General features: G+C 63.9%; 63 protein-coding genes, 2 tRNA genes and 1 pseudogene (1 of these 66 cut by a window edge). 26 read left to right on the forward strand and 40 right to left on the reverse strand.

Annotated features, from left to right (window positions below):
* Window positions 1–65: 65 nt before the first annotated feature.
* A complete protein-coding gene (gene dinB / locus PA6_RS09620) occupies window positions 66–1,121 on the reverse strand; it encodes a DNA polymerase IV (protein ID WP_021700716.1) in 1,056 nt (351 codons plus the stop codon).
* Between the two features lie 127 nt (window positions 1,122–1,248).
* Between dinB and PA6_RS09625 the strand changes: the two genes are divergently transcribed.
* The 3 genes from PA6_RS09625 (at window position 1,249) to PA6_RS09635 (ending at window position 2,304) form a co-directional block, all read left to right on the forward strand.
* A tRNA-Met gene (locus tag PA6_RS09625) sits at window positions 1,249–1,325 on the forward strand.
* 114 nt (window positions 1,326–1,439) lie between these two features.
* A tRNA-Met gene (locus tag PA6_RS09630) sits at window positions 1,440–1,516 on the forward strand.
* Between the two features lie 239 nt (window positions 1,517–1,755).
* Entirely contained in the window at window positions 1,756–2,304 is a 549-nt protein-coding gene (locus tag PA6_RS09635; protein WP_021700717.1) for a cytochrome b, read from the forward strand.
* Window positions 2,305–2,623: 319 nt separating this feature from the next.
* Here the strand turns inward: PA6_RS09635 and PA6_RS09640 are convergent, their stop codons facing one another.
* On the reverse strand, window positions 2,624–2,935 hold the full coding sequence (locus PA6_RS09640) for an Arc family DNA-binding protein (RefSeq protein WP_081693965.1): 312 nt from the start codon (window positions 2,933–2,935) through the stop codon (window positions 2,624–2,626).
* 376 nt (window positions 2,936–3,311) lie between these two features.
* Here PA6_RS09640 and PA6_RS09645 point away from each other — a divergent pair, with 376 nt between their 5' ends.
* On the forward strand, window positions 3,312–3,587 hold the full coding sequence (locus PA6_RS09645; protein WP_021700720.1) for a hypothetical protein: 276 nt from the start codon (window positions 3,312–3,314) through the stop codon (window positions 3,585–3,587).
* Window positions 3,588–3,612: 25 nt separating this feature from the next.
* Here the strand turns inward: PA6_RS09645 and PA6_RS23390 are convergent, their stop codons facing one another.
* From PA6_RS23390 to PA6_RS22770, 14 genes and pseudogenes are all read right to left on the reverse strand, one after another.
* Window positions 3,613–3,786, reverse strand: coding sequence for a hypothetical protein (locus PA6_RS23390; protein WP_021700721.1), 174 nt, complete (start codon window positions 3,784–3,786; stop codon window positions 3,613–3,615).
* A gap of 66 nt (window positions 3,787–3,852) precedes the next feature.
* Window positions 3,853–4,656 carry a DNA adenine methylase gene (locus tag PA6_RS09650; RefSeq protein ID WP_021700722.1) on the reverse strand — a complete coding sequence of 268 codons (804 nt, stop codon included), beginning with the start codon at window positions 4,654–4,656 and terminating at the stop codon, window positions 3,853–3,855.
* A gap of 146 nt (window positions 4,657–4,802) precedes the next feature.
* Window positions 4,803–4,985 (reverse strand): annotated as a pseudogene (locus tag PA6_RS24010) (hypothetical protein); the annotation flags it as partial.
* Window positions 4,909–5,394 (reverse strand): hypothetical protein, encoded by a 486-nt coding sequence (locus PA6_RS24215; protein ID WP_021700723.1) that lies wholly within the window; start codon window positions 5,392–5,394, stop codon window positions 4,909–4,911. The gene PA6_RS24215 and the pseudogene PA6_RS24010, both read right to left, overlap by 77 nt.
* 78 nt (window positions 5,395–5,472) lie before the next feature.
* Window positions 5,473–5,910, reverse strand: coding sequence for a cell wall hydrolase (locus PA6_RS09660; protein ID WP_043216503.1), 438 nt, complete (start codon window positions 5,908–5,910; stop codon window positions 5,473–5,475).
* Window positions 5,911–5,993: 83 nt separating this feature from the next.
* Entirely contained in the window at window positions 5,994–6,230 is a 237-nt protein-coding gene (locus PA6_RS09665) for a hypothetical protein (RefSeq protein ID WP_021700725.1), read from the reverse strand.
* Entirely contained in the window at window positions 6,218–8,002 is a 1,785-nt protein-coding gene (locus PA6_RS09670) for a hypothetical protein (RefSeq protein WP_021700726.1), read from the reverse strand. The genes PA6_RS09665 and PA6_RS09670 overlap by 13 nt, the downstream gene beginning before the upstream one ends.
* Complete coding sequence (locus PA6_RS22450; protein WP_147289540.1) at window positions 8,002–8,673, reverse strand: hypothetical protein; 672 nt, start codon at window positions 8,671–8,673, stop codon at window positions 8,002–8,004. Before PA6_RS22450 ends, PA6_RS09670 begins: the two co-directional genes overlap by 1 nt.
* A gap of 98 nt (window positions 8,674–8,771) precedes the next feature.
* Window positions 8,772–9,779, reverse strand: a complete 1,008-nt coding sequence (locus tag PA6_RS09680; RefSeq protein ID WP_147289541.1) for a hypothetical protein — start codon at window positions 9,777–9,779, stop codon at window positions 8,772–8,774.
* A 32-nt stretch (window positions 9,780–9,811) separates the two neighbouring features.
* Window positions 9,812–13,393 carry a hypothetical protein gene (locus PA6_RS09685; protein ID WP_021700729.1) on the reverse strand — a complete coding sequence of 1,194 codons (3,582 nt, stop codon included), beginning with the start codon at window positions 13,391–13,393 and terminating at the stop codon, window positions 9,812–9,814.
* A 59-nt stretch (window positions 13,394–13,452) separates the two neighbouring features.
* Window positions 13,453–13,881, reverse strand: coding sequence for a hypothetical protein (locus tag PA6_RS09690; RefSeq protein WP_021700730.1), 429 nt, complete (start codon window positions 13,879–13,881; stop codon window positions 13,453–13,455).
* Window positions 13,881–17,222: a tape measure protein gene (locus PA6_RS09695; protein ID WP_021700731.1), complete on the reverse strand. Its 3,342-nt coding sequence runs from the start codon at window positions 17,220–17,222 to the stop codon at window positions 13,881–13,883. The genes PA6_RS09690 and PA6_RS09695 overlap by 1 nt, the downstream gene beginning before the upstream one ends.
* A gap of 59 nt (window positions 17,223–17,281) precedes the next feature.
* Window positions 17,282–18,202, reverse strand: a complete 921-nt coding sequence (locus PA6_RS22455) for an antA/AntB antirepressor family protein (RefSeq protein ID WP_021700732.1) — start codon at window positions 18,200–18,202, stop codon at window positions 17,282–17,284.
* A gap of 62 nt (window positions 18,203–18,264) precedes the next feature.
* The gene (locus PA6_RS22770; RefSeq protein WP_021700733.1) at window positions 18,265–18,435 is read right to left on the reverse strand and encodes an Arc family DNA-binding protein; all 171 of its coding nucleotides are present in this window, start codon (window positions 18,433–18,435) and stop codon (window positions 18,265–18,267) included.
* A gap of 99 nt (window positions 18,436–18,534) precedes the next feature.
* Between PA6_RS22770 and PA6_RS09705 the strand changes: the two genes are divergently transcribed.
* Together PA6_RS09705 and PA6_RS09710 are read left to right on the forward strand one after the other, a co-directional pair.
* Complete coding sequence (locus PA6_RS09705) at window positions 18,535–19,038, forward strand: Arc family DNA-binding protein (protein ID WP_021700734.1); 504 nt, start codon at window positions 18,535–18,537, stop codon at window positions 19,036–19,038.
* Between the two features lie 41 nt (window positions 19,039–19,079).
* Window positions 19,080–19,697, forward strand: a complete 618-nt coding sequence (locus PA6_RS09710) for a hypothetical protein (RefSeq protein ID WP_021700735.1) — start codon at window positions 19,080–19,082, stop codon at window positions 19,695–19,697.
* A 20-nt stretch (window positions 19,698–19,717) separates the two neighbouring features.
* Here PA6_RS09710 and PA6_RS09715 read toward each other — a convergent pair whose 3' ends face one another.
* From PA6_RS09715 to PA6_RS22775, 22 genes are all read right to left on the reverse strand, one after another.
* Entirely contained in the window at window positions 19,718–20,470 is a 753-nt protein-coding gene (locus PA6_RS09715; RefSeq protein WP_021700736.1) for a phage tail tube protein, read from the reverse strand.
* A gap of 59 nt (window positions 20,471–20,529) precedes the next feature.
* Window positions 20,530–20,745 (reverse strand): hypothetical protein, encoded by a 216-nt coding sequence (locus PA6_RS09720; RefSeq protein ID WP_021700737.1) that lies wholly within the window; start codon window positions 20,743–20,745, stop codon window positions 20,530–20,532.
* Between the two features lie 11 nt (window positions 20,746–20,756).
* Window positions 20,757–21,194 (reverse strand): hypothetical protein, encoded by a 438-nt coding sequence (locus PA6_RS09725; protein WP_021700738.1) that lies wholly within the window; start codon window positions 21,192–21,194, stop codon window positions 20,757–20,759.
* Window position 21,195: 1 nt separating this feature from the next.
* Window positions 21,196–21,507 (reverse strand): hypothetical protein, encoded by a 312-nt coding sequence (locus PA6_RS09730; RefSeq protein WP_021700739.1) that lies wholly within the window; start codon window positions 21,505–21,507, stop codon window positions 21,196–21,198.
* A gap of 2 nt (window positions 21,508–21,509) precedes the next feature.
* Entirely contained in the window at window positions 21,510–22,508 is a 999-nt protein-coding gene (locus tag PA6_RS09735) for a major capsid protein (RefSeq protein ID WP_021700740.1), read from the reverse strand.
* 71 nt (window positions 22,509–22,579) lie between these two features.
* A complete protein-coding gene (locus tag PA6_RS09740) occupies window positions 22,580–23,215 on the reverse strand; it encodes a head decoration protein (protein WP_021700741.1) in 636 nt (211 codons plus the stop codon).
* The gene (locus PA6_RS09745; RefSeq protein WP_021700742.1) at window positions 23,212–24,426 is read right to left on the reverse strand and encodes a head maturation protease, ClpP-related; all 1,215 of its coding nucleotides are present in this window, start codon (window positions 24,424–24,426) and stop codon (window positions 23,212–23,214) included. The genes PA6_RS09740 and PA6_RS09745 overlap by 4 nt, the downstream gene beginning before the upstream one ends.
* Window positions 24,423–25,877 carry a phage portal protein gene (locus tag PA6_RS09750; RefSeq protein WP_021700743.1) on the reverse strand — a complete coding sequence of 485 codons (1,455 nt, stop codon included), beginning with the start codon at window positions 25,875–25,877 and terminating at the stop codon, window positions 24,423–24,425. The genes PA6_RS09745 and PA6_RS09750 overlap by 4 nt, the downstream gene beginning before the upstream one ends.
* The gene (locus PA6_RS09755) at window positions 25,877–26,095 is read right to left on the reverse strand and encodes a hypothetical protein (RefSeq protein ID WP_021700744.1); all 219 of its coding nucleotides are present in this window, start codon (window positions 26,093–26,095) and stop codon (window positions 25,877–25,879) included. The genes PA6_RS09750 and PA6_RS09755 overlap by 1 nt, the downstream gene beginning before the upstream one ends.
* Window positions 26,096–26,107: 12 nt before the next feature.
* The gene (locus PA6_RS09760) at window positions 26,108–28,105 is read right to left on the reverse strand and encodes a phage terminase large subunit family protein (protein WP_021700745.1); all 1,998 of its coding nucleotides are present in this window, start codon (window positions 28,103–28,105) and stop codon (window positions 26,108–26,110) included.
* 3 nt (window positions 28,106–28,108) lie between these two features.
* On the reverse strand, window positions 28,109–28,687 hold the full coding sequence (locus PA6_RS09765; protein WP_021700746.1) for a hypothetical protein: 579 nt from the start codon (window positions 28,685–28,687) through the stop codon (window positions 28,109–28,111).
* Window positions 28,688–28,837: 150 nt separating this feature from the next.
* On the reverse strand, window positions 28,838–29,590 hold the full coding sequence (locus tag PA6_RS09770) for a hypothetical protein (RefSeq protein ID WP_021700747.1): 753 nt from the start codon (window positions 29,588–29,590) through the stop codon (window positions 28,838–28,840).
* The gene (locus tag PA6_RS09775; RefSeq protein WP_021700748.1) at window positions 29,587–29,913 is read right to left on the reverse strand and encodes a phage holin family protein; all 327 of its coding nucleotides are present in this window, start codon (window positions 29,911–29,913) and stop codon (window positions 29,587–29,589) included. Before PA6_RS09775 ends, PA6_RS09770 begins: the two co-directional genes overlap by 4 nt.
* Window positions 29,913–30,281 carry a putative holin gene (locus PA6_RS09780; protein ID WP_021700749.1) on the reverse strand — a complete coding sequence of 123 codons (369 nt, stop codon included), beginning with the start codon at window positions 30,279–30,281 and terminating at the stop codon, window positions 29,913–29,915. Before PA6_RS09780 ends, PA6_RS09775 begins: the two co-directional genes overlap by 1 nt.
* Before the next feature lie 249 nt (window positions 30,282–30,530).
* Window positions 30,531–31,169 (reverse strand): hypothetical protein, encoded by a 639-nt coding sequence (locus PA6_RS22460; RefSeq protein ID WP_052520149.1) that lies wholly within the window; start codon window positions 31,167–31,169, stop codon window positions 30,531–30,533.
* Between the two features lie 339 nt (window positions 31,170–31,508).
* Window positions 31,509–34,280: a bifunctional DNA primase/polymerase gene (locus PA6_RS09790; RefSeq protein ID WP_021700751.1), complete on the reverse strand. Its 2,772-nt coding sequence runs from the start codon at window positions 34,278–34,280 to the stop codon at window positions 31,509–31,511.
* Entirely contained in the window at window positions 34,277–34,732 is a 456-nt protein-coding gene (locus PA6_RS09795; protein WP_021700752.1) for a hypothetical protein, read from the reverse strand. The genes PA6_RS09790 and PA6_RS09795 overlap by 4 nt, the downstream gene beginning before the upstream one ends.
* Window positions 34,729–34,962 (reverse strand): hypothetical protein, encoded by a 234-nt coding sequence (locus PA6_RS09800; protein ID WP_021700753.1) that lies wholly within the window; start codon window positions 34,960–34,962, stop codon window positions 34,729–34,731. The genes PA6_RS09795 and PA6_RS09800 overlap by 4 nt, the downstream gene beginning before the upstream one ends.
* Window positions 34,962–35,507, reverse strand: coding sequence for a hypothetical protein (locus PA6_RS09805; protein ID WP_021700754.1), 546 nt, complete (start codon window positions 35,505–35,507; stop codon window positions 34,962–34,964). Before PA6_RS09805 ends, PA6_RS09800 begins: the two co-directional genes overlap by 1 nt.
* A complete protein-coding gene (locus tag PA6_RS09810) occupies window positions 35,504–35,707 on the reverse strand; it encodes a TraR/DksA C4-type zinc finger protein (protein WP_021700755.1) in 204 nt (67 codons plus the stop codon). Before PA6_RS09810 ends, PA6_RS09805 begins: the two co-directional genes overlap by 4 nt.
* Entirely contained in the window at window positions 35,700–36,188 is a 489-nt protein-coding gene (locus PA6_RS09815) for a phage regulatory CII family protein (protein ID WP_021700756.1), read from the reverse strand. Before PA6_RS09815 ends, PA6_RS09810 begins: the two co-directional genes overlap by 8 nt.
* Window positions 36,189–36,355: 167 nt before the next feature.
* Window positions 36,356–36,613 (reverse strand): transcriptional regulator, encoded by a 258-nt coding sequence (locus PA6_RS22775; protein WP_021700757.1) that lies wholly within the window; start codon window positions 36,611–36,613, stop codon window positions 36,356–36,358.
* Between the two features lie 106 nt (window positions 36,614–36,719).
* Between PA6_RS22775 and PA6_RS09820 the strand changes: the two genes are divergently transcribed.
* The 17 genes from PA6_RS09820 to PA6_RS09900 all read left to right on the forward strand — a co-directional run bounded on the left by PA6_RS09820 (window position 36,720) and on the right by PA6_RS09900 (window position 47,055).
* Window positions 36,720–37,481 (forward strand): XRE family transcriptional regulator, encoded by a 762-nt coding sequence (locus PA6_RS09820; protein WP_021700758.1) that lies wholly within the window; start codon window positions 36,720–36,722, stop codon window positions 37,479–37,481.
* Between the two features lie 139 nt (window positions 37,482–37,620).
* A complete protein-coding gene (locus tag PA6_RS09825) occupies window positions 37,621–37,872 on the forward strand; it encodes a hypothetical protein (RefSeq protein WP_021700759.1) in 252 nt (83 codons plus the stop codon).
* Window positions 37,869–38,216: a hypothetical protein gene (locus PA6_RS09830; RefSeq protein ID WP_021700760.1), complete on the forward strand. Its 348-nt coding sequence runs from the start codon at window positions 37,869–37,871 to the stop codon at window positions 38,214–38,216. The genes PA6_RS09825 and PA6_RS09830 overlap by 4 nt, the downstream gene beginning before the upstream one ends.
* A complete protein-coding gene (locus PA6_RS09835) occupies window positions 38,213–38,785 on the forward strand; it encodes a deoxynucleotide monophosphate kinase family protein (protein ID WP_021700761.1) in 573 nt (190 codons plus the stop codon). The genes PA6_RS09830 and PA6_RS09835 overlap by 4 nt, the downstream gene beginning before the upstream one ends.
* Before the next feature lie 11 nt (window positions 38,786–38,796).
* Window positions 38,797–39,081 carry a phage antirepressor KilAC domain-containing protein gene (locus PA6_RS09840; protein ID WP_021700762.1) on the forward strand — a complete coding sequence of 95 codons (285 nt, stop codon included), beginning with the start codon at window positions 38,797–38,799 and terminating at the stop codon, window positions 39,079–39,081.
* Window positions 39,078–39,446 carry a hypothetical protein gene (locus tag PA6_RS09845; protein ID WP_021700763.1) on the forward strand — a complete coding sequence of 123 codons (369 nt, stop codon included), beginning with the start codon at window positions 39,078–39,080 and terminating at the stop codon, window positions 39,444–39,446. The genes PA6_RS09840 and PA6_RS09845 overlap by 4 nt, the downstream gene beginning before the upstream one ends.
* Window positions 39,443–39,682 (forward strand): pyocin activator PrtN family protein, encoded by a 240-nt coding sequence (locus tag PA6_RS09850; RefSeq protein ID WP_021700764.1) that lies wholly within the window; start codon window positions 39,443–39,445, stop codon window positions 39,680–39,682. Before PA6_RS09845 ends, PA6_RS09850 begins: the two co-directional genes overlap by 4 nt.
* Window positions 39,683–39,806: 124 nt before the next feature.
* Complete coding sequence (locus PA6_RS09855) at window positions 39,807–40,148, forward strand: hypothetical protein (protein WP_021700765.1); 342 nt, start codon at window positions 39,807–39,809, stop codon at window positions 40,146–40,148.
* Between the two features lie 33 nt (window positions 40,149–40,181).
* Window positions 40,182–41,003 carry a YfdQ family protein gene (locus tag PA6_RS09860; RefSeq protein ID WP_021700766.1) on the forward strand — a complete coding sequence of 274 codons (822 nt, stop codon included), beginning with the start codon at window positions 40,182–40,184 and terminating at the stop codon, window positions 41,001–41,003.
* A gap of 71 nt (window positions 41,004–41,074) precedes the next feature.
* Window positions 41,075–41,803 (forward strand): P-loop NTPase family protein, encoded by a 729-nt coding sequence (locus tag PA6_RS24220; RefSeq protein ID WP_021700767.1) that lies wholly within the window; start codon window positions 41,075–41,077, stop codon window positions 41,801–41,803.
* Window positions 41,800–42,837 (forward strand): DHHA1 domain-containing protein, encoded by a 1,038-nt coding sequence (locus PA6_RS09870; RefSeq protein WP_021700768.1) that lies wholly within the window; start codon window positions 41,800–41,802, stop codon window positions 42,835–42,837. The genes PA6_RS24220 and PA6_RS09870 overlap by 4 nt, the downstream gene beginning before the upstream one ends.
* Window positions 42,834–43,538, forward strand: a complete 705-nt coding sequence (locus PA6_RS09875; RefSeq protein ID WP_021700769.1) for a hypothetical protein — start codon at window positions 42,834–42,836, stop codon at window positions 43,536–43,538. The genes PA6_RS09870 and PA6_RS09875 overlap by 4 nt, the downstream gene beginning before the upstream one ends.
* A complete protein-coding gene (locus PA6_RS22465; protein WP_021700770.1) occupies window positions 43,535–44,047 on the forward strand; it encodes a hypothetical protein in 513 nt (170 codons plus the stop codon). Before PA6_RS09875 ends, PA6_RS22465 begins: the two co-directional genes overlap by 4 nt.
* Window positions 44,044–44,640 carry a hypothetical protein gene (locus tag PA6_RS09885; RefSeq protein WP_021700771.1) on the forward strand — a complete coding sequence of 199 codons (597 nt, stop codon included), beginning with the start codon at window positions 44,044–44,046 and terminating at the stop codon, window positions 44,638–44,640. The genes PA6_RS22465 and PA6_RS09885 overlap by 4 nt, the downstream gene beginning before the upstream one ends.
* Window positions 44,637–46,316 carry a DNA cytosine methyltransferase gene (locus PA6_RS09890; protein ID WP_021700772.1) on the forward strand — a complete coding sequence of 560 codons (1,680 nt, stop codon included), beginning with the start codon at window positions 44,637–44,639 and terminating at the stop codon, window positions 46,314–46,316. Before PA6_RS09885 ends, PA6_RS09890 begins: the two co-directional genes overlap by 4 nt.
* On the forward strand, window positions 46,313–46,771 hold the full coding sequence (locus PA6_RS09895) for a hypothetical protein (protein WP_021700773.1): 459 nt from the start codon (window positions 46,313–46,315) through the stop codon (window positions 46,769–46,771). The genes PA6_RS09890 and PA6_RS09895 overlap by 4 nt, the downstream gene beginning before the upstream one ends.
* Window positions 46,768–47,055, forward strand: coding sequence for a hypothetical protein (locus PA6_RS09900; RefSeq protein WP_021700774.1), 288 nt, complete (start codon window positions 46,768–46,770; stop codon window positions 47,053–47,055). The genes PA6_RS09895 and PA6_RS09900 overlap by 4 nt, the downstream gene beginning before the upstream one ends.
* Here the strand turns inward: PA6_RS09900 and PA6_RS09905 are convergent, their stop codons facing one another.
* Entirely contained in the window at window positions 47,056–48,672 is a 1,617-nt protein-coding gene (locus tag PA6_RS09905; RefSeq protein ID WP_021700775.1) for a recombinase family protein, read from the reverse strand.
* 13 nt (window positions 48,673–48,685) lie between these two features.
* On the opposite strand from PA6_RS09905, the gene rimO reads away from it, so the two are divergent.
* The 3 genes from rimO to tsaA all read left to right on the forward strand — a co-directional run bounded on the left by rimO (window position 48,686) and on the right by tsaA (window position 53,066).
* Entirely contained in the window at window positions 48,686–50,020 is a 1,335-nt protein-coding gene (rimO, locus tag PA6_RS09910) for a 30S ribosomal protein S12 methylthiotransferase RimO (RefSeq protein WP_021700776.1), read from the forward strand.
* A 337-nt stretch (window positions 50,021–50,357) separates the two neighbouring features.
* Window positions 50,358–52,274 (forward strand): WG repeat-containing protein, encoded by a 1,917-nt coding sequence (locus PA6_RS22780; RefSeq protein WP_147289542.1) that lies wholly within the window; start codon window positions 50,358–50,360, stop codon window positions 52,272–52,274.
* A gap of 99 nt (window positions 52,275–52,373) precedes the next feature.
* The gene (gene tsaA / locus PA6_RS09925) at window positions 52,374–53,066 is read left to right on the forward strand and encodes a tRNA (N6-threonylcarbamoyladenosine(37)-N6)-methyltransferase TrmO (RefSeq protein ID WP_021700779.1); all 693 of its coding nucleotides are present in this window, start codon (window positions 52,374–52,376) and stop codon (window positions 53,064–53,066) included.
* 178 nt (window positions 53,067–53,244) lie between these two features.
* On the opposite strand, the gene fpr is transcribed toward tsaA, so the two are convergent.
* Window positions 53,245–53,848 carry the 3' portion of a ferredoxin-NADP reductase gene (fpr, locus tag PA6_RS09930; protein WP_021700780.1) on the reverse strand. It continues 176 nt past the right edge of the window, so only the last 604 of its 780 coding nucleotides appear in the window; its start codon lies beyond the right edge, outside the window — the gene reads right to left on this strand; the stop codon is at window positions 53,245–53,247.

Genomic DNA, 53,848 nt, shown 5'->3' on the forward strand with positions numbered 1-53,848 from the left:
GGCCCCTCTCCCACAAGTGGGAGAGGGGAGCCACAGCCCGGGATAAGACCCAAACCGCTTATGCCCTACCCCTCGAACAGCTCCAGCTGCTCATGCCGCCCACGCAAATCCAGCAGCCGCACCCCCACGCCGAGCAGGCGCACCGGCTTGTTGCCGCGCGCGAAAGCGGCGCTCATCAGCAGCTTATAGCTGTCCAGGTCACGGCGCGCACCGGCCTGCTCCAGGGTGGTCTGGCTGAAGTCGTGGAACTTGATCTTGACGAACGGCTTGTCCGGCCGATAGCTCGCATCCAGCCGCGCCATGCGCGTATCGAGCTGGCTCAGCAGCTCGGGCAGATGCTCCAGGCAGCTGGCCAGGTCCGGCAGATCCTTGTCGAAGGTGTTCTCCACGCTCACCGACTGGCGCCGACTGTCCACCTGCACCGCACGCTCATCGATACCCCGCGCCAGGTGCCACAGGCGTTCGCCAAAACTACCGAACTCGCGCACCAGCGCCAGCTTGCTCCAGTCGCGCAGGTCCAGGCAGGTGTCGATGCCCAGGCGCCCCAGCTTGTCCGCCGTGACCTTGCCCACTCCGTGCAGTTTGTTCACCGGCAGTGCGGCGACGAAGTCCTCGACCTGATCGGGGGTGATCACGAACAGGCCATTGGGTTTGCGCCAGTCACTGGCGATCTTGGCCAGGAACTTGTTCGGCGCCACCCCGGCGGACACGGTGATGTGCAGCTCCTGCGACACCCGCCGGCGAATGTCCTGGGCGATGCGCGTGGCGCTACCGTCGAAATGCGAGCTGGCGGACACGTCCAGGTAAGCTTCGTCCAGCGACAGCGGCTCGATGATCTCGGTGTAGTCGCGGAAGATCGCGTGGATTTCCCGCGACACCGCCTTGTAGGCATCCATGCGCGGGCGCACCACCTGCAGGTCCGGGCACAACTTCAGCGCCTGGCCCATGGGCATGGCCGAACGCACTCCCCAGGCCCGCGCTTCATAGTTGCAGGTGGCAACCACGCCGCGCCGGTCGGCAGCTCCGCCTACCGCCAGCGGTTTGCCGGCCAGGCGCGGATCGTCACGCATCTCGATGGCGGCATAGAAACAGTCGCAGTCGATGTGGATGATCTTGCGCACGCCAAGCCCCGTACAGCCTGCTCTGGAAGCCGAAGTCTACCACCCGCCTCGCGCTAAGCATCTGAGAAAAAACAGCTTTTTCTCAATCAATGGTTGACAGCAACGCGTTCGCCGCTAGAATGGCGGCCGCGGGATGGAGCAGTCTGGTAGCTCGTCGGGCTCATAACCCGAAGGTCGTCGGTTCAAATCCGGCTCCCGCAACCAGATTCAGAAGAAGGCCACTCAATCGAGTGGCCTTTTTTCTTGCCTACGATTTATGTAATTGATTAAAAAACAGAAATCGATTGACACACACCAATCTCTGAGTAGAATGGCCGGCGCGGGATGGAGCAGTCTGGTAGCTCGTCGGGCTCATAACCCGAAGGTCGTCGGTTCAAATCCGGCTCCCGCAACCAGATTCCGCAAAAGGCCACTCAATCGAGTGGCCTTTTGCGTTTTGGGGCGAACCAATCTGGCAGATGACAGCGCCAAGCCCTTCCAACTCGCCCTCCTCCTGGCCACTCGGCAATCAGGTCCGTGCATTCCGAACGCATGCCGAAGCGAGCAAACATTGATCTCGCTTCAGACTGTCTTAAGCCAGACCCACTAAGCTGCACTCAAGCCCGCCGGAAGATGCGGAACGAGAGGAAGCGTGATGAGCTGGAAAAACACCGAACACCGCTATGGCAGCCTGTCCATCGGGCTGCACTGGCTGATGCTGGTATTGATTGCCGTGGTCTACTTCACCATGGAGTTTCGCGGCCTGTTCCCGAAGGGGACCGACGGGCGCGAACTGATGAAGCAGACCCATTTCATGCTGGGCCTAAGCATTTTCGCCCTGGTCTGGGTACGCCTGATCGCACGCCTGATCGCACCCACACCGAAAATCGTGCCGGCCATTCCCGCCTGGCAGGCCATCCCCGCCAAGCTGATGCACCTGGCGCTGTACGCCCTGATGATCGGCACCCCGCTGCTCGGCTGGCTGATCCTCAGCGCCTTTGGCAAACCCATTCCTTTCTTCGGCCTGGAGCTGCCGGCACTGATCGCCCCGAACCATGACTTCGGCGAACAACTGGAGCACTGGCACGTGCGCCTGGCCGATGCCGGCTACTGGCTGATCGGCCTGCATGCCGCCGCCGGGCTGTTCCACCACTATATAAGCCGCGACAACACCCTGACCCGCATGCTACCGGGACGCAACTGACACCCCTGCGAAGAACGGCGCCCATCGGCGCCGTTTTTCATGGCCCTGGACTACGGCCGGCAAATCGCACGCCACTCCGATCAGTTATCCGAGCAGGCTGGTCAAGCCGGCGACCTGCCGCTAGAATTGCGCACTTTTTGATCAGAGGCGCCCGCGAGCGCCCGCTCGAGGTTAGCCACCGATGTCCACCGCCACACCGAAAGTCGGCTTCGTCAGCCTGGGTTGCCCATAGAGCACATTATCTAAACTTTATTTTCCAGGCACAAAAAAGGCCCGGAGCCCCTGAAATCAGGAGGCTCCGGGCCTTTTCGTTTCTAGGTCATTCGCCGAGGCGATCAAGCAGCCGGCGCGAGAACTTCACCAGGCTATCCAGCGCCTGGCGCTGATCGGCACCCAGTTCGCTGCCTTCAAGCTCCCTGGCCAAGGCCAGGGTGAGGCTGGCCTGCATCGACACGGAATCGACCAACTCAGCCGGCACCGCATTGCGATCAGCGCGCAGTGCCGCTTCCAGCTTTGCCAGGATCTCGGCATGCAGCGACCGCCCCGCCGCCACTGCGGCCTGCTCAAGAGCAGCGCGCAGCTCGGCTGGCATCCTGAGGGGGTACGGGGAGATGGAGTGGCGGTCAGACATGGGCGCTTCCACAGTTGGATTGTGCAATCCACGAATCGTGTAGGCGCGCAGTATGTAGGGTGGAGTCCATTGGACTCAATGAGTCCACTTGACATCACAAAAACCGTGGAATCATATTGAGTCCACAGAAGACCGCCACCGAGGGGACGCTATGCAAAAGCGGATCACACCGTACCCATTGCGACTGAGCGAGACCACGAGGCAAGCGGCCGAGCAGGAGGCAGAGAAGAATCGCCGCAGCCTCAATGCTGAGTTGACCCTGCTCATTGAGGAGGCGCTGGAGAGCCGGAGAAAGAGGCGGCCGCGCGCCTAAACGCAAGGCCCTGCGCGGGCGCTGTACTGGGCTTTGGCAGTCGTGTATCTCGGAAGTAAGCACATGGACCAAAGCACGGACCAACGCACCACCCTACTCGCCGACAGCCCCGAATCGGCACTGATCCTAAACCCAGCCACCGACCCGCAGAGCATCGACGACATCATGCTCTGCGCGCTGCAGCGCAACGCCGCGGTGATCGATGTCCTCGCGCAGGACATTCTTGACCGAGACCAGTTCGCCCTGCCCATCTCCACAATCAGGAACCTGTTGTGGCTCCTGCAAGGGCAGTTCGATCAGATGAAGATGATCATGCGCGAATACCGCAAGCACAGGTAAAAGCCTGGGGCCGCTGAGCGGGAGACTATGTAGCCCCCCATTCCTTGGCGGCCCTCTCGAAGCCTACCCACTTGCCGTCCCGATCCAGCCCCCGGCCAGCCATCAGCTGGGCGGCCACCGCCTGGACATCGACCTCGCCCTTGGCCATGGCCTGGAGCAGTTCAGTCGGGAGAGGTTGCAGGTGCTCGAGCAGGTTCATCAGGGTGGCTCCTTCGCCGTTTCGTTGGGACCAGTAACGCTCTGGTGCCGCGGCATAGCAAGCACTTCAGAGGCCATCGAACAGGCCCCCGAGAGCGGCCGGCGTCCAGTTCATGATCACCAGCTCCCCAGTCAACTCGGCCGTGCCTTGTCGCTGGTTGGTGTTGCTGTAGCGGATGTCGATTCGCTCCATGTGGAAGCCGGCAAACGCCTCGCGGATATCAGGGTGGTCGTTGATGCTGACCATCACCCGGCCCTTGCTGCGCCGCATGAAGTCGGCCATGGCCAGGTACTGGTCGAAGGGGAAGTCCACGCCATAGCCCTCGGTCTGCCAGTAGGGCGGGTCCATATAGAGGAAGGTGTGAGGGCGGTCGTAGCGCTCGGCGCACTCCAGCCACGGCAGGTTCTCCACATACACGCCGGCCAGGCGCTGCCAGGCCGCCGAGAGGTTCTCCTCAATGCGCATGATGTTGGGCGCCGGCCCGGTGGTCGCAGTACCGAAGTTCTGGCCAGTGACCTTTCCACCGAAGGCGTGGTGCTGCAGGTAGAAGAACCGCGCGGCCCGCTGGATATCGGTCAGGGTTTCCGGGCGGGTGATCTTCTGCCACTCGAACAGCTGCCGACTGGAGAGCGCCCACTTGAACTGGCGCACGAACTCCTCGACGTGGTTCTGGATCACGCGGTACAGCGACACCAGGTCGCCGTTGATATCGTTCAGCACCTCGACGGGAGCGGGTTGCGGTCGGAGGAAGAAGAGCGCCGCGCCACCGGCAAACACCTCGACGTAGCACTCATGGGGCGGGAACAGCGGGATAAGGCGGTCGGCCAGGCGGCGCTTGCCGCCCATCCAGGGGATAACGGGCTGGGTCATGTGCAAACCTTTTACTGTATGAATGAACAGTGCTAGGCTCGCGCTCGCTTCGTGCACGAGGCGGGAGCCTTGGCTGGGCTTGCAGGTACGGTCTGCGGGTTCGGCTACCGGCCAGGGTGTTGTCGCACCATGGCCGGTAGCTCCTTTCACTTCATCGGGATCTGCTTTTCCTGCCGCTCGATGCAGGCCAGCACTTGGCCCGCACAGCTCAGCAGCGCCGCGTCGGACTCATCCAGTGCCCGCCGCCAGTCGTCATTCACCACCACCGCCGACCGCGCCGGCAGGCGGCACGGCACCAGGCTGCACTCCATCCGGGGCGCGGTAGGCTGCTGGGTCGGTAGTTTCGGGGCGCTGGTACAGCCGGCCGAGAGCAGCAGGCACAGGGGCAGCCAGGTAGGCCGCAATCGCTTGGTCATTGCGTTTCAACTCCTCAAAGGCCGCAGCCTGGTCTGATGCGTTGCGGGTAACGGTTTGCCCGAGCTGCTGCATGCGGCGCTCGATGTCGGCCAGGTCGCCCAGCAGCTGCTGTTGGCCAGCCAGCACGCCAGCCTGCAGCACAACCATGGCCTGTGACTCTGCCAGCCGCTGCTCCGCTGAGCCGGCGCGCTGCTCTTGCAGCTCAATGCGCGGAGCCAGGCCCCACCAGGTCACGCCAGCAACTGCTGCAGCCAGCGCCAATAGCAGCGCGATGCGCCACCCACCAACGGCCTGGGCCGTCAGTACTCCACTCAGGGCCATAGGCACCTCTCTAAGCTGTGGTTTCGATTTCATCGCGCCAGGCGCCCTCCGGCGCCTGATGTAAGCCAGGGCTTAGATTCAGGGCACGTCCTTGAAGAAGATGTGCCTCCCAATCTTGCAGGTACGCGTCGCGCCCTTCGTCCAAGCCGGCGCCTTCGCAAGGCTGGTCGAGTAATAGTGGGTAGCCCCTGCGGTCGGATCGGGGCGCCGCCCTTCGAGCACGATCACTGCCGCCTCACGCGCCTGCATGAATTGAGCAGCCGGGATTGGCTTTTCACCACGCAGGTAGGCCGAGTTCGGGTCGCTGGCATTCCAGCAGCTGAACTGCCAGGGCTTGCGGCAAACACCCTCGTAGCCCTCGCCCCACCAGTCAGGCTTGCCGTCATTGCCCAAGTCCATCTCCACCCGGTTACGGATGGTGTGCCCGACCGCAACCATGCCAGCCAGGCCCTCGCCTCGCGCCTCGCCCCACAAGGTACGGGCCAGCACGTCGATATCCCGCTCTTTACTCATCATGCCTCCGGGCACAAAAAAGCCCGCTCAGAGCGGGCTTGGTCTAGGATTCATCAGCCACCAGGGAAGGTGGCTCTCGCTTGGGTTTACACATCCACGTCATAGTGCGGCAGGCTCGGCGCCGGGCCGGTGATCACGCCGTCTGCGATGTAGGCCTTGCTGTTCACCGGCACGTCGACGCCGCGCACGGTGGCGCGAGCGCCGTTGCGCAGCTCCACCTCACTGATGCCGGCGGTGGTATTGATGGCCTTCACCGTGGCCACCGTCCGCACCCCACCGGGCAATAGGCCGATGAACTTCTTCCAGGGGTTCACTGTGGCCATGAGTGGTGCCGCTCCAGTTTCAGCTGTTGGTTGACCTTCGAGGCGCCCGTGCCTGTAGCCGAGATCTCGACCGACAGACACAGTCCCACCCACGCGCCGCTCTCCTCCGGCACCTTGCAGAGCATGCCCGGCAACACCAGGCCAACGCCCTTGTCGTCGCTGGTGTGGAACAGCGGCAGGTTGTGCCCCACGATCTCGACGTTGCCGCCCTTGCACAGCTCGTGCAGACCGCGCTGGCGGTTGGCCGGCTGATCCGTCAGCCAGTCGTCATGCACGTCCTGGGTCGGATTGTCGCCAGCAGTGCCGGCGCGGCGTACCAGCATCGAGCAGCCGTGCGAGGTGCCAGAGGTGTAACAGGCATTCCACGCCGGCTGGGGCGTCCAGTCACCATCCAGGGCGCTCATCATGATCGGCGGCAGAATGCGCTCGATAGGCGCGTCCGGGTCATCCCAGGCCCACGGCGCCGCCTCATAGGTCGGCCGCACCTCCAGAGTGTCGGAGTCCCGCGCCGGCCGCACGAAGGCGCCCACGGTCTCGGCAATGCGCGCGATCACCTGCATGGGCGTCTGGCTCTGGTAGCTGAAGGCGCCGGCCGGGAACGTCCAGTCGGGCGGCCCCACATTCTCGGCATCCCACACCAGGGTAAAGCCGGTGTCCTGCAGCTCAGCGTCTGCCGCCTGGCGGGCGGTGAGCATCGCGCCATTCAGGCCCGTGCGTAGCGGCGCGTAGGGCGCCGCCAGCAGTTGGGTACGGGTCGCACCGTTGAGGGTGTAGGCCTCGCTGGCGAACTTGAGGTTGCGCGTCCAGCGCTCCACCAGGATGACCCATACCCAGCCGTTGATACTGACCTCAATCTCCTTGGCGCCCTCCTCATCCGGCCTGACCAGATCGAGCGCGGCGCGGGTGAAGATTTCGCAGCTGAACTTCCAGCTGAAGCTGTCTTTGTCCAGGCCGACCCGGACGTTCTTTGCCTCGATGGGCGTGCGCGCCGGCAGCACCACCACGTTGACGATGTTGGCGATCATGTAGGTGTCCAGAATCTCGGGATCGGGTGGCGGCTCGGGCAAAGGCTTCACCGGGCCGGGGTAGTCCACATAGGGCAGGCCAGTGAGCCGCCCGTCCAGGCGCTGTGCCTTGCCCCACGGCACACGCATGGCCAGGTTCACCCGACGCGCGTCCTGCCAGCGCCCGCCGATGCCGCCCGTGTCGGTCGGCTGAATCGCGGGCGTGGCCGGCTCGTAGCGGAAGTCGAAGAACACCAGCGGCGTGGTGCTCGGCACATAGGCCTGGCCGCCGAAGTTGAACGACAGCGCGCCGCTGCCCGGCACGTACAGGCTCGCCTCGATGGCACGGGCAGCGTCGAAGCGCGGGCCGTACTCATTCGAGCGCCGCGCCCTGATGCGGCTGGCCACGTCCTTGGTCGCCGGCATCGGGTTGTAGATCAGCACCAGGCGCAGATCGAGCGCACGCAGGGTGCGATCCCAGCCAGAGGCCAGCGCCATATCCTTGTTCGGCACCTGGCCCCACAGCTGCGCGCTCTGCCGGCAGCTCATCTGCTCAGCGATGCCCCAGGCTGCAGCGGTGGCCGCGTCGAGCTGCGGCACCGCATCCCAGGGCATGGCCATGTCGGCATGGTCACGCCGCCGGCCCTGCCGCCACGGCAGGCGCGGCAGGGCATCGCGCTTGGCCAGCGCATTCCAGGGCAAGCCGGCGCCCTGGCGGTCGGCTCGGCGCGCAGCGCTCCACCCTCCACCCACTTCTACCGTCAGCATCAGCTTGGCTCCGCAGTGACAGGCCCGTGGGCCAATGGTCGGTAATAGCGCACCGCCTCGGCGCGGGCCGTGCCCAGCTCGCGCGAGCCCTCGCTGGTGATGGGCCACCAGGTAGGCTCAGCTGCCGGCAGCGCACCAGGCTCGGTGATCTGGTACAGCACCCCGGTGAACACCGAGGGGCGGATGCGGCGCCCCACTTCGACAGTGAGCCCAGGCGAGAACGGAATGCCGAAATCGTCCAGGCCCAGCGCGTACAGCGAGCCGTCGACCACATCGAGATCCACAGTCACCGTCCCGTCAGCAGCAGAGGTGCCGGAGCCAGCCACCCGCCACTCCCCGTCCAGCTTGCGCTCGACCACCAGCACATCGCGCTCGGCTGGCATCCCGTCCAAGCGGACAAGCGCGTCGACGGTGGCCGGTTCGGTCACCTCGCTGCCCGTGCCGGTGAGGATGTTGAGGGTGTAGGTGCCAGCGCCAGGGATAGCCAGGTACTGGGCATGCACCTTGGCCGGCGGCGTGGTGTCCTCGGCGTAGACCACCCACCCTGGCTGGTCGACCAGCTCCTGCCGCAGTACGTTGACGTAGGGCGTGAACTCACCGCCCAGCGCCTCCTGCGCGATGTCGCCCTGGCCGGTGGTGTTGAACACCCGACACACCCGGACGTACTTCACCCCCGGCGTGACCAAGCCATCCCGGAGAACCCTAAATCGGATGGCGTCCTTCAACAGCATTACCAGTGTCTGGACTGGTGTATCGAAGAATGTAGGCATCACCAGTACGCCGGATTGTCTGTCGTGATCAGGGCGCAACGCCCGCCTGTTTGAGCCATCAACGGGAGATAGCAGTAACCGTCTGACAGAGGAGTGAAGTTAAGGATGTTTTCGCTCGTGTAGTCCACCGTGGTGGACGCCCCCTCAAGCTGCCGCCGAACTAGGTTCGAGTAGTAGCGCGACATCAGGTTTTCTCGACGGATACCCCGCAGACCAGGCTGGGGCGCACCACCACCCGACCACCGCACCTGGCCCATCTCTAACGACAGCATGTCTGTGATAGAGCCAGGATTGAGGATCGAGATACCGCTGCTGGATACGTGGTTCGAGATCACCGCCGCGTCGGCGTACGAACCATCAAGGAAAGCCGTAATCCCTGCGGTATCCACCAGCAAGCCAGTTCTCGGATTCCTGAGCGTGGTGAAAGCGATCCGGTCGAAGTAGAGAGCCAGCTGCGGGGTGTTGATGCCCGACTGACGGTTACCACCCGCGGCAATATGGTTGCCACCCAGGTCATCGCCCACATACAGCGTTCCTACACCAGACGCCGTATCAAGGCCCGTGCCCGAAGTCGCGCCGGTATATGCAGCAATGGTAAAGATGAACGTCCGGCTGTCCGCCACCATGATCCACCGGGTGTTGGTGTTCCAGTAGAAAAGGTCGGTACCGAAGAGGACAGGCAGAGTAGTCGAGCCACTTGTGCCGGACACCACGCCTTGCCCTTGCGGAATACCGTTCGCCCCCATACCGGTGTAGGTGGCATGCAGAAACACCCGAAACACGCCGTGGAACTGCAGGTTGGTGTTGACGACGTAATAGCCGCTGGTGATCGACACATAGTTGCCAGCTGCATTGCGCAACACCAGGTACTGATCCCCCTCGTCAATCAACGTCCAGCCGGCAGCCGGCCGAGTGCCGTAGCCACTCACCAGGCAGGCCTTGAGGATCAGCTTGTAGTTGTTGAACCGCTGCAGGGAAGACGTAGTGCTGGTGTAGAACGCCGGCAAGCCGGCGTCCTTGGAGCTATAGCATTGAGGCATCAGTCTGCATCCCCTCTGATCTGCAGCTTGAACTGGTCGTCATCCACCGTGCCCTGGCCACTGATCACCGTGCGGATCACCCACAGCGGGCCCAGGGCAGCATCCGTGTTGAAGCGCACCGCGTTGGCCGCAGCCCAGCCGCTGCCCCACCCCTCTTTCTTGATCAAGAAATAGGGCTCGCCGGTCAGCGGGTTGATCGGGGCGCAGTCGCTGGTGATGTTGCCGGTGGTGATGACGCCGAGCTTTTCTTCCACCACCTGGTAAGCCGTGCCACTGGTGAACACCAGCGCCCACTTGCCGTCGATGGCGCCCTTGTTGGTGATGACCGGCGGATAGCTCAGGCTGTTGTACTGCGCGGTGGTGGTGTTGCCGACCGGCACGTCCGTCCAGTTCGGCGCGCCAGTGCTCCACGTCTGCTGGGTGAACCAGGTGTGAATCCGCGACTGCAGGTCACCCCAGGTCACAGCGCTGGATACCTTGGTCTCCTCGGCCGGCAAGTCCCACGGCATCGGCGCGCTAAGCCCGATCTCCCCAGTAATCTGCACCTCAGAGCACATGGTCATGTGTTCCACCCGGTCGCGGATCTTCAGCGGCAGGGTCAGCGGCGAACCGTCCTCAGCCTGCAGCACCACCGGATTGGCCCAGGTGACGCTGCCGGCTTCGCGGTCGACGCTGTAGGACGCAGCCCGCAGCGCCACGCCATTGGCGTCCACCACGGTGATGGAGGCCTGCTGCTGGCGGGCTAGCGGCACAGTTCCACCGGGCGCAGGCGAAGCCACCACCGTCTCGGCGGTGTGATGGATCACCAACACCCCGCCCTCGCGGTAGATCGGCACGCGCCCATCCGCCGGCAAGCGCACCGGGTCAAGGCCCAGCAAGCCCGCATCGAGCGGCAACTGGGTCTGCACGACCGCGTTGTAGCGAGCCAGCAGCGGGATCACCGGCACATCACTGGCGCCGGTCTCGTCGTCCAGGTCGGTGGTGAACACCACCCGGGCAATTCCCGTGGCGATGTCGACCGTACCCTGGACAATGCCGTCATCGATCAGGCCATTGGCGTCCGCCGTGGCGGTCACCACCTGGGCGGTATCCGTCCGCACCACGGTCAGCTGCAGGCTACCGGAGCGCAGCGGCGCGCCAGGCGTGCGGAAGGTCAGCGCGGTGACGCTGAAGCCGACCGAGGCAGTCAGGCAGGCCAGGACGGTGACAGCGCTCGCCACGTTGCCGGCATAGCTGTTCAGCGTGACGCGGGCGGACGCATAGTCCACGGTGCCGACAGCCGTGCCGCCGTTGGTGTTACTGGCGATGTCGCGGTAAATGATCCCCGAACGGTCGCAGTAGGTCGCGCCGTTCCAGGTGAACAGCAGCGAGCCCGGCACAATGGCCTCGCCCACACCCGGCAGCAGATCCACCGTCAGCGGTGGCTGAGCCTGGGTTGCAGACTGCGGCACCACTGCAACACCGGCAGCCTGGGCATCCACAGAGAGCGTGCCGCCGAAGCTTTCGCGGGTCGACACCGGAGTGGTAACCAGCAGGGGCTCGGTCACCGAACCGTTGACCATCTGTTTCTTGCGGTTGGTGTAGGTGTGTTCGTTGTAGTTGTACAGCGCGGCCACCTGCAGGGTGCAGGCCCCGGTGCTGTAGTTGATAGTGCCGGCGAAACCACCCTGCCAGCCGCCGGAGCCGTTGTCGGCGGCTGCCTTGGAAACGTCCACCAGGCCATCGAACACCGGCAGCGCGTTGCCACTCTCCACGGCATCCCAGTTGAGTGCCGGTGCGGCCTGGCGGCGGGTGGTCGCCCACTGCGCCCGCACGCTACCAGGCTTGAGCGGCGCGCCAGGAATGGTGAAGCTCGCATAGCCGCTGGTGTCGCTGGTCACGGTCAGCACGCTGCCGGTCACCGTGCCCTGCTCGTAGCTGTACGAGAGGCCAGCGGACGGGGTAGTGCTCAGCACCATGACCAGTTCACCGCTGGCATAGGCAATGGTGCCGGTGCCGCCCGTACCACTCAGCGCCCCGTTGCCGTTGTCGGTCAGGGTCTTGGTGGTGCTGCCGGCCAGATAGGTCACGGTCAGCGAGGTTGGGCGGATGCCCTTGTGCGGCAGGGTGAAGCGCACTTCCAGGCTCGGCACCACGCTACTGCCAGTGCGCTGGGTAACGGTGTTGTCGGCCGAGCTGATGTAGCTGTAGACCAGCGAACTGCCCACGTCCGGCAGCGCATTGAGGGTCAGCGACACGCTGCCGGTGGACAGGCTGATGGTGCCGGCGCCCTCGCCGGTCAGCAGGCCGTCGCCGTAGTCACGCAGCTCGTACCACTTACCCAGGGCCATGAAGCTGACCGAGAGCGTGCCACGGCGCGGAATAGCGCCGGCCAGATTCAGGGTGTACGTGAAGCCGCGATTACCCAGCGTCACCTCCACCTCGCCGGTGATGGTGTCGCCAGTCGCCGCTGCGCCTGGCTGGTACGAGGCCGTGCCGGTGCCGGTAAAACTGGTGCCAGTGCGCACCAGGGTGATCTCGCCGGTCTGGTAGTCGACGCGGGCGCTGCTGATCCAGTTGCTACCCGACACGAAGCGCAACGCGCCCTTGCGGTCATCGCTGAAGGTGCCGCCGTTCACGGTGACTGTCAGCGTGCCCGGCGCACAGCCAGTGCCCAGGAACGTGCGCGACTCACCTGCGACGGCGCCGGCCGCAACGGTGATATTCACGTTGCGCGCCGGGCCAGCAGGCAGATACACCTGACGCTGGTAGCCGGCCAACAGGTCGACCAGCGCGCTTTCCTTGGTGGTGCTGGGCACGAGCTGGCTGTAAACCGAAGCCACGCGCAGACTGAGGTCACCCACCGCGCAGGCCTGCGCCAGTTTGCTGATGCCGTAGTAGCGGGCAGCATCGGCCACCTGGGTGCTGAGCACGCGGGTCTTGGTCAGGCCATCCAGCGAGGCGGACGTGGTGCCGGCGGGCGTGACCTGGCCACCGGGGAAAGTGAACAGCAACGGGCCGCTCAGGCTCAGGTCAAGCCGGCGACGAATGAAGTTCTGGAAGTTGCCAGGAGTGTACTCGTAGGTGAACTGTTCCAGGCGCTGCTCCACAGCCATCAACCGCACGTACTGGGTGCCGTTCACGCCGGCCAGTTGGTACACCTCGCCCACCTCCGGCACGCGCTGTTCCTCGCGCTGCACGCAGGCAATGGCGCGCTGGCCACTGAGCTGGGTGCCCAGCAGCTCGAAGGCGGCAGCCGAGGCAGCAGCCACATAACTCTCGATGGCGTCGCGGGCGTTGCTGCGCTGGTCGGTCTGGCTGCCGGTGTTGAACAGCAGCACGCTGACGCGAGGATCTGCAGGCCCATCGGTGACGATGGCATGGGCGCCCAGGTAGGCGTCGTCATTCGTGGTCATCACCCCGGCGAACAGCTTGCGCAGGTTGATGCGGCCCACGGTGCGATCCAGGCGCGACAGGTCGGGAAAGACGTTATTCACCTCGCCATCCACGACAGCGGTGCCGGTGGCACGGCCGCCGCCGTCCGCCTCATCGGTCAGGCGCTGGCTCTTGAGCAACTTCACATCGGTGGTGGCGATGGACATTCAGGATTCTCCGGGCACAAAAAAACCCGCGCAGGGCGGGCTTGGGCGGTTGGTGTAGATCAGGGAGCAGGTGGCGGCGCCACGGTGATCAGGCGGAGGGTGAGCAGGAACAGGTCGTCAGGCTGGTACACCGCCTGGCGATACAGCGGGACAGCCTCCACCGGGGCGCCCGCCACGCGATTCCAGGTAACGTGATGCTGCTGGCCAGTGGGCAAGGTCAGCAGCATCACGATGCCTGGCTGATCGCGCAGGGCCTGCAGAGCGTCGATGGTCGCCTTGGTGAACCAGGCGCCATCGTTGCTGGCCAGGGTGACCGGGCGCCCAAACAACTTGACGCCCTCCTGCACAATCAGCGCGCCACCCAGCGAGCGGTCCTGGCTCTGTTCCACGGGATCCCATTCGTGCTCATCCGTCCATTGCAGCTGTTCACCCCCAAGGTCGGGGTCGCCGGCCAGGTCGACGGAGTCCAGCGTCAGGGTATACGGCATCACATGCTCCTCAGCGCCGCATCCTCAAGGATGCTCAGCAACGCGGTTTCTTCTGCATCACTCTTCACTGCAACGTCGACGGACTTGCCGCCCAGCTCCAGGCGAATGACCTTGCTCGGCGTGCTCGACTGCTCCTGAGACGGCGACGCTTTTTGCTCGGCCTCGACACGCTTTTTCTGCTCTTCCCGCACTCGGTTCTGCTCGGTCGCTGCCTCGATCTGGCGCAACACGCCGAGCGCACGCGATGCGTTGCTTACTGCATTGGCATCGCCGCTGGCCTGCGCTTCCGCCAGTTGTGCCTGAAGGTCTCGCTGGCGAGCAGCAAACCGGCGCCGCTGAATCTCGGCATCACGGCCCTCCAGTCCGTCAAGTTCGTCCTGCAGGCCCTCTAGCGTGCTGCGAGTAGACTGACCAAGTTGCTCCATCTGCTGCTCGGCCGACTTGATCGCCGACTCCAGCGCACTGAGGTCGGAGTCATCCAGCAAGCCCAGCGCAGAACGCGCGCCCTTGGCACGGGAAACGAACTTGGCCAGCGTGATGTCGCCTCGCTCGTAACCATCCATAAGCGATTGCAGCGAGGCCTTCTGCCCGAGATACGCCTGCTGGGTTTGCAGGCTCGTGCGCTGCATGTTGGCAGCCCACTTCCCCAAACTGGAGGTCAGCGGGTTGGACAGGGCGGCATCGGTAGCGGCCAACTGATCGTTGACCTTCTGCAGAGAACGGGCGGTGGCCTCCAGGCTGCTGGTGTCCAGCTCCATGTCAGCCGACTTGATCCCCCGCAGCTTGTCGTAGGCGTCGAGGGCGGCCTTGCTTAGCCCAGCAAGCGGCTCTCGCGCCCGGGTCAGCACACCCCCGAAGAAGCCCTCAACCGCGCTCATGTCGCGCTTGGCTTCCTCGCTGCCCTTGCGCCGAGCCTGCATTGCTGCATCGCCTGCCTGGCGCTCGGCCTCCATGCGCTTGCCGCTCTCGCGGCGCAGCTGCTCGGAGGTGACGATGGCATCCTCGTCGGCCTTGTTCTTTTCCTGCTGAGCCTTGGTGCCCTGCTGGACCGCCCCCTTGAGTTCCTTCTGCCGCTCGCTGGTTTCCTTCAGCGCCTGGTTGTACTGGCTGGCGGTGATCTCTCCATCGTTGTACAGCTTGCGCAGGGCGGTGCGGATGTTGTTGATGTCCACGTCCGTCTTGGCGCTGCTGATCGCAGCCTGCACCGACTTGAGGTCGCCCAGCTTTTCCTCCAGGTCGGACACGCCATCGGCCGCGCCAGATGCGGCGCCCTGCAGCTCCTTGATGCGGCCATTCAGCAGCGTGGTGCCCTGGGCGTATTCCTGCTGGCTGATGGCGCCGGCCTGGTAGGCCGACAGCAGCGCACTGCGCAGGCCCTCCAGCTGCTGCACAGCCGTAGCCGCATCGATGAGGTCTACTGCCTGGGCCAGGTCGGCAAGGCCCACCTTGCCGCTAGACACCAAGTTCAGCAGGGTCTCATTAAGAGAAAGCGCGGCGGTCTCGCCCAGCTTGAGACCGGACTGAACGCCGGCACCAGACTCGGCCGCGCTGGACGCCACCTCCTCAAGAGCCTCTTTCTGACGATCCGCCCCCGACTCTGCTGCCTCTGCAACGGTATTCCAGAGATCGGTAGCATCCTGCTTCACCTGCGTAGCCAGAGACTCGCTCAGGCCGAAGACCTTATCCCTCGCCGACTCAAGGCCGGCCACGATCTTGTCACCCCCGATCAAGTCGGGGATCGCCTTGGCCGCCGTCGCCATCGCCGACAGCGAGGCGCCAATCATCGCCGTGAACGCCGTACCTACGCCGGAGATAAAGCCGGTGATGACGTTCGCCACCACCCGGACAGGCGTTATCATCAGCTTGAGAGCACCGACCGTTTCGTCGATCTTTTCGCCAAAGGTGCTGAGCCAGGCAGAGCTGTCATCGGTCAGTTTTTTGAAGTCGACCGTCAGCAGCTCTTTCGCCAGTTCCTTGACCTTCTCCGCGCCCTGCTCGAAAGCCTTGCTGATCGCCGTTGCCAGCCTATCCAGGCGGCCGTCCTTGTCCATCTGATCGATGTAGTCTGCAACGCCGCGCAGCTGTTCCTTCGCATAGTCGAGCGCCCCACTTTGAGCGACTCGATTGAGGAAGTCGGACCAGACATCGGAGAGATTGCTGACCAGGCCGGTCAACGTGCTCATATTGTCCGCCGCGGCTCCCTCGGCGCTGCGGCCCATTTCATCGATCAGCCCGGCGATCACATCACGGCCGAGCTTGCCCTTGCTGGCGAGTTCCGCAAGCTGGGCGGCGTTCTTGCCGGTGACTTTCTCCAGCAGCGTCCAGGCCGGCACGCCGCGTTCCACAAGCTGCAGAATCTCTTCGGTCTGGAGTTTCTGCTTGGCATAGGCCTGGCCGAGGGCAGAGCTGATGCTCTGCAGCCGCTCCATGCCCCCACCAAGCTGCTCGTTCTTGTCGACGATGGCCTGCAGGCTTCCATCCATGGGGTCGAGCCCATAGGACTTGAGCACCGCGAAGGCCTCGGTGACGTCCTTGACCTCCAGCGGGGTGCTTTTGGCAAAGTCCTTAATCCAGGCGGTAGCCTGCTCACCCTGGGCAATGCCGCCCATCAGGGAAGCCATGCGCTTGCCCAGCAGCTCGTACTGATCACCAGTACCCAGCATCGCGTAGATGCCATCACGCACCAGGTTCAGGCCTTTCTGAACAAGGCCCATGATGGCATTCAGCGAAACGAAGGCCGCAGCGAAGCCGAGCACTTGCTTGGCGCCACTGGTCATGCCAGCCCGCCCCGCATCAACCCGGGACGTGTGCTCGGCGGCAGAGCGGGCGGCGGCGGCATGGGCGCGCTGCGCTTCTTTCAGCTCCTGATTGTTCGCCGCCAGCGCTTGCTGCGCCCGGGTCACCTGAGCCGCGAGGCGCTGCTGCTCGTCGCCCAGGTTATGGGTGTCGATGCCGGCAGCCTTGGCGGCCTTCTCGGTATCGGCAAGCTCAGCATCCAGAGCATTGAGCTGGCGACGAGCACGGCCTGCAGCGCGTTCGGCATCCTTGAGCGACTGCTGCAGACCAGCAGCCTCAGGCTCCTTGTTGAGCGCCTCGCGCAGATCAACCACCTGCTGCTCAGCCTGGCTCAGATTCCGCTGCGCCAGGGCCACATCGCGCACGGTGCGCTCCAGAGCCTTGCCGAGCCCTTGCGCCCCCTTGGCATCATCAAGCGCCTGGCCAAGTCGAGCAGCCTCCTGAGATACGGCGTCTAGAGCCTCAGCCGAGGTCTTCGCCGCCGGAGACAGTTCGTCCTTGCCACGCAGGATGAACTGAATCAGGCGATCCTTGATACCAGCCATTCATTTTCTCCGGGCAATAAAAAACCCGCCGAAGCGGGTTCATCTGTGAGGGAAGCGGCCTAGGCCGCTGGCAAACCAGGCCGCATTGCAGCCCCCATGCGAGCGGCCACCGCCTGGAGAATCTCAGGCAAGAACTCAGTCGGCACGGTGAATGGGTCGCTCAACACACTAGCCAGGCGGGAGGGACTCACCAGCAGCGCACCAGGCGGGATTGGCTTGGCCTGGTAGGTACCACGCTCATCGAAGCTCACCAGCAGCCGCATATCCAGCAACTGCTCCAAGCCAAAGCGCTCAACCGGCGAGCCCGCAAGGGTCTGTGCGGTGGGGCCAGTCACTCGCTGCAGCCAAGCCTTGTACTCAGTGGCTACATCGGGCTTGCAGTAATCCGCCGCTCGGTCGGCACCAACCACGTCGATCATCCACAGCTCGCGAGTCCCGCGTTTCAGCTTGCGCTTGTGCCGCTCAGCCAAACTGCGGACGAGGCGATCAGAGCTACCCAGTCCGAGCGCCGTGCTCAGGTTGCCAGCACTGAACCACATCTGCTCACCGTAGTGCGCGACCAGTACATTGCAGCCACGCAAACCGAGCTGCTCTATCGCTGGATCATCATTTACCTGTTGTGGCTGGGCATGGGCACGGCGCTCCATCTCTATGAAGTAGCGTCGAGCCTGCCGGCCTTGTTCGTTGTTCTCCACCATCGACAGCTCTTTGGCCATGTCGAGAGTGAGGTGGTATTCAGTGCTGCGCCGCCCGCCTTGGGGTTTTTCACTTTTCGGTGAAAAACTCATGAAGTCCTGATTTTCCTCAAAACCGTACTGGCTGATGCGCTGCTTGATCCAGTCCGAGAACTGCTTGCCGTTCTTCAGGAACACATGCAGCTCACGCCCATCGCACACTTGCGCGGGCAGCCCACCGATAACGCCATCAAACACGCGCACCAGCTGTTGCGCACCACCCTGCACCGCCGTAGTATTTCCCATGTGAATCGCCTCTAAATGATTTACACCGAAGCCCTGGCCCGCTATGCCGGGGCTTCTTCTTTTCAGGCTACCGCCTGCTTTTCCTGGCTTTCCCGCCACCGCAGACCATCCTCAATCAGCATCTCGATTTCGGTATTCAGGCTGTGCCGGTGCTTTCCTGCCTGATCCTCAACCCGCTCTCGAAGATCAGGTGCCAGGCGAAGCCCAAATGGATTGATGTCGCGTTTCTTCATAAGCCCTCCGTGAGTCACGGTGAAACTATATGCACGGTGACTCATTGTCGTCAACCCACCGTGAAGCTATGGTGACTCACCGTCACGAGGACACAGAACTTGAGCAGAGACATCACCCCTTTTGCCCTGCGAATGCCCGCGGAATTACGCGGACAGATCGAAGAGGCTGCGAGCTCAAACAAGCGATCCCTTAACGCAGAAGTAGTGGCGCGACTGCAAGATAGCTTCGAGACATCAGCGACAGTCGCCGGCCGGGCTACTGTCCTTGAACTCAAGTCGCTGATGACGGAGGTATCTCTTATCAGCGCCCTGCTCTCCATGGTTCAACAGCAACCACAGAGCCAAGAGCGGGATGGATTATTGAAACAGCTGGTTGAGCGGGTTGATGCCATGGGCGACATCCCGAAACTTTTCACCGAGCTGATGAAGGCCCTGCCACTCGAACAGCCAGACCAGCTTCAAGTTGAGCACTTCACCCTCGAAAAACGGGGCGATAAGCCATCAGCCACGGCAAAGCGGCCACTGCGCAAAACAAGCCGCCCTTTGGGGATGGACCAGGCCGAGTGGGAAGCACTGAAAGCGGCAGAGAACAAAGACAACTGACAGCCACAGGGAGGCAACCTCCCTAGCCAAGGACGGTGACGATGCCTAACCCCGCCGATGTGATCGCCAAGCTGCACATCCACTTCCAACGAGGAATGGACGAAGCAACGATGCGGGATGTCTCTGTCACTGACTTCACCCCACACTCAATCTCCGGGCACTGCCATCTCAGAGAGCAGTACCGCACTTTTCGGATATTCGACATTCGGCATTGCCATGACACTGCCACAGGGGAGGTGGTAGAGAATGACAACCTCCCGGCATATCTGGACCGCCTGTACAAGAAGACCAGCAGGTACACACTCGACAGCCTGCTGAATCCTGATGCTCCTGTGCTCGACATCCTCGTCTTTATCGCCAAGGCAGACGGGAAAATGATGGCTCCCGAACGGGCGGTTATCGCCGCAGCCTGCAAGGCGTTCACACACGACCTGAGGATCACACAAGAGCAGGTAGACAATGTCCTGAGCCGCACGGCCACGCTGAGTCTGCACAGCTTCAAAGTCGCCGTTGGGCGGATCAATAAACTGGGTGATGAGACAGTCAAACGCAAGCTGTTGGCTGCAAGCCGAACGATTATTGCTACCCAGAAAAAGGTCACTCCGGGCGAGCAGGAAGCGCTGGACTATATGGCCCAGCGCTTCGCCAAGGCCGAGTAGGCCGTCCCTGGCCGCCGCTGTTATGCCGCCTTCAATTGGGTCAGCGTGCAGAACTTCGACAGGTCGGTGGCGGTCACCAGTGGGTCAGCCAGGATCTCGCAGGGGCCGTCCAGCTTGACGTAGTCCTGGCCCAGCACCGGGAACTCCTGCAGCATCCCGAACTTCGCGCGGTTCACCTTGAGGCTGAACGGCTCGCCCGACTGAGCGTCGTTCAGGCCAGCGATGAACAGTTCCAGCTCCACCTGGGAGCCGTTCAACATGTGTACTTCGCTGGTTGCCTTGCGGGTGTAGCTGGCCTTGATGCCGGCGGAGGTGATCGAGGTACCCGAAGTGACGATCACACCATGCGGACTCAGGATGTAATCAGTACCGGCCACCAGGTCAACGTCAGCAGCGGTCTTGAGCGTCGGCGGGACGCTCAGGTCAGGGATGTGCTTGAAGGGGATCAGCTCGCCTTCAATGCCCTCGCAGGAGATCACCTCATTCGCTACCGCTCCAGCGGCCACATCCTTGATGGTGGAACGAGTGACGCGTGCGATGTTGGTGCTGGTGAGGTCGTACATGCCGATACCGGAGGTGACATCGGTCACGCGCTCGCGCACGTTGCGATTACCGCCGCCACCCATGAAGTTGGGCAGCGCCTTGCGATCAGTCGCGTAGCGCAGGTTGAAAGAATCGCAGTTGCCGAACGGCAGCAGCGCATCCTGGCTCTGGTAGGCGCGCCCCCAGATCACCCCTTCACCAATGAAGGAGCGGTCAACGATTTGAGACATAGTGGAAATCCTCGAGGAGAAGAAGCGGGTCTGGAGCAGCTCGCACCGGGTGGCGCAGCTTACTCAGCGGGGGTGGTCGGTTTCGCAGCGGGCTTGGCAGAGGTTTTTTCCTCGGGCAACACTGCGGCCTTGATCTTCACGCCATGAGCAGCGGCAGCCGCACTGACGGTCTTATCGGAACAGCGCTCGGTCACTTCGTAGTCACCCGGCTGGTAGTGGAAGGTTTTCGCGCCCTCGCGGTAGTTGAAGGGCGCAGAGACTTTCAGCTTGGCCATGGGGCCTCCTGTCAGTTGAATTGTTGGATGTAGGTGAGCTGCAGCGGCATGACGCGCACCGACCAGCGCCGACCCTCACCAGCCGGCAGCAGCGAGTCGGCGAGGAAGCCGCCGGTCACGAGGCCCTTGGCCGATAGCCCAGCCTTTGTGCCTGGCAGTGCCGTCTTGATGGCAAGCCGGCCGGCACGCAGGACTGGCCCGAAGTTGCGCGCGCGTGTGGCCAGCGCGATGTTGAGCGTCACCCGCTCCTTCACGCTCCCGCTGCCCGCTCGTTCCAACTCCTCGGTGTCCCCGGACTGGACAACGATCAGGGTGTCCGGCAGCTCGGCGTCATCGGCATCCAGCACACGCTGGACGAAGTCCTCTTCAACCGAGGCGCCGAACACTGGCAGGGCACGAAGCTTGTTGAGCAGCTCGTCGATGAGCAGCGATTGAGTGTCGTCAGCCATATCAGGGCACCACGTAGAAGGTGATCAGCGAGCCATCGTCGGAATGGATGCCGTCGATCTGCCAGACGCCGTCTGCCATGCGGAAGGCGCCCTTGCGGTCATAGGGCTGCAGCAGGGCCTTCTGCACGCAGACGGTGCGAACCAGGGTGAGCGCATCAACGCGGTCTTCGCGAGCAACGTTGTGCTCAATGATCACCGGCACCGCTTGCGCCACTACCTCTCCCCCACGGGAGAGGTAGTCGACCAGCTCGTCACTGAGGCTCGCCATCACCTGGTCGTCGAGATCGTCGACCAAGTCGCCGAAGCCGACCATGGCTAGATGGTCAGCTCACGGACGGAGGCAGGGCGGGTGCACAGGTGCAGCGGGTTAGACTGCGCCTCGCCTTCCACACCCTTGCCGAACTTCATCAGCTCCAGCTTGGAGTAGTACGGCATGCCCTCGGTGTTGACCGTCTCGATGTAGTCGGCCGGGGCGAAGGCGCTGATGAACAGCTCCGGCACGCCAGTCGGCACGACGAATGCGCGGTCAGCCGGCACGAAGGCCGTGCCTCCCAGCTGGCCCTTGTAGCGCTCCCAGGTGATGCCACCGAACTCGAACGGCTGGCGACGGTCACCCAGCAGCTGGGCGGCGCGCTCCCAACCCAAGTAGGCCTCACGGACTTTCGGGTGACCGATCAGCTTCTTCCAGTACTCCTTGCCACAATAGGCATGAGCACCAGTGCTGGTAGTGGCACCCAAGGCGTCCTCTTGGGTATCCAGTACCTCGACGCACTTGGCACTCACGTCCGTGTCGTCGTTGCCCAGTTCCATGCTGAAGGCTTTCGGGCGCTTGATATCGAAGCGCTGGAAGATGTCGAACAGCACGCTTTGACCATCCGCATCCACTACCTTGCCCATGATCGCGCCGATGCGCTGGTATTCATGGGTGAGGTCGAGCTGGCGGCGCGCCTTCTCGATACGGCGAGCCACGTAGGCCTGAACCTGCATCAGCTCGGTGAGGCTACCGACAGCGCGGATACCCTGAATCTCGTCGGCGAGGATCTTGAAGGTCTGCGGCAGGTGAACGGTGTTGAACGGGATCAGGCTGCGCTTGTCGCCGGTCACCGCCTGGCCAGCGCTACCGCGGGCGGCGGCCTTGACCAGGGCGAGGGTCATACCGTCCTTTTCGATCTGCACCACGGTGCCTGGTACGCCTTGCTCTTCGAACAGGCCAGCTGCGGCGATCTGCCCCGGCAGCACGTGGTCTTCGTTGATGACGGCCAGCAGCGCGTCAACGCCGAATGCCTCGTCCTGAAAAATCGTAATCTCGGCCATGTTGGGCTCCTAGAAATGCGAAGCCCCGCAGGTGCGGGGCTTGGGGTGTTAGTGGTTGCTACAGGTAGCGATCAGGGGCGGATGATGATGCCTTTCGCGAGCAGGTCGGCGCGGCCATTGGGATCGAGACCGGTGAGCAGGCGCTCGATCACCTCGGCATCACGCATCACACCTACGGCGCGCACATCGTTCAGCGTGGCATCCACCGATGCGAACAGGATGCCGCTGGCGGCGCGCCGACCATCGTCGGTACCGTCATCGTCGTAGGCCACGTATTCGCCCAGGTTGGCCAGCACCGCCAGAGTGAAGCTGTCATCGACAGCGAAGTCGGTGGCACCGTCAGCCAGGGTGAAAGTCAACCCGCCGCCAGTGAACGCCTGGCCCACGGTGCCTTCGCCAACCAGCGCGCCGGTCGGGTCCACCAGTTCGAACTTGCCGCCGTTGGCCGAGGCCTCGGTGATGGTGAGGATGTAGTTGCCGGTGATGGCCATACTGGTGACGGTCACCGAACCAATGGTGCCGTTGCCAGTGTTGCCGCCATCGGCGGTCGGGGTCAGGGCATTGGCGGCGGTGATCAGAGCGATCAGAGTGCCGGCCTTGAGGATGCCGGAGCCGGCGGCAATGACCACCTCCTCGCGGCTGCGGGTGCCGTTGGCCTCCGAAAGGAGGAACTCGCCGGCGTACACGCCTTCGGTTTTGATGGTCATGCTTGTTTTCCTCCTTTCGAGGCTTGATTACGGCGCCGCGCATACACTTCGCTTGGTACCGGGGGTTGGTGAACAGAGTTCTGTGGCAAATCGTCCAGCGGGGGCAGGCTGCTGATCTCGACGGTCGAGCTGTTGCTGGCCAGCTTGTCCCACAGCTTCAGTCGTGCCTCATCGGCGCTGGCACCCGACTGGACAAGGCCAGGCGCTTCATCCGGCAGTTTGGCAACCACGCAGGCCGCGTGAATGGCCTTCGCCCGCTCCAGCTCAACCTTCACCGCTTCCGCGCTCTTGAGCCCGCTGGACTTGATCAGCGCTGGCAAACAAGCCGAAAGGCCCGCGGCGGCGCAGTCAACAGCGAGCTGAGCAGCCAGGGCTGCGGCCTCCGGCGACTGCGGTTCCGGGGTTGGTTCGGGTTCCGGCTTCGGCGTTGGTTCCGGCGCTGGCTCTGGCTCTGGCTCGACCTCGGCCAGCAGTTGCCGCGCTGCCTCCGGTACGTTGCGATAGCGGTTGAGGATCTTGCCCATTGCCGCGTTGCGGGCCAGCGGCTGGCCGGCACCCAGGATCTCGTCGACAAAGCCGAACGCCTTGGCTTCGGCCGGGGTCAGCCAGGTTTCCTCGTCGATCATCCGGCTCAGTTCGGCTTCATCCACTGTCAGCTCACGGTGCAGGTAGCTGGCGATGATCCCCTCGCGCGCCTTGTCCATCATGTCGGCCATCTTGCGCAGCTCCTCGCTGCCGCCGGCCATCCAGGTCCAGGGGTTGTGAATCATCATCAGGGCGTTGTCGGCCATCTCGATACGGTGCGCACCGCAGACCGCCACGCTGCCGGCGCTGAAACAGGCGCCGTCGATACGCCCGGTGCAGCGCTCGCCAAGGGCACGCAGGGTATTGTGGATAGCGATCCCGTCGAAGAGGTCGCCGCCGATGGTGTCGAAGTGAACCAACACCGGCGAGACGCCATCGTCTAGCGCCTGCAGATCGCGGATGAAGTCACCAGAGGTCACCCCCCAGTAGCCGATCTCACCGTAGATGAAGACCTCGATGATCTTGGCCGAACCCTCGCCGAGGTCACGGATGCTGTACCAGTGCTCGGCCTGCAGTTCCGGCAGGCCTCCAGCCTTGTTGAAAATTCGCGGCGGCTCCGCGAGAGCGAAGCCCGGCGCGGCCAGGGCGATGGAAAGGGCCAGCGCCAGATGCTTGTGCTTGATCATTTTTCGTCCTCTTTGCCGTCAGTCTCGACGGCAGTGTCGGTGGTGTAGTCGAGCCCCAGGCGCTTGGCCCGGGCGTTGTCATCGGCGTTTTCTTGATCGATCTGCTCGGCGTCGTAACCGGTGCGCAGCACGTGCTCGCTGCGGCTGGCGAGACCGCCACCGATCTCCAGCAACTTGCCCTGCACGTCCTGCACCGGATGGATGTAGGCCCAGCCCTGCGGCACCCAACGAGTACGCAGGTATTCACGACGCTTGGTCGCGTAGTCCGGCAGATCAATGGCGCCCGAAAGCACCGCCGCATCCAGCCAGGCGGCCCGAACCGGGCGGCACAGCTGGAACACGTACACCGAGAACTGCAGCTGTTCGATGCGGCGCCGGAACTCGTTGAGCAGCACGCGCAGCACGCGGTCGCTGATGTCCGCCATGTCACCTGTCAGCAGCTCATAGGGCAGGCCCACCCCGGCGGCGACGGCCTGTAGCTGTTGGCGCATGAAGTCGACATAGGTGTTGCCAGCGTCTGGCGGGTCGGAGAACTCGATCTCCTCGCCCTCCAGCAGCTCCTGCAGCGTGCCGGGCTCCATTGCCGCCATGGGCGTGCCGTCGCGGTCGGCCTGAACTGGCTGGCCCGTGAGCGGATCCAGCACCGGCGGCCCACCTTCCTGACGCGGCTTGGTGATGAAGCCGGCGAACAGGTTGCTCACCTCCTGCCGGAACAGCACCGCGTCGTCGTAGCTGTCGAGCGACTTCAGGCGCAGCAGCACCGGAGCAAGACGCGGAACGCCGCGCAGCTGCCCACCTTCCAACGGCTCGAAGATGTGCAACACCTGGTCGGCAGGGATGCGGTGCAGCTCGTTGTAGGTTGCGCCGGCTGCTCGGTAGTCGCCCGGATGGCTCTTGTACATCCAGTACGCCACACGCCGGCCAACCGGATCGAACTCGATACCAGCCCGCACAATGTTGCCGCGGCGAGTGGTGAAGTTGCGGTCGACCGGGCAGAACTCCGGGGCCAGTACCTGCAGCTGCAGGGGCACCGCCAGACCATCCTCCAGCTTGCGCTGGCGAAGCCGCACGAAGCACTCGCCGCTCTCCTCCACCACGCGGGCAATCACGGCCTGCAGGCCGTAAAAGTCCGTCCGGTTGTCGGCGTCCGCTTCGTCCGTCCAGTCATCCCACAGCAAGTTGAGAGCCGAGCGGATATCTGGGTCGGTAATTCTGGCGCGCGGTGTGATGCCCGTCCCGATCAAGCTGCTGACGCGCCGGTCGATTGCGCTGAAAGCGTACGGGTCATTGCGCACCGCAGCGCGAGAGCGACGACGCAGGGTTGGCAGTGCCGGGATGGCGACCGCATTCAGCGCGGCGTCAGGGGCATCCCAGCCCTGTGCACGCCGACCCTGGCCAGCGCCCTCGTAGCTGTTGCGTAGACGGCCGGAGCCGCGAACTCTCCGAGCCATCATGCCCCCTTGCCGCGACTGTAAACACGCACCTGGCGCGGGCGCCCTGCTCGGGCCTCTCGCGCAGCATCAGCGGCGTACTGTTGTTCCAACATCCGCAGGCTGGCCAGTTCGGCGCGTTCGATTTGGCGGTCTGCCTTTCGCACGCTCTGGCCTTTCTCCAGGATGACCTTGATCGCCGCCCGGACTTCATCCAGGCGCTGCTGTGCAGTGCTCATGCTGACCTCGGCTTATCGACGGCTCAGATACCCGCTGCGCGAGGTACGCCGGCCAGTTGGCTTGGGCTGTTGTGGGGCAGCAGGCGCTGCCGGTTGAGTCCTTGGAGGCATCACCGAAGCGGGTTCGTCCTCATCCGCTGCACTTGGGGCCGGCGCTGTTGATGCTGCAAACAGGTTGCCTTGGCCCACCGCGGCGCGCAGGTTGCTCCACTGCGGCTCGTGGTACCGGTGCAGCCCCAGGAACTGGGCAGCGGCCAGGTTGTACACCATGAGGTCGAGGGCTTCGTTGCGCTCCGACTTGGCCTTCACCCACTCGATGCGCTTGAAGCCCTTTACGTAGCGGGTGACTTTGCGCTCCGCAACGCATTGGTCGAAGAACTCAGCCGGAAGGTCTGCCGAAAAGTGCAGAGCACCCGGGCCTTCCTCCAGTGGGTAGCGGTTGTAGATCCAGTCCTTCGCGGTGTCGGTACCAATCATCCATAGCTCGGCACCTTGTTTTTCGGTGTTGCCGCGCCAGGTGACATCGACCTTCGAGGGCCGCTGAGCCAGTACTGGGCGGCCTCGCTTACTGGAACCCTTCACCGCCAGAACATTGCGCCAGCGCCGTAGGCGGGTGAACTGGTACACCTCGTCCGTGTGGTGACCACCGGAGTCGATGCACGCAGCACAGATCGAAAGGTCGACGCCGCTGACGTGGCGATAACGCTCCTTCAGCTTCTCGTCGAGCAGCGCCCAGGTACGCTCGTCGGCAGGGTCACCAGGGATCACCTGGAAGTCCACTGTCCAGCGCTCCATGCCCTCGCCCCAGCCCATCACCAACAGTTCAAGGCGGTTGTGCTGGGTATCCACCGCGGCGGTGAGGATCAAGGCACCGGCCGGAACCAGACCTAGCCGGTGCCCTTCGGCCTCGGCGCGCTGCCGCAGCTCATCGGCCTTGGTCATTTCCTCGGCGCTGTCCCACACTTTGGCTAGACGGGTGTTGTAGAACACCTGCATGGAGCCGGGGTCGCCCTTGTCCTGCAGCTTCTTCGCCTCGTCGTACTCCTTGGCCATGTCCGTCCAGCTGAGCCAGCCGGGGGGGGCATAGAGCGCGCTGAGCGTGAAACTGACTGTCTCGCCATCACCAGCGGCATGGGCACGCCATTCACCGGCTTCGAGCATCGCAGCCTTGTGGTGCTCCTCGATCAGAGCGCCGCAGTCCGGGTTACAGCATAGGTACTGCACCTGGCTGTAGTCGTCGAGGTACTTGAGGCCCTCCCACTCCAGCACCTGGTAGGTACCGCAGTGCGGGCAAGGCACATAGAAGTGCCGCTGATCACCCTGCTCGAACAGGTCGAAGATGCGCGAAACACCTTTCAACGTTGGTGAGCTGGAGTAGTAGAACTTCGCGCGCCGGCCGAACGTAGAGCCGCGGGCCTCGGCCTGCTTGACCGGGTCGCCATCGTTATCGACGTCCAGCTCCCAGCGGTCGACCTCGTCGCCGTACACATAGCGAGCCGACAACTCGGCCAGGTTGGATGCCGATGCGGCGGTCGCGCAGTACAGCGCGCCACCCTCAAACTCCTTGGTGTCAAGCGTGTTGCGGGCATCGCGCGAGCGAGGCTTGGCGACACGCTGGGTCAGCACCGGCACGGCCTTGATCGTCTTGTCGATCCGGCCGGAAACACGCTTGCTCAGCTTCTCCGTGGGCAGTAGCACCAGGAAGTTGGCGGGCGCCATGTGGATGCTGCCGCCGATCCAGTTGAGCGCCACCTGGGTCTTCATAAGCTGGGAGGCGATCATGGTCACCACCCGCTTGGCCGGATGCATCGGCGAGAGGCAACGCTGCACTTCTCGGGCAAACGGCGTGCGGTCGGTGTGGTACTTGCCAGGCTCAGCCGCGCCAGTGTCCGGCGGGATCATCTGGTACTCGTCGGCCCACTCGTCGATCCACAACTCGGGGTCGGGCATCAGCCCTCTGCGGTATGCCGCCAGGTACGCGGCGGCACCGTTGGCATACGGTTGTTCCATGGCTCAGTCCGGTTCGTCGCTGGCCGGGCTGAACGACAGCTGCCGGTCGGCATCTTCCAAGGCACGGCGAATCGCCTGCACCAGGCGCCGCTCGATCTCCCACGGGTCGGTCAAGGTCACCAGCTCGCCCGCGATCTTCGGCGGGATACCCAACATCAGGTCGCGCAGGGTTCGAGCGGCAGTGAATGCAGCGGAGTCAACAAGGGCCTGCTCGACCAACTCACCGCGGCTTTTGCGGTGCTCATCCTCGGCCAGCAGTGCCAGGGCGTACTCACGACGCGCCCGGGCTTTCTGATAATCCGGCGCGGCGCCGCCTAATGCAGGTGGTAGCAGCGCTGGGCTGGGGTCGGCCGCTGGAGCAATGTGGGCGTATACCCCTTTTTCTACCCGGTCCTGATGATGCCGCTCAGCGACACCCGCCTTGCTGGGGTCGGCACTGGCAGCGAGTGCCGCATCGCTCGCCTCTGCGTCCACCTTCCCTTCGGCGGTGAGCACCAGGCGACCTTGCTTCACCAGCTTGGACACGTAGGCGCGAGACCAGCCGCGCCGATCCGCGTACTCAGCCTTGGCCATTAGAGTCATTGGGGATACCTGTTAACCACGATGAACCACGAGGGTTAACCCGATTAACCCCTGTTAACTAACTTCCAGGCCCAGCCACTAGTGCGAAAACGGGGCTCGAATTACCCTTGCAGCCCTCGACTTTTCAGGGGCCCCCGGCCCGGTGTGGCGCTAGCGCCGACCACCCCGCCGCTTGCCCAGGGCCTTGACCACCGCGAGGTCGATGTTCGTTTCGATCAGCGCGTCATCCTCGGCCACACGCCGCACGATGTCGTAGAAGCGGAAGCGCTCGCGGTACTGCGGCTGACGCACGAACGCCAACACCATCTGCACCTGCTGCCCCCTGCGCTCGGCAATGCCGATTGCAGTGCGCCCGCGCTTCATCACGAAGAACGCGGAGCCGTGCCCCTTGCGCGCCGAGCGGCGACTACCTGTCGCGTTGTGATCTGAGCCCGCGCGACTGAATGCACGCAGGCCCGAGAGGATCTGCATCATGTGCCCGCGGCTGATGCCGCCGTTGCTATCGAGCCGCGCTCCGGCTGCAGGCACGATGAAACGCCCAGCAGGCAGCACGCCAATCTCACGCAGCATCTTCTCCGAGCCCTTGTTCAAGCGCTCGCCACCAGCCACCTGAGGGTTGAACCATTCGTCGAAGCCACGGCCCTTGCCGCCCAGCTTGCCGTCCTTGACCCACAGCGCCATCACCGGATTGTTCGGCGTGGCGTTCTGCATGTAGATCGAGTTCTTCACCCAGGCAGTGGGCCGGTCGAAGGCCTCATCCATCCCCGCCCGCAGCAGCTGCCGCGCCTGGTTGCCGGTGTGGTTGAGCGCATCGGCCAGCACTTCACCGGCCACATCACTGCCCAGCGCCTGTAAGTCAGCGAGCGCATCCTCAAGATCGAACGCGCTGATCGTGCCTCTCATAGCGTATGCGGCGGGTGCCGCCGATCAGGCCCGGTGTACGTCACCGACTCAGGCCGCAGCACGCCGGCCAGGTTGCCGCCCGTGCGCATCACGGACACAGCAAACACCGCCAGCAGCACCACCAGGGGCCAAGACGCCTCGGGCAACACCAGGTCACCCTTGAGGATGTGGATCATCGTCACGCCAGCGCTGAACATCACCGCCACCGCCAGGCACGAGATACCACGCCGGAAGCGGGCATCCCCACGCTGGAAGGTGAACAGGCGGACGAACACCACCACGCACAACCAGAACACCACCTGAGTCAGGACATAGCTCAGCATCACTGCCCCCTCTGGCGCTCCAGCGCAGCCGGATCACCAAATTTCTTGATCAACCCAAGGGAAACCGTGACCACCAGTAGTGCGGCGGCAAAGCCGGCAGGGGCCGGATAGGCGAAGGGATGCATGCCCCACACCTCAAACTCCACAATGGCCGGGGCGAACAGATAGCCCATCACGAACGAAATCATGAAGAACAACACCCGCAGGGCCACGCCCAACTCACGGGTGGTAGTGAAGTAGATCAACGCACCCAGCAGCGCCCCGGTCAGGGCCTCGCCGTTGATGCCCGCGATGAAGCCCGCGATACCCAAGCCAGCAGCGCCGGCAACGGCTACCACGCCAGCACTGGTCGAAACCGGCTCGCCCATCACTACCTCCCATGCGGCCACCGGCCAGAAGAAAAAGCCCCGCCGTAGGGGCAAGTGACTGGCCGCCTGCCTGAGCGACCAGCCGGAAAAAGAAAACCCCGCCGAAGCGGGGTTTTGCAGGTGCCCAGGCGGGGTGGCCTGGGGCTTGTTGGCACAGCACTGTGCGCTCTGTTGCTCGGTAGGCGTACCTATCGAATCGTGGTGACTTTCTACCAACGAAAGGACAAACCGATAACCCCCTGTTAACGGTTATTCCGGGGAGGGAGCTGTAACGCCCGGCAACGCCGAGTCACCCGACGAGCGGTCATTATTGAGCGCACCCCCAGCAGCCTTGCGCGCCTTGTGGGCAGCAATCGCACCCTTCCCACCCTGCATCGCCTCGAACTCAGCACCGCGCCCGCGGTGTGCCCTGGCAGCCTGCCGAGTCGCAGCAGAGCGGAAGCGATCACCCTCCCGCCGCGCCTGGGCGCGATCCTTCGCCACCCCGCCCACGCGCTTGCGCAGCTCCAACTCCAGCAGCTCGTGCAGGCGGCCCACCAGGCGGGTATAGGCCCGGCGCCCAGCATCGCCCCGGCCAATGGCCAGATCCTCAACCTGCTCGGCCACGGTCAGCTGCGGGCGGTACGCATAGCGGCGGCGAGCCAGGGCATGCAGCAGCACCCCGCCGTCCAGCCGCTCAATCGCCGCCAGGGCCGCTTCCACCTCGCACGCCACGTAATCAGGGCCAGCCCCTGCCAGCAGCAGCTTGCTGCCGCCAACCCCACCGCGCGGCGCACAGCCCTTGAACTCGACAATAGTGCCCATGGCGCTGCCCAAGCCGCCGGCCGGGCCGCACTTGTTGAGCTGGTCGCCCCAATGCACCAACAGCGCCTCGATTGCCTCATTCATCACCGCGCCCTCCCCCAAAAACGCCAACCCAACACAGAAACCCCATACCCAACACAAACCCAACACACTGCAACCCCAGCAAATACAGGGCTTTCAAAGCATCTGTGTAAGGTGTGTAAGGTGTGTAAGGGTTTTCGGTTCTCGCGTAGGAATTAAAAGGCGCCTGCTGATGATTCAGCCTGGTGGAAAAAATATGCGCACGCGTGCGCGCACGTGCGTAAACCTTACACACCTTACACACACCCACCGCAGCCCAGTAACCACGTGGCTTGCGGCTGTGTAAGGTTGGCGAATCAACCCAACACACAGCCAACACACCCAACACACTTGCAGGCGTACTCATGCCGCAGCCCCCTTCACATGGTCCCAGCTGTCCACATTCCAGCCAGCGTGCCGTGCACGCTTGCGCCACTCCTCAGCGTGCGCGCCAAGCTCGGCGCTCTTCGTGGAAGGTGGCAGGAAGGACTGCTCGTCCTTGGGGAAGAACCAAGCGCTGAACCGCCGGCTGTTGCGCTCCGTCCAGGGGATTGCCCGGGTCTTCTCAACCCCAACCGTCTCGATGAACAGGCTGAACTTCGTCTGGCTCATCGAGTGCTCCTTGTTCCGGTGACACCACTCCAGGAACAGCGAGTACAGGTCGGAGCTCAAGCACGCCCCCCACAACCCATCACCCAGCTGGCCGTGCCGCCAGAGGTTCACGAACGTCTGCCAGCTCGCCCTGCTCAGCGCCACCAGGCGCTCACGGGCCGGCGTGCTCGGCGGCTTGGTCTGCGGGTCGAAGTCGCCCAGGTCTTGCGCCACCAGCCAGCCGTACAGCGCCTCGACGCCACCGTTCTCCAGCTCGTGCTTGATGGCCGCCTGGCGCTCTGGCGGCAGCTTCTCCTCGGGCCACATCACCAGGAAGCGCCGGTCGGCCTCCCCGATGGGCCACGGCATGATCTCGTTCGAGAGGAACACCGCATTCATGTGGCTGGCTTCCTCCCAACCGTTCACGAACTTGCTCTCGATGCGCACCGTCTGGCCGGTGATCAGCTGCTTGATCTTGCCTACCTGGTTGTAGCGCTGATCACGGGAGACAACTTCTTCGAACACCGCCCACAGCTTGCCGCTCTGCCAGGCGTTGAAGTTCCCCTCTAGCTGCGTCTGGCCCACCGTGGCCGAGTACTGCCCGTACAGCTGGCCCATTACCACCGAAAACAGCAGGCTCTTGCCCGAGCCTTCCATCGTCGAGTGCATCAGCACCGCCGTGTCCATCTTCGCCCCGGAGTGCTGCAGCGGGTACGCCAGCCAGCGGATCAGCCACTGCGCCGCGTCTTCGGCGTGGTTGCACAGGAAGTGGATCAGCCAGCGCAGGTTCTCGCACGCCGCGTCATCGCGCTTCGGCTGCAGCGGCAGCCCCTCGAACGTGTTGATGTACACCTGCGGGTCATGCTTCATGCACGGATCGAACACGATGTGGTTCATATCAACCACGCGCCGCTCCGGGCTGTTCAGCCACAGGCTGTACGCATCGCCAAGCGCCATCTTCACCGCGCCCTCGGCAATGCGCCGCTTCTTCGCGTAGTCCCACACGTCCTTGGTGCCGTCGATATACACATAGCGGGTCAGCATCGGCATGCTGAAGTCGCCCAGCGTCTTGCCCGCCAGCGCCTGGGTGCGCTCGATATCCCGCACCCAATCCTCACTCACCCGCTTTTTCTGCCTCGGGTCAGTGACGGCCTCCCACTCCTTGAAGGCTTCCTTGCCAATGTGGGCCACGAAGCCGGACTTCTTGATCTTCTTCGCCGCGTCGATATCCCACACATGCGTGGTGCCTTCCACCAGCGCATAGCGCCGCAGCAAGGCCTTCAGGCTGAACCCGCCCCCGCCCCCCCGGTTATCGGAGGAGCCGGCCTCGCCAGCTGCCCCCGTCTCATCGGTTGGGGCTGGGGGAAGTTCGCCCTGCCCGTCGATCAACTCGGCCACCTCATCCAGTGTGGTAGCCGGGGCACCAACAGCCGGCGGCTCCGGCGGCCTGGGTGCCGAGCGCTTGTGCTCAAGCCCCAACTCCCGCGCCGCCGCCTTGATCGCCGCCTTGGTATCGCCGCTGTGCTCGAGGATGCAGAACACATCGAACGCATCGTTCATGTGCCCGTTCGCCAGCGGGTCGGATCCATGGTGCGAGAACAGGCGCTGCTCGCCCTGCTCGTCCACCACATTCACCCCCGGCAAGCCGGTGGAGCTCTGCGGCGCGAGCCACTTGCGCCCACGCTTGATGTAACCGTGGCGCTGCAGCAGGCTCTCGATATCCGTCGCCCGGTTGAAGGCATCGATCACCGAGGGGTGATCACCCGCCGGCAACCGCGGCGGCGAACTCTTCTTCGTCTTGGCCGGCAGCTTCGGCGCGGTTGGCGCCCACGGGCAGTACTCCAGCGCCGTGCGCTTGAAAATGTCCCAGTTCAGCCAGGTCTTCACCAGGTCGCTGGGCAACTCCAGCAGGCCCTCGGCCGGCGGGTTGCGCCAGAAGTAGGGCTCGCCAGTGTCCGGGTGGATCGAAGGCGGCAGCACGTCCTGCACCGCCCCGGCGCGCAGCTCGAACACCGTCACCGGCGCAAACTCCTTCTGCCGAGCCTGCATGGCCTCGATCTGCGCCTTGTCGCCAGTCTCGCGCGCCTGTTTCAGCGCCGCTGTGGCCAGCTTGTGCTTGCTGCCGTCCGGGTCCAGCGGGTTGGGCCAACTCAGCGAGTGCCGGTTGAACTCCAACCCCTCAGGCACCTTGAACATGATGCGGAAGCGCGCCGGGTTGCCCACCAGCGTCGGGTACACCGCCGCCAAGTCATCCAGGTTGATGCCCAGCACGTCGCCGAACACCTGGCGGCAGTACTCCACATGGTCAACGTCCAGCGAACAAACGCCGCTCGGGCCGAGTACCACACCCATGTTGTGCTTCGGGTGCTTCGTCCAGAACGCCTCAGCCTGCTCAGCATCGGTAATGTAGCCGCCAGGCTTGTTCCAGCCGTTGCCCTTCGGGGCTTTCTGCCCAGGGTCGATGGGCACCAGGGCCAAGTTGAAGGTTTCGATATAGCGCCGCGCCCAGGCGGCAATCGGAGTGGGGCTTCCTGCCTGCGTCATTCGCCAGCCCCCTGCTCCTTGCCCTGCTGGGCGGCAGCAATAGCGCGGGCGCTGCGCTTGCGGAACTCGTAGACATAGCCGCGCAGATCAACCAGCCTTGCCTGCAGATCACCGCGCGCTTCGTCTACTGCCTCCTGCAACCCTTCATCATTGTCATCACCCAGCTCAGCCTCGGCGATGGCCATCCCATAAGCGTCAAAGTCTGCAGAAAGCCGCTCAACGCACTTCGCCATGTACTCGGCATGCTCGATGGCATAGTCCTTCGGGCTGCGCCCGGTGCAGTCCGGCAACTCAGCGGCACCGGGCACATGGGCTTCCAGCTGGTCGATGCGGTTCCAGCAGCAGTGCACCAGGTCGATCAGCTCGCGGATGGCGTCATGCTTCGACTTGCGCTCGTAGCGCTTGATCATGCTGCGGCGGTCACCACCGCCGTGGATCTCGGCAACACTCATCCCGGAATCCCCTTGTTCGGCTTGAGGTTCTCCGGGTCGCGCACGCGGCGCGCCGAGCTGTCGATCTGGAACATACCGCCGCAGCGGCAGGTGTACTGCTCGCCGCGCACATCTTCGAACTCCTGCCCTTCCAAGCCGGTGATGTTCTGACAATGCGGGCAGCGGCAGATGATCGAGCCATCGTTATCGCGGCTCAGCTCGTCCACGTCATAGATGTATTCGTCCGCCATCACTCAGCCTCCCCGCGCGTCTTCAACCCAAGCTCAGTAATTGCCCGCAGCAGGGGGTCTACACCCGCATAGGCACCATCCACCCCCAGCAAGGCCTGGATTGCAGCCAGGTCAGCGCAGGCAGCCTTGAACGCCGCCTCCTTCTCTCGATAGGCGTCGAGGCAGTCATCGCGGTGCTCTGTGGTCTCTTCCGCCAGCAGCTCGAAGTGTTCCTGCGGAGTCCAGGGCGAGGGGATCACATCCACTTGCACCTCAATCCCCACATTGGCCTTCACCGAGTCGCGCAGATCCTTGGCTTCCTGCTCAGCACGCTCACGCGTGAGCGCAGGCCAAACCTCACCCGGGCCAACGCTGTGCACTGCCCACAACTCGGCCTTCGGCTCAGCCAGGGCCGCACGAATGGCCTGCACATCTGCGAATGCCCCGTGGTGCACCTCGGCAGTGCCGGCGAGCCGCTCGGCAACTTCACGCGGCAGGGTGACAACCTCCCCAGCGGGCGGCGGCGCAGCAGTCAGGAACTGGACAATCTTGTCGACAGTACTCATCGCCGCACCTCCAGCAACCCCTGGCAATCCACACAGAAACGGCAACCCGGCACTGCAAGGCGCCGGGCTTCGGGGATATCGATACCGCAGCTGTCGCAGTCCTCGGCGCTTTCGCCCTGGTACTGCACGCGGCTGTCGATGGCTTGCTGCAGGCGTTCGTCCTGCAGGCGTTGCGCCAGTTCGAATTGGGCCTCATCCATCCTGGCGGCCCTCCATCGCAGCGCGGGCGCCGGCCATGATGCCGAGCACGGCGCGGATCACCTCATTGCCGTGGTGCTCCAGCAGCGCCACCTCGTGCGGCTTCCACACGTTGTCGGCGGCCCCGCTGTGCAGGCTGCCGACGAACTCGCCTTCTTTCTGCAGCAGCTCGCCCACGGCCTTCAGCGCGTCCTGGGTGGCCGGTACCGGCGTGGGCTTGAACCACACCACGCCGGCTGGGCGATTCACCGCATCCAGCAAGCGCGGGTCTTGGGTGGCGCCGATGATCTCTTCCAGCTCATCCGGCGTTGGCCAGCGGCGTTCTTCGGTGAGCTTGAGCTTTTTCTGCAGGGTCTCCAGATCCATGCCCAAGTCATGGGCCAGTGCAGTGAGCCCGCCCTTGTAATCGCGCCCGGCGCGGTACAGCGCCTGGCGTAGTGAGAGAACCGGCCCGGCGTCCGGCAAAAGGTCAGTGCGACTCATAACCGTAAATGGCTCCTTTACGGTGTAGCCATCGCGCAGGGCACGCCCTACTCTATGACCACGACCGATGCAGTGCTGTGTCGTCGTAAGCCGGAACAAGGAGGTGAGAGTCCTTGCCCGGCACCCCGCCGGCGCGGGAGGTGAGAGCCTCCCGCGCCGGCAATTTCTTAAGCCGCGTGCGGCTGTTGTAGCTCCTCCGGAATGCAGAAAACATCAGGGCGGAGTTCTTCACGTGAAACACCAGTCAGCAGTTCGACCCGCAGTACCAGCTCTGCTGGCAGCTCGCCTTTCTTCAGCCAGTAAGAGACCAACTGCTGCGAAACAGGCCGCTCTGCTGTTGATACCAACTGCGCGAAGCCGGTCTGCCCACCTGCTTTAGAAATTGCACTGGCGAACGCCTCACGCTTTGTTTCGGAGATGTTCATGGGGAACCTCACAAGTAGTGCTTGGCGCCAATTTACGTGTTTTTTTGTATCGACTCAACAGCTTTATGCGTTTGCTGGCGAACAAAGGATTTTGTAGCCTCGCGCCATGATCAATCTCGACTACACACCCAGCCAGATCGCCCAGCTTTTCAAAGCGCGCAGGGAAGAGCTCAGGCTCACTCAAACCGAGCTGGCCGACCAGACAACCAAACGACTGCCTGCCGGCGATAAGCTGACACAGCAGTCCTATGCCGCTTTTGAGAAGGGAAAATCCCAGACATCACGCCACGCCCCAACCATAGCGACGGTGCTAGGGGTGCTGCCTGAATACCTGGCCCTGACTGGCGGCTCCATCACCCCAGGCGTAAACCCGCACCGCGAACCTGAGGCCACGCTGATTGGCCCTGTGTCAGTATGGGATGACGACACCCCACTGGATGATGACGAAGTAGAGGTTCCCTTGCTCAAGGAAGTAGAGCTATCCGCCGGCTCAGGCCGCACAGCCATTCAGGAGTTCAGCTCTGCGAAGCTCCGCTTCGGGAAGTACACCCTGCGCCGCCAAGGCGTACAGCCCGAGAGCGCTGTCTGCGTATCGGTCTATGGCAACAGCATGGAGCCTGTGCTTCCCCACGGGAGCACCGTCGGCGTCGACCGCTCAAAAACCTCAGTGAAAGATGGCGACATCTACGCACTGAGCCATAACGGCCACCTTCGCGTGAAGATGCTGTATCGACTCCCGACAGGGGGCATCCGGATGCGCAGCTTCAACCAAGCCGAGCACCCGGACGAAGAGTACAGCCAGGAAGATATGGTTACTCAGACCATAGAGGTCATCGGCAGAGTGTTCTGGTACTCAGTTCTCCGCTGATAACCAGCCCGCAAAACAACCCGCCAAGTGCGGGTTTTTTGTTGCCTACAAAAAATAAAAACAAAAAACACTGTTGCCATTAACGTGTTTTCTTGTAATCTGAGCGCGTACCCACTCTCTCACCTCTGGAGTACGCGACATGCAAACGACACAGCACACCCGCTGCCCGGTGCTTCTGCACCCGGCCTGCACCACCAACCCCGACGCAGTACGTGCCGTACAGCAGGCTACCGGCCGGCTGGTGGTGCTAAACGGCGGCAAGCCACAACTCAGTAACCCGACCTTCCACTTCGTTACCGGCGAGGTAGACCCCTTCCCGGCCAGCGTACAAGGCCGCCGCTTCCTTGTTGCCGATGATTTCACCGGCCCGTTCGGAGGTGACGCAGCATGAGCCCGGCCATTCAACTGCTGCTGATCCAGATCATGCAGCTTGGCGCCATGCTGGCTGCCAACCCGCGCTATCAGGTTTTCACCTACGCCTCAGGACACATCCAGCAGATCGAAGTTCTGATCTACCCCGCCGGCGCCGTGTGGCGAGAGAGCCACCCGCGCCCCAAGCCAATTGCGCGCGCAATGGCTTACTGGGAGGGCTATTGCACCCCCCTGGACCCGCAAGAGATGCACGCCGCCGAGCAAACGCGCCTTCAGCGTGAGCTGGAGTTCATGCGCGCAGCCCTGCACGCCTACCTGCCTGCCGACCACACCGACATCACCGACCTTCCGGAGGCCGCATGAGCCAGATCCTGATCGGCCTCGCCGGCCCTGCCCGTTCGGGCAAAGACACCGCAGCCCGCTACCTGGCCGCCCAGTACCAGCTGCTGACCTACGCCTTCGCCATGCCGCTGAAAGCCGCCCTGCAGGTGATGTTCAACCTCACCGTCGAGCATCTCGACGGCGCCCTCAAGGAGCAGCCCTTGGCCTGGCTGGGCAAGTCCCCGCGTGAGCTGCTGCAAACCCTCGGTACCGAATGGGGCCGCGGCCTGGTTCATCAAGAGCTGTGGCTGCGCCTGGCCGCCGAGAACCTCACCAACCTGGCGAACCAGAGCCAGGACTGGCACGCGGGCTTCGTCATCAGCGACGTGCGCTTCGACAACGAGGCCGAGTGGATCCGCCAGCGCGGTGGCGTGGTGCTGCACATTCGCCGGCCGGATGCCGAGGCAGTCAACCCGCACGTCAGCGAATCCGGCATCACGCTGCACGCCCTGGACGTGGTGGTGAACAACGACGCGGACGTGGAGTACCTGCACGCCCAGCTCGACCACGCGATCACCGCCATTCGCCTACGCACGTTCCGCGCCGCCTGAGGCCCGCCGCCATGAATCGCACAGTGAAGGAAGCCGCCCAGGTGCTGGGCATCCGCGACACCGCGCTGCGCGCCTGGCTGCGCGAGAAGGGCCACCTGAACAAGGACGGCTCCCTGGCGGCCAAGCACATCGGCGGCGGCAACTTGTACATGGACGCCCGCGCCACCCAGCCCAAGCAGCTCGGCTTCCGCAAGCACTACGCGGTGCTGAAGGTGACCGAACGCGGCATCGACTGGCTGGCAAAGCAGATGGGCATCGTGATCACGGAAGTACCGCAGAAGGACACAGCAGCATGAGCAAAGCCACCCCCATCACCGACGCCATCGGCGTGCTGAAGCTCACCGGCATGCACTTCAACAACCCCACCGCCGTGCCGGCCGGCACCGTGCGCGACGCCGCCGAGGAGTGCATCCAGCGGCTGGAGGCCATTCCTGCGCAAGCCATGGCGCTGATCAGCCTGTACACCGCCCTGCTGGCCCTGATGCCCCGCGGCTGGCTGCCCCACGTCACCCTCACCACTGACCCGGTGCGCCCCTTCGGCGTGGTGGTCACCGACGAAGCCGGCAACATCGCCAGCCATGCACGCGGCAAGACTGTCGACAGTCTCGTCGAGCTGTTGCGGCTCCGGCTACCAGCGGGGCGCGGGGAGGCAGCGGCGTGAGCAACACCTTCGCAATGCTGCTGGCCAAGCACAAGGCAACCAGCCTGAGCCTGACCGAGGTGCGGGAGGGCTACTTCCCCCACCTCAAGACGGACAAGAGCCTGCGCGCCCTGATCACCAAAGGCGAGATCAAGCTGCCCACTTTCAAGGCCCACCCATCCCGCGTAGCCCCGCTGCGGGTGCGCGTGGAAGACCTCGCCACCTACCTCGACACCCAGGCGCAGACCGCCGCATAGCGGCCTGGCCGCCCACACCACAAGGAGGATTGGCAGCCATGTAACGGAACCGCGACACCTCACCCATGCAGAAGCGCCCCGCGGGGCGCTTCACCAACCTCTCACTGGATACGAGACACAGCACATGAGCAAACGCCCCTTCATGGACACCCTGCGCGAGATTGAGATGGGTGGCCTGCTGGACGAGCTGACCGATGCGCAGCACGACCTCATCGACCTGATCCGCCTCACCAACAAGGCAGGCGCGCTGACCATCACCCTCAACTACAAGCCCGAGGGCGCCGGCCAGATCACCGTCAAGGCAGAGGTGAAGGCCAAAGAGCCGAAGCTGCCGCGCGGTAGCTCGCTGTTCTTCCTCACCCCCGAGGGCAACCTCAGCCGCCGCGACCCCCGCCAGCAACAGATGGACTTGCGCCCTGTCGGCGGCGAGGAGTCTCCCGGCGAGCTGCGCCAGGTCGCCGAGTAACCCTCTCTCACAACCGCTCACAGGAGCACAGCAATGAAAGAAGCCATCGACAAACTGGTAGCCCTCGCCCAGGGCCTGGGCCGCCCGTTCAACGTGGAACAGATCAAGGCCCCGCTCGCGCTGGTCCCGGTCGATACCACGCTGAAAGTGCTCGAAGAGCATCTGCCGGCCCCCACCCGCACCAAACAGCACCTCACCGTGCTGGATGCAAACACCTTCATCGAGTACGTGAAGCGCTTCGCCAGCGCCGCCACCGTGGTGTTCTGCAACGGTCCGGATGGCCGAACCTTCCGCGCGGTGTTCGACTACCACCAGCCCGACCAGCCGGCCTGGGGCTCGCACACCGCATCCTATGCCTGCCCGCTCACCGTCGAGTGGGGCAACTGGAAAGCCTTCGACCGTAAGCGCCTGAGCCAGGCCGACTTCGCCGAGTTCATCGAGGACAACGTCAAGGATCTGGTCAGCCCCGAACAGGCCCCGGACGCACCGACCGCCGCAGACATGCTGGAGATCAGCCGCACCCTGCAGGCGCAGAAGAACATCACCTTCCGCCAGGGCACCCGCCTCGACAACGGCCAGGTGCAGCTGACCTACAACGAGGAGATCGACGGCCGCGCCGGTGAGACTGGCCAGCTGCGCATCCCCGAACAGTTCTACATCGGCGTGAAGCCCTTCCTGGGAGGCGCCGCCTTCCTGGTATCCGCCCGCTTCCGCTACCGCATTCAGGAAGGCCGCCTGGTCATCTGGTACGAGCTGGTGCGCCCGGACAAGGTGCTGGAGGAAGCCTACGGCGCCGTCCGCCAGACCATCAGCGAAGGCATCGGCGAAGTGCCGATGTACGAAGCCACCCTCTAACCCCGTTGCAACACCCCGCCACCGGACTCTCACAACCATTCCCGGCGGCGGGCTCTACGAGGACACAGCACATGCAAACCACCACGCTCACCCTGATCGTAGCCGCCCTGGTACTCGCCCTGATCGGCCTGGCCGTCTACTCCCGCCGCAGCGCCGAGAAAGCCCGCGCCACCGGCTACAACCTCGGCTATGACGATGCCGAAAGCAGCAACGCCGACTTGGCCCGGTACCAGGCCGCCGAGATTCTGCGCCTGCAGAACCAGCTGGCCACCAACCGCGCCGAGCAGAGCCAGCAGGTCGACGCAATCATGCAGGACTGCGATGCCCGCATTGCCATCTACGCCGCCCGTGCGCTGTCGGCCGAGGACATCACCACTCTGCAGGTCGCCAACAAGCAGCTGGCCCTGGCCGCCGAGACCTACAGCAACTTCAAGCTGCACGACCAGACCCGCTTCGCCGCCACCGTGCACGGCCGCCTGGAGCACCTGATCGCCCGCCTGAAGGAAGCCCACGGCAGCAGCAACGCACTGGAACTGGCCGAGCAAGCTCAGCCCAACGGCAAAAGCTGGCTCGTCTACGGCCCGGAAGGCTGCGGCAAAACCCGCAACGCCCGCGCAATCGCCAACGCCCTCGGCCTGACAGACATCCTCGACGACTGGCAACCCGGCATGCCGGCACCCACCACCAAGACCCTGGTGCTGACCAACTCCACCGGCCCCTTCGAGCCGTTCTCGCGCCGCCTCCTCTCCTTCGAGCAAGCCATGAGCCTGGTTGCATCCAAGCAAGGAGCTGCAGCATGAATGCCCTCTGCATCTATCACGGTAACTGTGCAGACGGCTTCGGCGCTGCCTGGGCTGTTCGCCACGGCCTCGGCGAGGAGAACGTCGAGTTCCTCGCCGGCCGCTACGGCATGCCCGCTCCGGACGTGACCGACCGCGTCGTGGTCATCGTCGACTTCTCCTTCCCGCTGGTAACACTCCAGGCCATGGCCATGCAGGCCAGCGCCGTGCTGGTCATCGACCACCACAAGACAGCCGCAGAGGCCCTGGCCGAACTGCAGCCCGCCCCGGCGGATTACTACGAGTGGGCAGACACCCCGCCGAAGCTCTGCGCCCTGTTCGACATGAACCGCAGCGGCGCAGGCCTGACCTGGGACTTCTTCTTCCCAAATACCGAGCGCCCAGCACTGATCAACCACATCGAAGACCGCGACCTCTGGCGTTTCAAGCTGGAAGGCACCCGCGAGATTCAGGCCAACCTGTTCAGCTACCCCTACGACTTCGAGATGTGGGATGCGCTGATGCAGCAGCCGATCAACGCAGCCATCGCCGCCGGCACCGCCATCGAGCGCAAGCACCACAAGGACGTGGCCGAGCTGGTTGCCGGCAGCAAGCGCCGCATGGTCATCGCAGGCCACGACGTGCCCGTGGCGAACCTGCCCTACATCCACTCCAGCGACGCCGGCCACCTGATGGCCCTGGGCGAACCCTTCGCCGCTTGCTATCAGGACACCACCGAGCACCGATACTTCTCACTGCGCAGCAGCGCCGAAGGCCTGGACGTGGGCGAGATCGCCAAACAGTACGGCGGCGGTGGCCACCGCAACGCGGCCGGCTTCAAGGTGCCGTTCGATCACGAGCTGGTCACCGGCCACATACCCGCTCAGCTCGAAACCGCCACGGACTCCCCCGATCTGCGCTCTGCCCTGGCAGAAGTCACCGAGTGCCTACGCCTGGCCTTGACCCAGGGCGAAGTGTCTGCCGCTCGCGCGGGCCGAGCCCTGGCCACCGCGGGCTCTCTGCTCGGCGAAACTCTTGAGGAGGCCCTGGCATGAACTACTGGATCCTGACCAGCACCGCCACGCCGATGGACCTGCTCGTGCCGACACCAGAGATGGTGGACATCAAGCACCTGGCCCAAGCCCTCGGCAACGTCTGCCGCTTCAACGGCCACTGCAAGCACCACTACTCGGTGGCGCAGCACAGCATCCTCGTCTCCAGCATCATCGAGTGGGAAGGCGGCAGCCCGGAAGAAGCCCTGCAGGGCCTGCTGCACGACGCCGAGGAGGCCTACATCGCCGACCTCACCCGCCCACTGAAGCTGCTGCTGATCGAGGCCGCGCATCAGCGCAACGAGGCCTGGCTGAGCATCCTGGCGGAAGCCGGCATCGACCGCGACAGCGCCGCCATGAAGGCCGCCATCCTGCACCTATTGCCCGACGAACAGGGCCAGGGCCTGAGCATCCTGGTGGACGTGTACAAGCAAGTGGCCGACCGCATCCGTGCCGCCATCTGCAAGGCCTACCACCTCGACTTCGAGCTGCCCACCAGCGTGAAGGATGCCGACATGGTGGCCCTGGCCACCGTGAAACGCGACCTGCTGCCGGAGCACCCCGCCACCTGGGAATGCCTCAACGGCTACGAAGCCCTTAACGGCCGCATCGAACAGTGGACGCCAGAGCAAGCCCGCGACCACTTCCACGAGCGCCTCATCGCCCTGCTGGCCACCACCCACCGCCGGAGGGCTGCAGCATGAAGATGGCAAAACCATCCGCCCAGGACATCGAGGCCGCCGACGAGCTGCTGAATATCCTGCAACTGATCGATGCCCGCTTCGGCGGGCCATGGGCCAACCCGGACGCCGGGGACAGCCTCAGCGAGCTGCTGCAGGACGGCGAGGAAGAGTTCGACTGCGACAACACCCTGCACCTGCAGACCCTCTACAACAACCTGGCCAGCCTGCTGCGCAATGCGCCGAACTTCTACGGCCGGGTGATCAGCGGCATGTGCCACGTGATCATGTACGAGAAGAACGAGATTCTCGACCCGGACTCGGACTGCATCGACCTGCACCCGCGGTTCACCGTGATGGCCAAGAACGCCAACCGCTACCTCTGGCTGCGCGCCCGCGATCTGGACACCATCACCTGCGGCGGCGTGTTCGCCGGCCTCACGCCAGACAACCTGGTGCTCAACGGTGAGGATCTGGACGCAGCGGTCGACGCCGCCCTGGCTGCCCAGCAGCCGAGCGAGGTGGCCGCATGAGCACCGTCCACGACCCGATGAAGGAAGTCATCAGCCTGCACGGCCTGGGCTTCATCCAGGTGCAACTGCAGGGCGACCAGCGCCTGCACGTCTGGCACCCCGACCTACCACGGCGCCGTTGCTTCGAGCACTCGGCCATTCACAACCACCGCTTCAGCTTCGACTCCCACGTGCTCGTGGGCGAGCAGATCAACATCAGCTATCGCGTCGTGGATTCCAGCGAAGAGGCGGCCACCCACCGCCTCTACCTGCACGAGGGGCCGCGCACCGCCAACGGCGGGCGCCCTTGGGAGCCGAATGCCCCGGTGATCATGCAGGAGGAGAACCAGCAGGTAGTCCCTGCCGGGCTGGTCTACCGCATGTTCGCCTACGACTTCCACCGCACCGAGCCAGGCGGCGATGGGCGCGTGGCCACCCTCATGACCAAGACAGGCGAAGGCAAGCACGGCGCCATGTCCAGCTGCCGCATCGGCGTGCAGCCCGACACGGACTTCGACCGCTTCCAGCTGCCACCGGCCGAGCTGTGGGCCTACGTCATCGAGGTGCTCGGCGCCCAAGGCCTGGCGGTAGTACACAAGGAGGTGACCCGATGAGCAGCCTTTACCGCATCCACCCCCAGCCCAGCTTCAACTTCGGCGGCCTGGTGATCGACAACTTCGCCGGGGGCGGCGGCGCCTCCACCGGCATTGAGATGGCGCTTGGCCGGCCGGTGGATATCGCCATCAACCACGACCCCGAAGCCATCGCCATGCACGAGATCAACCACCCGCACACCAAGCACTACTGCGAGAGCGTGTGGGAGGTGGACCCGCGCGAGATCACCCAAGGCCGTCCCGTCGACCTCTGCTGGTTCAGCCCGGATTGCAAGCACTTCTCCAAGGCCAAGGGCGGCAAGCCGGTAAAGAAGGAGATTCGCGGTCTGGCTTGGGTGGCCATCCGCTACGCCGCCACCGTGCGCCCGCGAGTGATCATGCTGGAGAACGTCGAGGAGTTCGTCACCTGGGGGCCGCTGGCCGAGGGGCGCCCCTGCCCGAAGAACAAGGGCCGCACCTTCAATAGCTTCGTCAACGCCCTGCGCCGCCACGGCTACCAGGTGGAGTGGCGCGAGCTGCGCGCCAACCAGTACGGAGCCGCCACCATCCGCAAGCGCCTGTTCCTGATCGCCCGCAGCGACGGCCTACCCATCGTCTGGCCGAGCCCTTCGCACCTGGCAGCCAGCAGCGCCGAGGTGAAGGCCAAGCAGGCACAATCGCAGCGCCTCGCCGCGGACATCATCGACTGGTCGCTGCCCTGCCCTTCGATCTTCACCCGCAAGCGCCCGCTGGCAGAGGCCACTCTGCGCCGTATTGCCCGAGGCATTCAGCGCTATGTGATCGATGCGGCCGATCCTTTCCTCGTCAAGGTTAACCACGGCTATGACTACTTCCGCGGCCAGCCGCTGGACGAGCCCCTGCAGACCATCACCAGCAAGCTGGGCACCGGGCTGGTAGTGCCGACCCTGGCACCTCTAATCACCGAGTGCGCCAATGCCAGCAGCCAAGGCAAGGTCTGGCGCCCTGACGAACCGCTGCGCACTATCTGCGCCGAGGTGAAGGGTGGCCACTTCGCCGTGGTTGCCCCCACCCTGGTGCAGCTCGGCTATGGCGAGCGCCCAGGTCAGGCGCCACGCGCGCCCGGGCTGGACAAGCCACTGGGCACCGTTGTGGCCGGTGGCGGCAAGCATGGCCTGGTGGCGGCCTTCCTCGCCAAGCACTACGGCGGCAACTACACCGGCCCGGGCGCACCGATGGATGCACCCGCGCCAACAGTCACCACCGTGGACCATAACGCCCTGGTCACCAGCCACCTGGTCAAGCTGCGCAACAACTGCATCGGGCAGGATGTGCACGAGCCCATCCACACCCTAACCACGGGCGGCCATATGGGGGAAGTCCGCGCCTTCCTGCTCAAGTATTACGACACCGCAGTCGGTCAGGCCCTGGACGAGCCCCTGCACACCATCACCACCAAGCACCGCTTGGGCCTGGTGATGGTCAAGGGGGAGCCCTACCAGATCGTCGATATCGGCATGCGCATGCTGGAGCCTCATGAGCTGTACGCCGCGCAGGGCTTCCCAGCCAACTACATCCACGACCGCACCATCACCGGAAAGCGTCTCAGCAAGGCAGCCCAGGTGCGCATGTGCGGCAACAGCGTCTGCCCACCAGTGGCCGCCGCCCTGGTGCGCGCCAATCTGGTCGAGCTGCAGCAGGGCGAGGTGGCAGCATGAGCACCCGCAAGCCCCACAACATACGCGCCCGCCTTGAGCGCAACTGCCGGGCTCTGGTGCGCACCAATCACGCCGCCGTGATCAACATCGATCCGGCCGGCGGCCAGCACCTGGTGAACTGGAAAACCGGCCGGATGATCAAGTCGCGCCCCATGGTCGACGCTGTGTGCGACTTCGCCCACCCCTGGTGCATCTACATCAGCGCCCTGTGCATCGACCAGTTCGGCCAGCGCTACATCAAGAGCACCGAGGTGGCGCCGCAAGGCGTCTACCTCGCCGGCCAACTAACCGACGTGATCGAGGCCTTTTACCGCGAGCACCTCGCCGGCTGTAACTCGAAGCACATCGTCAGCTCCGGCTGGATCGCCATCCCCAACAGCGTGAGCCTGGACGAAAGCCAGGCCGCAGCTCTCTTCGACGCAGTCGGCGCCTGGCCGACAAAGGAGGCAGCATGAAGGACTCAGTACCCAACCCGCAGCTGCAGGCCTCCCGCATCAGCGCAACCATCAGCACCGGCTTCAACGTCACCACGGCAGATGGAAAACCTGCGCGCATGGCCATCGTCGACGAGGACGGCAACGTGGTAGAGGTAGGCGCCGCGGTGGCCTGGGCGGCCTGGAAGGTGTGCATCGAGGCGCAGGAAAACTACTGGGAAGGGATGGGCCACCTGGTGGTTCACAGCAGCCCACCCGGCGACCCTGAACTGGCAGCCCTCCTGATCGGAAAGAAGGCCGCCTGATCACCCCTGGCGGTCGCGGCTGGCTTTCCAGTCACCCGACCGCCGATCTATATCCAGCGCAACACGCCGACCCGCCCGCGACACCAGCACCAGATGAATCACCCGTGACTTGGGATCTGGTACTACACCCCGCATGTACACAGTGATCCGACTGAACGTATCAAGCACCAACTGGCGCAGCTGCTCCCGCGCCGGGCTGTAGATATCCTTCGCGTCCACGGCCAGCCTGCGCCACAGCTCGGCGGCGGCGGGCGTCTGAACCTGTGCCTTCGCTGCCTGCTCTCGCTCCAGTTGCTCTGCCTCGGCCTGCAGTTGCCGCAGATCGGCCTCCAGCTCACGCGCCTTACGCACAAACGCCAGCGGCGCTGCTCCCTGATCATCGGCCAGCAACGCCTCGGTCACCCTCGCCAGCTGGCGCTCAACATCCGCCTGCCGGCGCTGACACGCCAGCAGACGCTGCCGCAGCGCCTGACCATCGTCGGTTGGCTGCAGAAGGCGGCTCAGGTTCATCTGGTCTGAGCAGTAGGCCAGCAAGGCTTTTTCAACCGGTACCACGCTGCAGCTGGCAGCCTTGCAGCCCAAGCTGTTGCTGTATGACGTGCAGTGCAGGCGCCGGTGGCCATCGACCAAGGTGCCATCCTCACGGGCGCGGCTCAGTAAGTTCTGCGCAACCACCGCCGTGCCGCAGTACCCGCAGTACGTGATGCCGATCCCCGTCACCAACCCAACGATATCGCTGGCACCGCGCCGACCGTGCCGCGTGCCCGCCGCGGCCTGCAGCTCTGCGTATTCAGCCTCGCTCAGCACCGGCGGGTAGTAGCCCTCAAGCAGGTAATCCTCGCCGTCGACGCTGATCCGCTTGGCTCCCCACAGCGCCGGCAGCTTGACCAGCCGATAGATCTGCTGGCCGGCGATCCCCCAGTCGCTTAGGACATGGCCACGCTCAGCCAGCTTGCGCACGGCCCGCGTGGCGCCCTCGCCCTGCTTGTACAGCTCGATGGCGTAGCGCACCGCCTCAACGCGCTCAGGAATCAACTGCCAGGCCTGACCATCCCACCGCAACCATTGGGGGTCTTTCCCGTTCCGGATCAACCCGCGATAGGTGCCGGCCTTCCAGCCCTCGCATTGGCGCCTGATCGCCGCCTTGACCCGCTTGCTCTTGGTATCCGATTCCTCGTGCGCGCGGATCATCACCAGCAGTGAATAGACCAGGTCCATCGGCTGCGCCTTCAGGCCGGCGCGGTTGTACTCCCGGCCATCGCTGGCGGTGACCACGGTGATGCCGGCGTTGATGATCTGAGCCAACTGCGCCTGCGCCTGTATTGGCTCAGCCCGGCTGAGCCGATCCAGCCCCTCGACGATCAGCACCGAGCCCTCCGGTATCCGGCCCTCATCGACCGCCTTGAGAAAAGCCCCCAGCGCACCCTGCTTGACGTGCAGCTGGTGGTAGGCAGACAAGCCCTCGTCTCGAAGCGACAGGCTCTCATCGAGCAGCAGCCCCCGATCTGCCGCCCAGCGCTGGGCGTATTGAAGCTGACGATCGGCACTGCTACCCGTCGCCTGCCGAGGATCGGAAAACCGCAGATAGCTGTATACTCGCGCGTTTATTTTTGGCACCCGTGATCCGCCCATGACAACGAATGTAGAAAAGAAAGCGCCTAGTGTAGGGTTTATTTCCTTAGGGTGCCCGAAGGCCACCGTCGACTCCGAACGCATCCTCACCCAGCTGCGCATGGAAGGGTACGAGATCGTCCCGACCTACCAGGATGCCGACGTCGTGGTGGTCAACACCTGCGGCTTCATCGACAGCGCCAAGGCCGAATCGCTGGACACCATCGGCGAAGCCATCGCCGAGAACGGCAAGGTGATCGTCACCGGCTGCATGGGCGTGTCCGAGAACGCCATCCGCGACGTGCACCCGAGCGTGCTGGCCGTCACCGGCCCGCAGCAGTACGAGCAGGTGGTCAACGCCGTGCACGAGGTGATCCCGCCCAAGGCCGACCACAACCCCTACGTCGACCTGGTGCCGCCGCAGGGCATCAAGCTCACTCCGCGCCACTACGCCTACCTGAAGATTTCCGAAGGCTGCAACCACAGCTGCGCCTTCTGCATCATCCCGTCCATGCGCGGCAAGCTGGTCAGCCGCCCGGTCGGCGACGTGTTGTCCGAGGCCCAGCGCCTGGTCAAGGCCGGCGTGAAGGAACTGTTGGTGATCAGCCAGGACACCAGCGCCTACGGCGTCGACCTCAAGTACAAGACCGACTTCTGGGAAGGCCAGCCGGTCAAGACGCGCATGAAGGAACTGTGCGAAGCACTCTCCAGCATGGGCGTATGGGTGCGCCTGCACTACGTCTACCCCTACCCGAACGTCGACGACGTGATCCCGCTGATGGCCGCCGGTAAGCTGCTGCCCTACCTGGACATCCCCTTCCAGCACGCCAGCCCGAAAGTGCTCAAGGCCATGAAGCGCCCCGCCTTCGAAGACAAGACCCTGGCGCGCATCAAGGCCTGGCGCGAGATGTGCCCGGAGCTGACCATCCGCTCCACCTTCATCGTCGGCTTCCCCGGCGAAACCGAAGAAGACTTCCAGTACCTGCTGGACTGGCTGACCGAAGCCCAGCTCGACCGCGTCGGCTGCTTCCAGTACAGCCCGGTAGACGGTGCCCCCGCCAACGACCTGGGCCTGGAGCCGGTACCGGATGACGTCAAGCAGGATCGCTGGGACCGCTTCATGGCCCACCAACAGGCCATCAGCGCCGCCCGCCTGCAGCGCAAGATCGGCACCGAGATCGAAGTGCTGATCGACGAAGTCGACCACGAAGGCGCCGTCGCCCGCTCTTGGGCCGATGCACCGGAAATCGACGGCAGCGTGTTCATCGACTCCACCAGCGTGCAACCGGGCGACAAGGTGCGCGTACGCGTTGTGGATGCCGACGAATACGACCTCTGGGCCGAACTGGTTTGACCGTATAGCGCTGCGAAAAAGCCCCGCCAATGCGGGGCTTTTTCATGCCCGGTCGAGCGGACTAAATACTGCCGCCTCACTGTAGTTGGGCAGATGTCTGCGTGGTATCCACATCAATAAGGCACTTATAAATGTGAACCTGTAGCGTCCTTCGCCAACTTGGAGCATGGTTCAAGCCGCTCGCTCGAGACCGCGCGCGACCTTAACCTGAAGACCATGTTTCACTGGCCCCGGTGCCTTGATGGCGCTATTAAGGGCGACGAAGCCCTAAGCACGCATCTTGTGCCTTTGGAGCAAAGGTGTGGCGTGTGCACTGACCGAACACGAAGGAGTTCCTGTGCGACTTTCCAAGGAAGGATTAAAGACTCGGCTTGGTCAAACTGGCCGTTTGGCTATCACCACCCTCGCCTTGCTTGCCCCCTTGCCTACGCCAGCTGCAGAAGGCGGCCCCGACCTGATACCGCTATGCGGTGGCCCATTCCAGCTCTGCGGCTATATCGAAAAGAACAGCCGTGAGGAGCGTATCCCTCCGCAATTTGAGGTTGCCCATCCCTTTAGCGAAGGCCTGGCTGCCGTGCGCATTGAAGGAAGGTATGGCTTCATCGATACGACAGGAAAGGTAGTTATCGCCCCAAGTTTTCATAACGCAGGACTCTTTGCAGGTGAATATGCGGAAGTCCGCCTGGGCGATGCATCAGGAATAATCAATCGCTCGGGGGTGCTTGTTATTTCGCCACGATTCCAGCGGATCATCCCTTTTACCGGCGATACATTCATCGCGGAGCCGTTGCGGGAGAAGCAGCGGAAGAATCCCCACAGCGACAGGCGATTGCGCGGGTTTACCGACCCCTTTTCATTAATCTCAATGGAGCACGCGGGACTTTTCCATATCCGAAGAGGATGGCTCTCTGATCAAAACCTGAAATTTGCACGCTTCGACCATCCGCAACGTGGGCTTATCTGGGCTGGGAAGAGCGACGGAATGCACGAAGAGCTCTGGGGCCTCATGCGATCCAATGGAACCTGGCAGGTGAGCCCGCGATACCATCATGTGCAACAACTGACGGAGGCGCATGCGGTAGTCGCGGGGCTGCCGGCCGATGCACCATCTCCGCAGCAACGCCGAGATACCCAGCGCTGGGGCGCAGTTGATCGCAACGGTAAGCTGGTCGTTCCGTTGAAGTTCGAGCATCTCAGTTACTGGCGTGGAGGCTATGGCATTGCGCAGGAGGGCAAGCCGCTCGGACCTGATGGCGCACCTGGCGCGACAAAGCAGGGAATCGTGCGCTCCGATGGCACACTGCTCGCGGATCGCTATTTCGACGCGGTCGATGTCAAGGACGACGGCAAGTTGCCACGAGGCCGGCTCGGCAAAACCTGGTACAGCATCAATCCAAGCGGGCACCTGATTCCGGACCAACTCGACGGCACGCCACTGGTCGAGTGTGCTGGTGGTCTGACCGTTGTCCAGCGTGGCGAGACCGTTGAATTTCGTAAATCCGGACAAAGTCAGTCGGTCGGCACATTTGATAGCGGTCATTTCCCCAGCAAAGACTGTCCGGGACCGTTCTCTGCCAAGCGCAATGGAAAGTGGTTTTTCATCTTGGAGGACGGCGCCGTTATCGGCGGCAGGAATGGTTTCGAGAGCCTCTACGGGTTTCGCGGAAACCACGCGGCAGTTCAGGTCGATGGCAAATGGGGGATCATCGACCGCGCAGGCACCTTCACTATCCAACCGAGCCTCGCCACGCTGCGACCTGTCGGCAATGGCGCATTTATTGTGGGCGAGAGCAAAGATACCTACTGGATCAATGCATACGGTGAGCGGATTGCAAAGCCCGTCAAAGAAAGACCACCCGCTGAACAGGAGCTGACCTGCGCGGGCGGATTGCGTTTCTTCGAGCGGGACGGTCTATGGGGCTTTCAAGATTTCAACGGCAAAACAGTTATTGAGCCGCGGTTTCGCGCTCTGTCTTGCTTCGAACAAGGTGTTTCATGGGCCGCGGCGCCCGACGCACGGGCGTGGTGCGCGATTGGACCGAACGGACAGAGGCGTGACGGCATCGAATGCCGCGAGACATACCATCCGCGAGGATCCAGTCATTACTACCCTGAGCAACTCGGAAGCACCCCTTACGAAAGCAGCGTCCTTTGGAATCGTGCCTTGCTGGAGTATCGGGCGCGCACGCGTGACAACCCACCCAAGTGGGTAGGCGATGGAGTCCGAGGGCGGGGCAGCTTCGATGCCGAGTAATGCATCACGGCCTCCCCTGCCGAGCCGCCACTACGACAAGGTGGCCGACTAAGGCAGGCGCTCGCTAACATGGGCGCGTCTCCCTGCACGTACCCCCTTATGTCCTACTCCGTTACCCCCGTCGGCTTCATGCGCTCCTGCTTCAAGGAGAAGTTCGCCATTCCTCGTCAGCCGCTGCTCGCGCCGGCCGCGCGTGGAGTACTGGAGCTGGTGCCGCCGTTCGACCGGGCCGTGGCCGTGGAGGGGCTGGAGCGGATCAGCCATGTGTGGCTGCTGTTCCTCTTCCATCAGGCGCTGGAGGACAAGCCGCGACTGAAGGTGCGCCCACCACGCCTGGGCGGCAATGCCACGCTGGGGGTGTTCGCCAGCCGCGCCACTTACCGGCCCAATGGCATTGGCCAGTCGGTGGTGAAGCTGGATCGCGTCGAGCCGGGGCGGCTTTGGCTGTCCGGCATCGACCTGCTGGACGGCACGCCGGTACTGGATATCAAGCCCTACGTGCCTTATGCCGACCGGGTGCCCGAGGCCTTCAACCGCATCGCCGATGCACCGCCGGTGGCAGTACCGGTGGAATGGAGCGCCAGCGCCCTGACCCAGGCGCAGGAGCATGCGCAACGCCTGGGCGAGCCGCTGGTGGAGCTGATCGAGCAGTGCCTGGCCCAGGACCCGCGCCCGGCCTATCAGGTGCCGGAGCCGGAGCGCCGCTACGGCGTGCTGCTGTGGGACGTGCAGGTGCGCTGGCACTACCCCGAGCCGGGGCGTATCCGTGTTCTGGAAGTGGTGCCGGGCTAAGCGGTTGCCGCCCTCCCGGATTGCACCCGGCTATATCCTTAGCGGCGCCCCGCCACGAATTGCATCAGGGCTACATCCCTCTCCCCCTGCCCCTCTCCCGTGAACGGGAGAGGGGTGCACTGAGGCCAGAAACGACAAACCCGCCGATTGGCGGGTTTGTGGATGGTGCGGCTGGCGCTTATTTCTCGACGAAGGCGCGCTCGATCAGGTAGTCGCCCGGCTCGCGCATGCGCGGGGAGATCTTCAGGCCGAAGCTGTCGAGAACCTCGCTGGTCTCGTCGAGCATGCTCGGGCTGCCGCAGATCATGGCGCGGTCGTCCTGCGGGTTGATCGGCGGCAGGCCGATATCCTCGAACAGCTTGCCGCTGCGCATCAGGTCGGTCAGACGGCCCTGATTCTCGAAGGGCTCGCGGGTCACGGTCGGGTAGTAGATCAGCTTTTCCTTCACCGCCTCGCCGAAGAACTCGTTCTGCGGCAGGTGCTGGGTGATGAATTCGCGGTAGGCCACTTCGTTCACGTAACGCACGCCGTGGACCAGGATCACCTTCTCGAAACGCTCGTAGGTCTCGGGGTCCTGGATCACGCTCATGAAGGGTGCCAGGCCGGTGCCGGTGCTGAGCAGGTACAGATGCTTGCCCGGGTTGAGGTCGTCGAGCACCAGGGTGCCGGTGGGCTTCTTGCTGATGAGGATCTCGTCGCCTTCCTTGAGGTGCTGCAGCTGCGAGGTCAGCGGGCCATCCGGCACCTTGATGCTGAAGAACTCCAGGTTCTCTTCCCAGTTC

Origin of the sequence: Aquipseudomonas alcaligenes NBRC 14159, from assembly GCF_000467105.1 — a bacterium.
Lineage (GTDB): Bacteria > Pseudomonadota > Gammaproteobacteria > Pseudomonadales > Pseudomonadaceae > Aquipseudomonas > Aquipseudomonas alcaligenes.

Excerpts from the sequence above, each read along its gene's own strand:
- PA6_RS09845 (WP_021700763.1), top strand. The coding sequence starts at position 39,078 with ATGAGCAAAGCCACCCCCATCACCGACGCCATCGGCGTGCTGAAGCTC.
- PA6_RS23390 (WP_021700721.1), bottom strand. The coding sequence starts at position 3,786 with ATGAACCTGCTCGAGCACCTGCAACCTCTCCCGACTGAACTGCTCCAG.
- PA6_RS09800 (WP_021700753.1), bottom strand. The coding sequence starts at position 34,962 with ATGGCGGACGAATACATCTATGACGTGGACGAGCTGAGCCGCGATAAC.
- PA6_RS09830 (WP_021700760.1), top strand. The coding sequence starts at position 37,869 with ATGAGCCCGGCCATTCAACTGCTGCTGATCCAGATCATGCAGCTTGGC.
- PA6_RS09805 (WP_021700754.1), bottom strand. The coding sequence starts at position 35,507 with ATGAGTACTGTCGACAAGATTGTCCAGTTCCTGACTGCTGCGCCGCCG.
- PA6_RS09775 (WP_021700748.1), bottom strand. The coding sequence starts at position 29,913 with ATGCTGAGCTATGTCCTGACTCAGGTGGTGTTCTGGTTGTGCGTGGTG.
- PA6_RS09755 (WP_021700744.1), bottom strand. The coding sequence starts at position 26,095 with ATGAGCACTGCACAGCAGCGCCTGGATGAAGTCCGGGCGGCGATCAAG.
- PA6_RS09710 (WP_021700735.1), top strand. The coding sequence starts at position 19,080 with ATGCCTAACCCCGCCGATGTGATCGCCAAGCTGCACATCCACTTCCAA.
- PA6_RS09640 (WP_081693965.1), bottom strand. The coding sequence starts at position 2,935 with ATGTCTGACCGCCACTCCATCTCCCCGTACCCCCTCAGGATGCCAGCC.
- PA6_RS09870 (WP_021700768.1), top strand. The coding sequence starts at position 41,800 with ATGAATGCCCTCTGCATCTATCACGGTAACTGTGCAGACGGCTTCGGC.
- PA6_RS09820 (WP_021700758.1), top strand. The coding sequence starts at position 36,720 with ATGATCAATCTCGACTACACACCCAGCCAGATCGCCCAGCTTTTCAAA.
- PA6_RS09670 (WP_021700726.1), bottom strand. The coding sequence starts at position 8,002 with ATGCTGACGGTAGAAGTGGGTGGAGGGTGGAGCGCTGCGCGCCGAGCC.
- PA6_RS09690 (WP_021700730.1), bottom strand. The coding sequence starts at position 13,881 with ATGCCGTATACCCTGACGCTGGACTCCGTCGACCTGGCCGGCGACCCC.
- PA6_RS09665 (WP_021700725.1), bottom strand. The coding sequence starts at position 6,230 with ATGGCCACAGTGAACCCCTGGAAGAAGTTCATCGGCCTATTGCCCGGT.
- PA6_RS24215 (WP_021700723.1), bottom strand. The coding sequence starts at position 5,394 with ATGGCCCTGAGTGGAGTACTGACGGCCCAGGCCGTTGGTGGGTGGCGC.
- PA6_RS09730 (WP_021700739.1), bottom strand. The coding sequence starts at position 21,507 with ATGGTCGGCTTCGGCGACTTGGTCGACGATCTCGACGACCAGGTGATG.
- PA6_RS09890 (WP_021700772.1), top strand. The coding sequence starts at position 44,637 with ATGAGCAGCCTTTACCGCATCCACCCCCAGCCCAGCTTCAACTTCGGC.
- PA6_RS09835 (WP_021700761.1), top strand. The coding sequence starts at position 38,213 with ATGAGCCAGATCCTGATCGGCCTCGCCGGCCCTGCCCGTTCGGGCAAA.
- PA6_RS09780 (WP_021700749.1), bottom strand. The coding sequence starts at position 30,281 with ATGGGCGAGCCGGTTTCGACCAGTGCTGGCGTGGTAGCCGTTGCCGGC.
- PA6_RS09790 (WP_021700751.1), bottom strand. The coding sequence starts at position 34,280 with ATGACGCAGGCAGGAAGCCCCACTCCGATTGCCGCCTGGGCGCGGCGC.
- tsaA (WP_021700779.1), top strand. The coding sequence starts at position 52,374 with ATGTCCTACTCCGTTACCCCCGTCGGCTTCATGCGCTCCTGCTTCAAG.
- PA6_RS09855 (WP_021700765.1), top strand. The coding sequence starts at position 39,807 with ATGAGCAAACGCCCCTTCATGGACACCCTGCGCGAGATTGAGATGGGT.
- PA6_RS09695 (WP_021700731.1), bottom strand. The coding sequence starts at position 17,222 with ATGGCTGGTATCAAGGATCGCCTGATTCAGTTCATCCTGCGTGGCAAG.
- PA6_RS24220 (WP_021700767.1), top strand. The coding sequence starts at position 41,075 with ATGCAAACCACCACGCTCACCCTGATCGTAGCCGCCCTGGTACTCGCC.
- PA6_RS09735 (WP_021700740.1), bottom strand. The coding sequence starts at position 22,508 with ATGGCCGAGATTACGATTTTTCAGGACGAGGCATTCGGCGTTGACGCG.
- PA6_RS09765 (WP_021700746.1), bottom strand. The coding sequence starts at position 28,687 with ATGACTCTAATGGCCAAGGCTGAGTACGCGGATCGGCGCGGCTGGTCT.
- PA6_RS22775 (WP_021700757.1), bottom strand. The coding sequence starts at position 36,613 with ATGAACATCTCCGAAACAAAGCGTGAGGCGTTCGCCAGTGCAATTTCT.
- PA6_RS09810 (WP_021700755.1), bottom strand. The coding sequence starts at position 35,707 with ATGGATGAGGCCCAATTCGAACTGGCGCAACGCCTGCAGGACGAACGC.
- PA6_RS09770 (WP_021700747.1), bottom strand. The coding sequence starts at position 29,590 with ATGAGAGGCACGATCAGCGCGTTCGATCTTGAGGATGCGCTCGCTGAC.
- PA6_RS09715 (WP_021700736.1), bottom strand. The coding sequence starts at position 20,470 with ATGTCTCAAATCGTTGACCGCTCCTTCATTGGTGAAGGGGTGATCTGG.
- rimO (WP_021700776.1), top strand. The coding sequence starts at position 48,686 with ATGACAACGAATGTAGAAAAGAAAGCGCCTAGTGTAGGGTTTATTTCC.
- PA6_RS09650 (WP_021700722.1), bottom strand. The coding sequence starts at position 4,656 with ATGACCCAGCCCGTTATCCCCTGGATGGGCGGCAAGCGCCGCCTGGCC.
- PA6_RS09860 (WP_021700766.1), top strand. The coding sequence starts at position 40,182 with ATGAAAGAAGCCATCGACAAACTGGTAGCCCTCGCCCAGGGCCTGGGC.
- PA6_RS09885 (WP_021700771.1), top strand. The coding sequence starts at position 44,044 with ATGAGCACCGTCCACGACCCGATGAAGGAAGTCATCAGCCTGCACGGC.
- PA6_RS09795 (WP_021700752.1), bottom strand. The coding sequence starts at position 34,732 with ATGAGTGTTGCCGAGATCCACGGCGGTGGTGACCGCCGCAGCATGATC.
- PA6_RS22460 (WP_052520149.1), bottom strand. The coding sequence starts at position 31,169 with ATGAATGAGGCAATCGAGGCGCTGTTGGTGCATTGGGGCGACCAGCTC.
- PA6_RS09635 (WP_021700717.1), top strand. The coding sequence starts at position 1,756 with ATGAGCTGGAAAAACACCGAACACCGCTATGGCAGCCTGTCCATCGGG.
- PA6_RS09900 (WP_021700774.1), top strand. The coding sequence starts at position 46,768 with ATGAAGGACTCAGTACCCAACCCGCAGCTGCAGGCCTCCCGCATCAGC.
- PA6_RS22465 (WP_021700770.1), top strand. The coding sequence starts at position 43,535 with ATGAAGATGGCAAAACCATCCGCCCAGGACATCGAGGCCGCCGACGAG.
- PA6_RS09875 (WP_021700769.1), top strand. The coding sequence starts at position 42,834 with ATGAACTACTGGATCCTGACCAGCACCGCCACGCCGATGGACCTGCTC.
- PA6_RS09645 (WP_021700720.1), top strand. The coding sequence starts at position 3,312 with ATGGACCAAAGCACGGACCAACGCACCACCCTACTCGCCGACAGCCCC.
- PA6_RS22770 (WP_021700733.1), bottom strand. The coding sequence starts at position 18,435 with ATGAAGAAACGCGACATCAATCCATTTGGGCTTCGCCTGGCACCTGAT.
- PA6_RS09895 (WP_021700773.1), top strand. The coding sequence starts at position 46,313 with ATGAGCACCCGCAAGCCCCACAACATACGCGCCCGCCTTGAGCGCAAC.
- PA6_RS09660 (WP_043216503.1), bottom strand. The coding sequence starts at position 5,910 with ATGATGAGTAAAGAGCGGGATATCGACGTGCTGGCCCGTACCTTGTGG.
- PA6_RS09725 (WP_021700738.1), bottom strand. The coding sequence starts at position 21,194 with ATGGCTGACGACACTCAATCGCTGCTCATCGACGAGCTGCTCAACAAG.
- PA6_RS09760 (WP_021700745.1), bottom strand. The coding sequence starts at position 28,105 with ATGGAACAACCGTATGCCAACGGTGCCGCCGCGTACCTGGCGGCATAC.
- PA6_RS09840 (WP_021700762.1), top strand. The coding sequence starts at position 38,797 with ATGAATCGCACAGTGAAGGAAGCCGCCCAGGTGCTGGGCATCCGCGAC.
- PA6_RS09825 (WP_021700759.1), top strand. The coding sequence starts at position 37,621 with ATGCAAACGACACAGCACACCCGCTGCCCGGTGCTTCTGCACCCGGCC.
- PA6_RS09750 (WP_021700743.1), bottom strand. The coding sequence starts at position 25,877 with ATGGCTCGGAGAGTTCGCGGCTCCGGCCGTCTACGCAACAGCTACGAG.
- PA6_RS09745 (WP_021700742.1), bottom strand. The coding sequence starts at position 24,426 with ATGATCAAGCACAAGCATCTGGCGCTGGCCCTTTCCATCGCCCTGGCC.
- PA6_RS09685 (WP_021700729.1), bottom strand. The coding sequence starts at position 13,393 with ATGTCCATCGCCACCACCGATGTGAAGTTGCTCAAGAGCCAGCGCCTG.
- PA6_RS09720 (WP_021700737.1), bottom strand. The coding sequence starts at position 20,745 with ATGGCCAAGCTGAAAGTCTCTGCGCCCTTCAACTACCGCGAGGGCGCG.
- PA6_RS22455 (WP_021700732.1), bottom strand. The coding sequence starts at position 18,202 with ATGGGAAATACTACGGCGGTGCAGGGTGGTGCGCAACAGCTGGTGCGC.
- PA6_RS09815 (WP_021700756.1), bottom strand. The coding sequence starts at position 36,188 with ATGAGTCGCACTGACCTTTTGCCGGACGCCGGGCCGGTTCTCTCACTA.
- PA6_RS09740 (WP_021700741.1), bottom strand. The coding sequence starts at position 23,215 with ATGACCATCAAAACCGAAGGCGTGTACGCCGGCGAGTTCCTCCTTTCG.